Origin of the sequence: Vibrio sp. T9 (genome assembly GCF_003123985.1) — a bacterium.
GTDB lineage: Bacteria > Pseudomonadota > Gammaproteobacteria > Enterobacterales > Vibrionaceae > Vibrio > Vibrio diabolicus.
The window spans coordinates 1-57443 of the sequence record NZ_NIGY01000009.1 but is presented as its reverse complement, the minus strand read 5'-3'; the positions used below and the strand labels follow the sequence as shown (position 1 = coordinate 57443).

51 protein-coding genes, 22 tRNA genes and 1 pseudogene (1 of these 74 running past the window's edge) are annotated in these 57443 nt (G+C 45.4%); 33 read left to right on the top strand and 41 right to left on the bottom strand.

Annotation, left to right across the window (positions count from 1 at the left end):
- The 3 genes from ybeY to miaB all read right to left on the bottom strand — a co-directional run.
- Positions 1-336, bottom strand: partial view of an rRNA maturation RNase YbeY gene (ybeY, locus tag CBX98_RS18845; RefSeq protein ID WP_005391311.1) — the 5' portion only. The gene continues 129 nt to the left of window position 1, outside the view; the window shows 336 of its 465 coding nt (coding positions 1-336); it begins with the start codon at positions 334-336; the stop codon falls past the left edge of the window.
- A 2-nt stretch (positions 337-338) separates the two neighbouring features.
- Positions 339-1436 carry a PhoH family protein gene (locus CBX98_RS18840; protein WP_005373033.1) on the bottom strand — a complete coding sequence of 366 codons (1098 nt, stop codon included), beginning with the start codon at positions 1434-1436 and terminating at the stop codon, positions 339-341.
- Between the two features lie 73 nt (positions 1437-1509).
- Positions 1510-2934, bottom strand: a complete 1425-nt coding sequence (gene miaB / locus CBX98_RS18835) for a tRNA (N6-isopentenyl adenosine(37)-C2)-methylthiotransferase MiaB (protein WP_005391310.1) — start codon at positions 2932-2934, stop codon at positions 1510-1512.
- A gap of 257 nt (positions 2935-3191) precedes the next feature.
- Here miaB and CBX98_RS18825 point away from each other — a divergent pair, with 257 nt between their 5' ends.
- Positions 3192-4370, top strand: a complete 1179-nt coding sequence (locus tag CBX98_RS18825) for a 2-octaprenyl-3-methyl-6-methoxy-1,4-benzoquinol hydroxylase (protein ID WP_104969146.1) — start codon at positions 3192-3194, stop codon at positions 4368-4370.
- A 135-nt stretch (positions 4371-4505) separates the two neighbouring features.
- Here the strand turns inward: CBX98_RS18825 and CBX98_RS18820 are convergent.
- From CBX98_RS18820 to lolB, 25 genes are all read right to left on the bottom strand, one after another.
- Positions 4506-4590: transfer RNA gene (locus CBX98_RS18820), tRNA-Leu, on the bottom strand.
- Positions 4591-4644: 54 nt separating this feature from the next.
- A tRNA-Gln gene (locus CBX98_RS18815) sits at positions 4645-4719 on the bottom strand.
- A 30-nt stretch (positions 4720-4749) separates the two neighbouring features.
- Positions 4750-4834 (bottom strand) — tRNA-Leu (locus tag CBX98_RS18810).
- A 29-nt stretch (positions 4835-4863) separates the two neighbouring features.
- Positions 4864-4948 (bottom strand) — tRNA-Leu (locus tag CBX98_RS18805).
- Positions 4949-4994: 46 nt separating this feature from the next.
- Positions 4995-5071 (bottom strand) — tRNA-Met (locus CBX98_RS18800).
- Positions 5072-5093: 22 nt separating this feature from the next.
- Positions 5094-5178 (bottom strand) — tRNA-Leu (locus CBX98_RS18795).
- Positions 5179-5231: 53 nt separating this feature from the next.
- Positions 5232-5306 (bottom strand) — tRNA-Gln (locus tag CBX98_RS18790).
- Positions 5307-5336: 30 nt separating this feature from the next.
- A tRNA-Leu gene (locus CBX98_RS18785) sits at positions 5337-5421 on the bottom strand.
- A gap of 54 nt (positions 5422-5475) precedes the next feature.
- Positions 5476-5552, bottom strand: a tRNA-Met gene (locus tag CBX98_RS18780).
- A gap of 22 nt (positions 5553-5574) precedes the next feature.
- A tRNA-Leu gene (locus tag CBX98_RS18775) sits at positions 5575-5659 on the bottom strand.
- 53 nt (positions 5660-5712) lie between these two features.
- Positions 5713-5787, bottom strand: a tRNA-Gln gene (locus CBX98_RS18770).
- Positions 5788-5817: 30 nt separating this feature from the next.
- Positions 5818-5902: transfer RNA gene (locus CBX98_RS18765), tRNA-Leu, on the bottom strand.
- Between the two features lie 53 nt (positions 5903-5955).
- Positions 5956-6030: transfer RNA gene (locus CBX98_RS18760), tRNA-Gln, on the bottom strand.
- Positions 6031-6060: 30 nt separating this feature from the next.
- Positions 6061-6145 (bottom strand) — tRNA-Leu (locus CBX98_RS18755).
- 53 nt (positions 6146-6198) lie between these two features.
- Positions 6199-6273: transfer RNA gene (locus tag CBX98_RS18750), tRNA-Gln, on the bottom strand.
- Between the two features lie 30 nt (positions 6274-6303).
- Positions 6304-6388: transfer RNA gene (locus tag CBX98_RS18745), tRNA-Leu, on the bottom strand.
- A 54-nt stretch (positions 6389-6442) separates the two neighbouring features.
- Positions 6443-6519 (bottom strand) — tRNA-Met (locus CBX98_RS18740).
- Between the two features lie 77 nt (positions 6520-6596).
- Positions 6597-6671: transfer RNA gene (locus CBX98_RS18735), tRNA-Gln, on the bottom strand.
- Positions 6672-6703: 32 nt separating this feature from the next.
- Positions 6704-6788: transfer RNA gene (locus tag CBX98_RS18730), tRNA-Leu, on the bottom strand.
- Positions 6789-6828: 40 nt separating this feature from the next.
- A tRNA-Met gene (locus CBX98_RS18725) sits at positions 6829-6905 on the bottom strand.
- 284 nt (positions 6906-7189) lie between these two features.
- The gene (gene ychF / locus CBX98_RS18715; RefSeq protein WP_005393178.1) at positions 7190-8281 is read right to left on the bottom strand and encodes a redox-regulated ATPase YchF; all 1092 of its coding nucleotides are present in this window, start codon (positions 8279-8281) and stop codon (positions 7190-7192) included.
- A 10-nt stretch (positions 8282-8291) separates the two neighbouring features.
- On the bottom strand, positions 8292-8882 hold the full coding sequence (gene pth, locus CBX98_RS18710) for an aminoacyl-tRNA hydrolase (RefSeq protein ID WP_005384112.1): 591 nt from the start codon (positions 8880-8882) through the stop codon (positions 8292-8294).
- Positions 8883-9033: 151 nt separating this feature from the next.
- Positions 9034-9978: a ribose-phosphate pyrophosphokinase gene (locus CBX98_RS18705; RefSeq protein WP_005393176.1), complete on the bottom strand. Its 945-nt coding sequence runs from the start codon at positions 9976-9978 to the stop codon at positions 9034-9036.
- A 27-nt stretch (positions 9979-10005) separates the two neighbouring features.
- Complete coding sequence (ispE, locus tag CBX98_RS18700) at positions 10006-10878, bottom strand: 4-(cytidine 5'-diphospho)-2-C-methyl-D-erythritol kinase (RefSeq protein WP_046874292.1); 873 nt, start codon at positions 10876-10878, stop codon at positions 10006-10008.
- Positions 10875-11486, bottom strand: coding sequence for a lipoprotein insertase outer membrane protein LolB (gene lolB, locus CBX98_RS18695; RefSeq protein WP_005393172.1), 612 nt, complete (start codon positions 11484-11486; stop codon positions 10875-10877). Before lolB ends, ispE begins: the two co-directional genes overlap by 4 nt.
- A gap of 161 nt (positions 11487-11647) precedes the next feature.
- Here lolB and hemA point away from each other — a divergent pair, with 161 nt between their 5' ends.
- From hemA to ybaK, 8 genes are all read left to right on the top strand, one after another.
- Positions 11648-12904 carry a glutamyl-tRNA reductase gene (gene hemA, locus CBX98_RS18690; protein ID WP_005384104.1) on the top strand — a complete coding sequence of 419 codons (1257 nt, stop codon included), beginning with the start codon at positions 11648-11650 and terminating at the stop codon, positions 12902-12904.
- 29 nt (positions 12905-12933) lie between these two features.
- The gene (prfA, locus tag CBX98_RS18685) at positions 12934-14022 is read left to right on the top strand and encodes a peptide chain release factor 1 (protein ID WP_005382222.1); all 1089 of its coding nucleotides are present in this window, start codon (positions 12934-12936) and stop codon (positions 14020-14022) included.
- A gap of 3 nt (positions 14023-14025) precedes the next feature.
- The gene (gene prmC, locus CBX98_RS18680) at positions 14026-14880 is read left to right on the top strand and encodes a peptide chain release factor N(5)-glutamine methyltransferase (RefSeq protein WP_053807690.1); all 855 of its coding nucleotides are present in this window, start codon (positions 14026-14028) and stop codon (positions 14878-14880) included.
- A gap of 40 nt (positions 14881-14920) precedes the next feature.
- Positions 14921-15304 carry a SirB2 family protein gene (locus tag CBX98_RS18675; RefSeq protein ID WP_005382225.1) on the top strand — a complete coding sequence of 128 codons (384 nt, stop codon included), beginning with the start codon at positions 14921-14923 and terminating at the stop codon, positions 15302-15304.
- A 6-nt stretch (positions 15305-15310) separates the two neighbouring features.
- Positions 15311-16120, top strand: a complete 810-nt coding sequence (locus CBX98_RS18670; protein ID WP_005384098.1) for a SirB1 family protein — start codon at positions 15311-15313, stop codon at positions 16118-16120.
- Positions 16121-16173: 53 nt separating this feature from the next.
- Positions 16174-17025, top strand: a complete 852-nt coding sequence (gene kdsA, locus CBX98_RS18665) for a 3-deoxy-8-phosphooctulonate synthase (protein WP_005384095.1) — start codon at positions 16174-16176, stop codon at positions 17023-17025.
- 151 nt (positions 17026-17176) lie between these two features.
- Positions 17177-18859, top strand: a complete 1683-nt coding sequence (ushA, locus tag CBX98_RS18660) for a bifunctional UDP-sugar hydrolase/5'-nucleotidase UshA (protein WP_109169984.1) — start codon at positions 17177-17179, stop codon at positions 18857-18859.
- Positions 18860-18961: 102 nt separating this feature from the next.
- Entirely contained in the window at positions 18962-19435 is a 474-nt protein-coding gene (ybaK, locus tag CBX98_RS18655; RefSeq protein ID WP_109169983.1) for a Cys-tRNA(Pro) deacylase, read from the top strand.
- A gap of 64 nt (positions 19436-19499) precedes the next feature.
- On the opposite strand, the gene rluF is transcribed toward ybaK, so the two are convergent.
- The 3 genes from rluF to CBX98_RS18640 form a co-directional block, all read right to left on the bottom strand.
- A complete protein-coding gene (gene rluF / locus CBX98_RS18650) occupies positions 19500-20657 on the bottom strand; it encodes a 23S rRNA pseudouridine(2604) synthase RluF (protein ID WP_046874288.1) in 1158 nt (385 codons plus the stop codon).
- A 95-nt stretch (positions 20658-20752) separates the two neighbouring features.
- Positions 20753-21334: a DNA endonuclease SmrA gene (gene smrA, locus CBX98_RS18645; RefSeq protein ID WP_005393162.1), complete on the bottom strand. Its 582-nt coding sequence runs from the start codon at positions 21332-21334 to the stop codon at positions 20753-20755.
- A gap of 132 nt (positions 21335-21466) precedes the next feature.
- The gene (locus CBX98_RS18640) at positions 21467-21607 is read right to left on the bottom strand and encodes a DUF3149 domain-containing protein (RefSeq protein ID WP_005382236.1); all 141 of its coding nucleotides are present in this window, start codon (positions 21605-21607) and stop codon (positions 21467-21469) included.
- A 260-nt stretch (positions 21608-21867) separates the two neighbouring features.
- Here CBX98_RS18640 and CBX98_RS18635 point away from each other — a divergent pair.
- A tRNA-Pro gene (locus CBX98_RS18635) sits at positions 21868-21944 on the top strand.
- Positions 21945-22247: 303 nt separating this feature from the next.
- Here the strand turns inward: CBX98_RS18635 and CBX98_RS18630 are convergent.
- Complete coding sequence (locus CBX98_RS18630) at positions 22248-22670, bottom strand: hypothetical protein (protein WP_065645201.1); 423 nt, start codon at positions 22668-22670, stop codon at positions 22248-22250.
- Between the two features lie 127 nt (positions 22671-22797).
- Complete coding sequence (locus CBX98_RS18625) at positions 22798-23670, bottom strand: TraB/GumN family protein (RefSeq protein ID WP_006743037.1); 873 nt, start codon at positions 23668-23670, stop codon at positions 22798-22800.
- 495 nt (positions 23671-24165) lie between these two features.
- Between CBX98_RS18625 and CBX98_RS18620 the strand changes: the two genes are divergently transcribed.
- Both CBX98_RS18620 and CBX98_RS18615 read left to right on the top strand, forming a co-directional pair.
- On the top strand, positions 24166-26817 hold the full coding sequence (locus CBX98_RS18620; RefSeq protein ID WP_109169982.1) for a beta-N-acetylhexosaminidase: 2652 nt from the start codon (positions 24166-24168) through the stop codon (positions 26815-26817).
- A gap of 438 nt (positions 26818-27255) precedes the next feature.
- On the top strand, positions 27256-27948 hold the full coding sequence (locus CBX98_RS18615; protein ID WP_005382004.1) for an oligogalacturonate-specific porin KdgM family protein: 693 nt from the start codon (positions 27256-27258) through the stop codon (positions 27946-27948).
- Positions 27949-28003: 55 nt separating this feature from the next.
- On the opposite strand, the gene CBX98_RS18610 is transcribed toward CBX98_RS18615, so the two are convergent.
- Entirely contained in the window at positions 28004-28453 is a 450-nt protein-coding gene (locus CBX98_RS18610; protein ID WP_012842060.1) for a DUF411 domain-containing protein, read from the bottom strand.
- Positions 28454-28474: 21 nt separating this feature from the next.
- Complete coding sequence (locus tag CBX98_RS18605) at positions 28475-31204, bottom strand: heavy metal translocating P-type ATPase (RefSeq protein WP_109169981.1); 2730 nt, start codon at positions 31202-31204, stop codon at positions 28475-28477.
- A gap of 479 nt (positions 31205-31683) precedes the next feature.
- Here CBX98_RS18605 and chiP point away from each other — a divergent pair, with 479 nt between their 5' ends.
- The 4 genes from chiP to CBX98_RS18575 all read left to right on the top strand — a co-directional run bounded on the left by chiP (position 31684) and on the right by CBX98_RS18575 (position 36733).
- The gene (gene chiP / locus CBX98_RS18590) at positions 31684-32805 is read left to right on the top strand and encodes a chitoporin (RefSeq protein ID WP_006743034.1); all 1122 of its coding nucleotides are present in this window, start codon (positions 31684-31686) and stop codon (positions 32803-32805) included.
- Positions 32806-32930: 125 nt separating this feature from the next.
- On the top strand, positions 32931-33524 hold the full coding sequence (locus tag CBX98_RS18585; RefSeq protein ID WP_048626113.1) for a DUF2057 domain-containing protein: 594 nt from the start codon (positions 32931-32933) through the stop codon (positions 33522-33524).
- 178 nt (positions 33525-33702) lie between these two features.
- Positions 33703-35130, top strand: a complete 1428-nt coding sequence (gene gltX, locus CBX98_RS18580) for a glutamate--tRNA ligase (RefSeq protein ID WP_053807682.1) — start codon at positions 33703-33705, stop codon at positions 35128-35130.
- Positions 35131-35770: 640 nt separating this feature from the next.
- Positions 35771-36733 carry an OmpA family protein gene (locus tag CBX98_RS18575; RefSeq protein WP_109169980.1) on the top strand — a complete coding sequence of 321 codons (963 nt, stop codon included), beginning with the start codon at positions 35771-35773 and terminating at the stop codon, positions 36731-36733.
- 113 nt (positions 36734-36846) lie between these two features.
- On the opposite strand, the gene CBX98_RS18570 is transcribed toward CBX98_RS18575, so the two are convergent.
- The 3 genes from CBX98_RS18570 to CBX98_RS18560 form a co-directional block, all read right to left on the bottom strand.
- Positions 36847-37353 carry a hypothetical protein gene (locus CBX98_RS18570; protein ID WP_031780328.1) on the bottom strand — a complete coding sequence of 169 codons (507 nt, stop codon included), beginning with the start codon at positions 37351-37353 and terminating at the stop codon, positions 36847-36849.
- Between the two features lie 277 nt (positions 37354-37630).
- Positions 37631-37707 (bottom strand) — tRNA-Arg (locus CBX98_RS18565).
- Positions 37708-37884: 177 nt separating this feature from the next.
- Positions 37885-39018: a flagellar assembly protein FlgT gene (locus CBX98_RS18560; RefSeq protein WP_109169979.1), complete on the bottom strand. Its 1134-nt coding sequence runs from the start codon at positions 39016-39018 to the stop codon at positions 37885-37887.
- A 170-nt stretch (positions 39019-39188) separates the two neighbouring features.
- On the opposite strand from CBX98_RS18560, the gene CBX98_RS18555 reads away from it, so the two are divergent.
- Both CBX98_RS18555 and flgP read left to right on the top strand, forming a co-directional pair.
- Positions 39189-39827 (top strand): FlgO family outer membrane protein, encoded by a 639-nt coding sequence (locus CBX98_RS18555; protein WP_005382013.1) that lies wholly within the window; start codon positions 39189-39191, stop codon positions 39825-39827.
- Between the two features lie 9 nt (positions 39828-39836).
- Positions 39837-40268, top strand: a complete 432-nt coding sequence (flgP, locus tag CBX98_RS18550; RefSeq protein ID WP_047009552.1) for a flagellar assembly lipoprotein FlgP — start codon at positions 39837-39839, stop codon at positions 40266-40268.
- Between the two features lie 114 nt (positions 40269-40382).
- On the opposite strand, the gene flgN is transcribed toward flgP, so the two are convergent.
- From flgN to flgA, 3 genes are all read right to left on the bottom strand, one after another.
- Positions 40383-40808, bottom strand: coding sequence for a flagellar export chaperone FlgN (gene flgN / locus CBX98_RS18545; RefSeq protein ID WP_046874280.1), 426 nt, complete (start codon positions 40806-40808; stop codon positions 40383-40385).
- A gap of 27 nt (positions 40809-40835) precedes the next feature.
- Positions 40836-41150 carry a flagellar biosynthesis anti-sigma factor FlgM gene (gene flgM / locus CBX98_RS18540; RefSeq protein WP_005382018.1) on the bottom strand — a complete coding sequence of 105 codons (315 nt, stop codon included), beginning with the start codon at positions 41148-41150 and terminating at the stop codon, positions 40836-40838.
- Positions 41151-41266: 116 nt separating this feature from the next.
- A complete protein-coding gene (gene flgA / locus CBX98_RS18535; protein WP_085342935.1) occupies positions 41267-42013 on the bottom strand; it encodes a flagellar basal body P-ring formation chaperone FlgA in 747 nt (248 codons plus the stop codon).
- A 76-nt stretch (positions 42014-42089) separates the two neighbouring features.
- Here flgA and CBX98_RS18530 point away from each other — a divergent pair, with 76 nt between their 5' ends.
- The 15 genes and pseudogenes from CBX98_RS18530 to CBX98_RS18455 form a co-directional block, all read left to right on the top strand.
- Positions 42090-43016: a chemotaxis protein CheV gene (locus tag CBX98_RS18530; RefSeq protein ID WP_005382022.1), complete on the top strand. Its 927-nt coding sequence runs from the start codon at positions 42090-42092 to the stop codon at positions 43014-43016.
- Positions 43017-43027: 11 nt separating this feature from the next.
- Positions 43028-43855, top strand: a complete 828-nt coding sequence (locus CBX98_RS18525; RefSeq protein WP_005393137.1) for a protein-glutamate O-methyltransferase — start codon at positions 43028-43030, stop codon at positions 43853-43855.
- Between the two features lie 306 nt (positions 43856-44161).
- Complete coding sequence (gene flgB, locus CBX98_RS18520) at positions 44162-44557, top strand: flagellar basal body rod protein FlgB (RefSeq protein WP_005382026.1); 396 nt, start codon at positions 44162-44164, stop codon at positions 44555-44557.
- 5 nt (positions 44558-44562) lie between these two features.
- Complete coding sequence (flgC, locus tag CBX98_RS18515; RefSeq protein ID WP_005393132.1) at positions 44563-44976, top strand: flagellar basal body rod protein FlgC; 414 nt, start codon at positions 44563-44565, stop codon at positions 44974-44976.
- Positions 44977-44993: 17 nt separating this feature from the next.
- Entirely contained in the window at positions 44994-45704 is a 711-nt protein-coding gene (gene flgD / locus CBX98_RS18510) for a flagellar hook assembly protein FlgD (RefSeq protein ID WP_005393125.1), read from the top strand.
- 30 nt (positions 45705-45734) lie between these two features.
- Positions 45735-47048 carry a flagellar hook protein FlgE gene (gene flgE, locus CBX98_RS18505; RefSeq protein WP_005393123.1) on the top strand — a complete coding sequence of 438 codons (1314 nt, stop codon included), beginning with the start codon at positions 45735-45737 and terminating at the stop codon, positions 47046-47048.
- A 288-nt stretch (positions 47049-47336) separates the two neighbouring features.
- Entirely contained in the window at positions 47337-48086 is a 750-nt protein-coding gene (gene flgF, locus CBX98_RS18500) for a flagellar basal-body rod protein FlgF (RefSeq protein WP_005382031.1), read from the top strand.
- Between the two features lie 18 nt (positions 48087-48104).
- Positions 48105-48893, top strand: coding sequence for a flagellar basal-body rod protein FlgG (gene flgG, locus CBX98_RS18495; RefSeq protein ID WP_005382032.1), 789 nt, complete (start codon positions 48105-48107; stop codon positions 48891-48893).
- A 30-nt stretch (positions 48894-48923) separates the two neighbouring features.
- On the top strand, positions 48924-49703 hold the full coding sequence (flgH, locus tag CBX98_RS18490) for a flagellar basal body L-ring protein FlgH (RefSeq protein ID WP_006743029.1): 780 nt from the start codon (positions 48924-48926) through the stop codon (positions 49701-49703).
- A 43-nt stretch (positions 49704-49746) separates the two neighbouring features.
- Complete coding sequence (locus tag CBX98_RS18485) at positions 49747-50838, top strand: flagellar basal body P-ring protein FlgI (RefSeq protein WP_006743028.1); 1092 nt, start codon at positions 49747-49749, stop codon at positions 50836-50838.
- Between the two features lie 16 nt (positions 50839-50854).
- Positions 50855-51781: a flagellar assembly peptidoglycan hydrolase FlgJ gene (flgJ, locus tag CBX98_RS18480; protein WP_109169978.1), complete on the top strand. Its 927-nt coding sequence runs from the start codon at positions 50855-50857 to the stop codon at positions 51779-51781.
- Positions 51782-51940: 159 nt separating this feature from the next.
- Positions 51941-53881 carry a flagellar hook-associated protein FlgK gene (gene flgK, locus CBX98_RS18475; protein ID WP_109169977.1) on the top strand — a complete coding sequence of 647 codons (1941 nt, stop codon included), beginning with the start codon at positions 51941-51943 and terminating at the stop codon, positions 53879-53881.
- Between the two features lie 13 nt (positions 53882-53894).
- Positions 53895-55088, top strand: coding sequence for a flagellar hook-associated protein FlgL (flgL, locus tag CBX98_RS18470; RefSeq protein WP_109169976.1), 1194 nt, complete (start codon positions 53895-53897; stop codon positions 55086-55088).
- Positions 55089-55511: 423 nt separating this feature from the next.
- Positions 55512-56666, top strand: coding sequence for a flagellin (locus tag CBX98_RS18465; protein WP_006743025.1), 1155 nt, complete (start codon positions 55512-55514; stop codon positions 56664-56666).
- A gap of 506 nt (positions 56667-57172) precedes the next feature.
- A pseudogene (locus CBX98_RS18455) lies at positions 57173-57443 on the top strand (flagellin); the annotation flags it as partial.

Here is a 57443-nt window from a genome sequence, read left to right as displayed (position 1 = left end):
TACAACCATATGCGCCCAATGTGCTAACAGAGGCTTGTTCTGTTCAATTGCCTCTTTTTCAACGACTTGGCGGCAAATAATTAAGTCGCCAAGTAAATCTATTTCCATACCCGGAGGGGCTTCAAATGGAAAAGACAACACATTGGTCGGTTTATCTTTACCACGATACTCATGGTTAAGCGTGTGACTTTCTTGTTCATCCACAATGCGAATGGTGACTTCGGCTTGTGGCTGGAATAGAGGAATCGTCTTATCTAGCCACAATTGGAAATCTTGCTGCGAAGGCAGCCCTTCTTCATTTTCGACTGCCAGTTGCAGATCAAGTTCAATCGCCATGATTATTCCTTAGTGGAAGCAACTTGTGCATTCAGTTCGGCTTTTGCTGCTTCTAGTAACTTCGCATCGCGTTCTTCACGACGACGCTTCTCGAACTCTTTACGCTCTTTCTGGTCTTGTGCTTCCCACTTCTCATACGCGTTAACGATACGAGCAACCACTGGGTGACGTACAACGTCGTCTGCTAAAAAGAAGTTAAAGCTGATGTCGTCGACTTCGCTTAATACTTCAATAGCATGACGAAGACCTGATTTTGCACCACGAGGTAAGTCGATTTGCGTGACGTCACCAGTGATAACTGCGCGAGAGTTAAAACCAATACGCGTTAGGAACATCTTCATCTGCTCAACCGTGGTGTTCTGACTCTCATCAAGAATGATGAAAGCGTCGTTTAGAGTACGACCACGCATGTAAGCAAGAGGGGCTACCTCAATCACGTTACGTTCAATCAGCTTCTCTACGCGCTCAAAGCCCAACATTTCAAATAGGGCATCGTATAGCGGACGTAGGTATGGGTCGACTTTCTGGCTTAAGTCACCAGGTAGGAAGCCCAGTTTCTCACCGGCTTCAACCGCAGGGCGCGTCAATAGAATACGACGGATCTCTTGGCGCTCTAGTGCGTCAACTGCTGCTGCAACAGCAAGATAAGTTTTACCTGTACCAGCTGGGCCAATACCAAAAGAAATATCATGCGTGACCATATTAACCAAGTACTGAGCTTGGTTTGGCGTACGTGGTTTGATCACGCCTTTCTTGGTTTTGACGAAGACTTCTTTACCATGCTCGATATTAGACTCAGTATTCTGCTCAAGAACACCAGACTCTTTAATCGCTAAATGGATCTGTTCAGGCTCAATGTCTGGGATCTCACCTCGTACAGGTGCGGTATCAACATACAGAGTTTTCAGGATATCCAGCGCAGCTGATGCGGTATGAGGTTTACCGACAATTGTAAAATGGTCACTACGGTGGTTAATTTCAACGCCTAGACGACGTTCTAAATGCTTGATGTTGTCATCGAATGGACCGCACAGGCTAGCAAGTCGGCGGTTGTCGGAAGGTTCTAGGTTAATTTCTAGAGTTACTATTTTATTACTCAATGTTGCCTCTCATTTTTTGCCACTTAATGAGAGCCTGATAACGACCAGGCTCTCCATGGCTATTTATACGAGCTTATGGCGTAAAAGTAGCTACACCCAGCTCATCTTCGCGACGTGTTTTCGCCATCATCTGCGTTGGGGAAATCACACTACGAAGATCCATGTCTTTTTCAGTACGTACTAGCTCACCACGCAGTGAGTTCGCAAATACGTCTACGATCTTCACATCAACGAACTGACCAATTAGGTCTGCACTACCTTCAAAGTTTACTACACGGTTGTTTTCTGTACGAGCGCGCAGTTCCATTAGGTTTTTCTTCGAAGGACCTTCAACTAGAACACGTTGTTCTGTGCCAAGCATTAAGCGAGAGTAACGCATCGCTTGAGCATTGATAGTTTGCTGTAGTTCGTAAAGGCGCTCTTTCTTCACTTGTTCTGATACATCACAAGGGTAATCCGCTGCTGGCGTACCTGGACGTGGAGAGAAGATGAAGCTGAAGCTCATGTCAAAGTCTACATCTTTGATTAGCTTCATGGTGTCTTGGAAGTCTTTGTCTGTCTCACCAGGGAAACCAACAATAAAGTCTGAACTGATTTGAATATCAGGACGAGCTTTACGCAGTTTACGGATGATCGACTTGTACTCGATAGCGGTGTGAGGGCGTTTCATCATAGTTAGGATACGGTCACTACCACTTTGCACAGGTAAGTGCAGGAAGCTCACAAGCTCAGGCGTATCTTCGTAAACCGCGATGATGTCGTCAGTGAATTCTAGCGGGTGGCTCGTTGTGAAACGAATACGGTCGATACCATCGATAGACGCAACCAAACGAAGCAGTTCTGCAAATGAACAGATTTCACCGTCGTGTGTTGGACCGCGGTACGCGTTTACGTTTTGACCCAGTAGGTTTACTTCACGTACGCCTTGTTCAGCAAGCTGTGCGATTTCGAACAGCACGTCATCCATTGGACGGCTTACTTCTTCACCACGAGTGTACGGTACGACACAGTAAGTACAGTACTTCGAGCAGCCTTCCATAATAGAAACGAATGCTGTCGCGCCTTCCGCACGAGGCTCTGGTAGGCGGTCGAACTTTTCGATCTCTGGGAACGAAATGTCCATAACTGGTGCGTCATCCGACTGAGATTGTTTGATCATCTCAGGTAGGCGGTGCAGAGTTTGTGGGCCAAAAATAACGTCGACGTATGGTGCACGTTCACGAATATGGTCACCTTCTTGCGTTGCTACACAACCACCTACACCGATAACTACGCCAGGTTTTTTATCTTTTAGTGTTTTCCAGCGGCCAAGCTGGTGGAAAACTTTCTCTTGCGCTTTTTCACGGATCGAACAGGTGTTAAGTAGAAGTACGTCTGCTTCCTCTGGCTCTTCCGTCAGCTCGTAGCCGTTTGCAGCATTAAGCAGGTCGGCCATTTTTGATGAATCGTATTCGTTCATCTGGCAGCCCCAGGTTTTAATTAGCAGTTTCTTACTCATCTCACTTTCGCTCGTTCAGTTGTACTTAAATTGGAGAGCTATTGCTCAAATTATAGCCGCCATCACGGCGGTAAGCGGCGTATTGTACTGCTTTAAAAAGCACCTGACTAGTGATCTGGCTAATTCTCTGCAAAGCCTGATGAAATCTAGTTTTTCGCCCTATGCAGAACAAGGTTTTTTGTTAAACAATTTTGTAAAAATAGCCATGGAAAGTACAATAAAAAACGCCAATTAATCAGCACGATGAAGAGTAAAAAATGAACAAGTATGACATCGCCGTGATCGGTGGCGGTATGGTTGGGGCAGCCGTCGCTGTTGGATTTGCCAAGCAGGGCAGAAGCGTTGTCTTGGTTGAAGGTGCAAAACCCAAAGCTTTTGATGCCGCTCAGGCGATGGATATTCGCGTATCTGCGATTTCGCACCAGTCGGTGGAGTTACTTGATTCACTCGGCGCATGGTCAGAAATTAAAAGTATGCGAGTTTGCCCTTATCGGCGTTTAGAGACTTGGGAGCACCCGGAGTGCCGTACTCGTTTTCACTCTGATGAACTGTCATTGGAGCAACTAGGTTATATCGTTGAAAACCGCCTAATCCAATTAGGTCTTTGGCAAGTCTTCTCTCAGTATGACAATCTAACCGTGATGTGTCCTGAGCGATTAAAAGACATTGAGTTTGCAGATGTAAACCTTGTGACACTCGAAAGTGGGGTGCAGTTTGAAGCTAACTGGGTAATTGGTGCTGATGGTGCAAACTCTAAAGTTCGTCAATTGGCTGGAATTGGTGTGACTGCGTGGGATTACCGACAACACTGCATGTTGATTAACGTGAAAACAGAATTGCCACAGCAAGATATCACTTGGCAACAATTTACTCCTTCAGGCCCGCGTTCATTTTTACCTTTGTGCTCTTTGACTAATGAAGACGGTCAAGAAGTAGGCCAAGGTTCGTTGGTTTGGTATGACTCGCCAAAACGCATTAAACAACTGTGTGCGATGGGTAAGCCTCAACTAAGGGAAGAAATCTTACGTCATTTCCCTGCTGAATTGGGCGATATTGAAGTTTTACAGTTTGGCTCATTTCCACTCACTCGTCGTCATGCGCAAGGCTACTCAAGCAAAAATTGCGTATTAGTGGGTGACTCTGCTCATACGATCAATCCGCTTGCAGGGCAAGGGGTAAACTTAGGCTTCAAAGATGTAGACGTTCTCCTTTCGGTAACAGAACACAAAGAACAGCTGGAAGATGCCTTACTCGCGAAATACGAACGTGCACGTCGACCTGACAACTTACTCATGCAGACTGGCATGGACTTTTTCTATAAAAGTTTTAGCAACGATCTTGGGCCATTGAAGTTTGTACGTAATGCTGCATTGAAGTTTGCTGAAAACTCAGGACCGATCAAGGCTCAAGTACTGAAATACGCTTTAGGTATGTAGTAAGTTACTCAATCCACAGATAGAAAAAAAGCGAGCTATGAGCTCGCTTTTTTAATTCGGCAAATCTAATGATTTCCCGAGTCCAGAACCAAAAAAAGAAAAAACCCAGCAAAATCATGCTGGGTTTTCCGATAATGGTGCGGAAGGAGAGACTTGAACTCTCACACCTTACGGCGCCAGAACCTAAATCTGGTGCGTCTACCAATTCCGCCACTTCCGCAACTTATTCTGTAGTTATCAAGGTAATTGGTAAAACCTCAACAACGTTGTGTAATGGCAGGGCTACCTGGATTCGAACCAGGGAATGGCGGCATCAAAAGCCGCTGCCTTACCGCTTGGCGATAGCCCTACATTGCTCTAATAAAAGAGACTTAAATAATGGTGCGGAAGGAGAGACTTGAACTCTCACACCTTACGGCGCCAGAACCTAAATCTGGTGCGTCTACCAATTCCGCCACTTCCGCGTATTCTGATAGTGTAGATTAATTTAAGATGGTGCGGAAGGAGAGACTTGAACTCTCACACCTTGCGGCGCCAGAACCTAAATCTGGTGCGTCTACCAATTCCGCCACTTCCGCATCTTAAATCTACGTGACTGATAGCTTATGCTAGCAATCCAATCAATGGTGGCTACGACGGGATTCGAACCTGTGACCCCATCATTATGAGTGATGTGCTCTAACCAGCTGAGCTACGTAGCCATTTTAAACTTTTGATCAAGAATGGTGCGGAAGGAGAGACTTGAACTCTCACACCTTACGGCGCCAGAACCTAAATCTGGTGCGTCTACCAATTCCGCCACTTCCGCAACTTGATCTGTAGATATCAAGATAATTGGTAAAATCTCAATATCATTGTATATGGCAGGGCTACCTGGATTCGAACCAGGGAATGGCGGCATCAAAAGCCGCTGCCTTACCGCTTGGCGATAGCCCTACATTGCTCTAATAAAAGAGACTTTAATAATGGTGCGGAAGGAGAGACTTGAACTCTCACACCTTGCGGCGCCAGAACCTAAATCTGGTGCGTCTACCAATTCCGCCACTTCCGCAACTTATTCTGTAGTTATCAAGGTAATTGGTAAAAACCTAAATAACGTTGTTTATGGTGGCTACGACGGGATTCGAACCTGTGACCCCATCATTATGAGTGATGTGCTCTAACCAGCTGAGCTACGTAGCCATTTTAAACTTTTGATCAAAAATGGTGCGGAAGGAGAGACTTGAACTCTCACACCTTGCGGCGCCAGAACCTAAATCTGGTGCGTCTACCAATTCCGCCACTTCCGCAACTTGATCTGTAGATATCAAGATAATTGGTAAAATCTCAATATCATTGTATATGGCAGGGCTACCTGGATTCGAACCAGGGAATGGCGGCATCAAAAGCCGCTGCCTTACCGCTTGGCGATAGCCCTACATTGCTCTAATAAAAGAGACTTAAATAATGGTGCGGAAGGAGAGACTTGAACTCTCACACCTTGCGGCGCCAGAACCTAAATCTGGTGCGTCTACCAATTCCGCCACTTCCGCAACTTGATCTGTAGACATCAAGATAATTGGCAAAATCTCAATGTCATTGTATGTGGCAGGGCTACCTGGATTCGAACCAGGGAATGGCGGCATCAAAAGCCGCTGCCTTACCGCTTGGCGATAGCCCTACATTGCTCTAATACAAGAGACTTAAATAATGGTGCGGAAGGAGAGACTTGAACTCTCACACCTTGCGGCGCCAGAACCTAAATCTGGTGCGTCTACCAATTCCGCCACTTCCGCAACTTATTCTATAGATATCAAGATGATTGGTAAAATCTTAATATCATTGTATATGGCAGGGCTACCTGGATTCGAACCAGGGAATGGCGGCATCAAAAGCCGCTGCCTTACCGCTTGGCGATAGCCCTACATTGCTCTAATACAAGAGACTTAAATAATGGTGCGGAAGGAGAGACTTGAACTCTCACACCTTGCGGCGCCAGAACCTAAATCTGGTGCGTCTACCAATTCCGCCACTTCCGCAACTTATTCTGTAGTTATCAAGGTAATTGGTAAAAACCTAAATAACGTTGTTCATGGTGGCTACGACGGGATTCGAACCTGTGACCCCATCATTATGAGTGATGTGCTCTAACCAGCTGAGCTACGTAGCCATCTTTTGGAGCGAGACAATATAAACCTTCACGCTCTCAGTGACAACCCCTTTTATAAAGGAATCTCACTTGAATAATGGCAGGTCTACCTGGATTCGAACCAGGGAATGGCGGCATCAAAAGCCGCTGCCTTACCGCTTGGCGATAGACCTGCAGGCAATAGTCACAATGACTATTTAAAATATGGTGCGGAAGGAGAGACTTGAACTCTCACACCTTGCGGCGCCAGAACCTAAATCTGGTGCGTCTACCAATTCCGCCACTTCCGCATCTATTCCTAATTGCTCTGATAAAAAGAACACTTAGGAATGGTGGCTACGACGGGATTCGAACCTGTGACCCCATCATTATGAGTGATGTGCTCTAACCAGCTGAGCTACGTAGCCAAAACCATATTTTTTGCTCTCAACGCTTTGTTGCCTTGTCGTTGGGAACGGCGCGCATTATGCGAAGTTGAGTGAGATCCGTCAACAGTTTTTTTTAATAAATTTCGGAAAAAACCTCGTTCGCTTCCTTTTTAAACAAAGAGGCGTGTTTATGATCTAAAACTGGAAATAAATTAGCTCGCAGTTAGGTAATTTATTTTTGCTCATTTACTTAAGGTATTAAAAAAGCCAGCTTAGCAGCTGGCTTTTAGTGTAAATGAAGTGTTTAAAATTCATTCATTTAATTAAACATTGAAGCGGAAGTGTACAACATCACCATCTTTTACGATGTAGTCTTTACCTTCTAGACGCCATTTACCTGCGTCTTTTGCGCCATTTTCACCATTGAATTGGATGAAATCGTCGTAACCGACTACTTCTGCACGAATAAAGCCTTTCTCGAAGTCAGTGTGGATCTTACCTGCAGCCTGAGGCGCAGTTGCACCAACAGGGATTGTCCACGCACGTACTTCTTTAACACCTGCCGTGAAGTAGGTGTGAAGAGTCAGTAGCTCGTAACCAGAGCGAATTACACGGTTCAGCCCCGGTTCTTCGATCCCCATATCCGCTAGGAATTCTTCGCGATCTTCATCTTCTAGTTCAGATAGTTCAGATTCGATAGCTGCACATACAGGTACAACGACGTTGTTTTCTTTTTCTGCGAACTCGCGAACCGCATCTAGATATGGGTTATTTTCGAAACCATCTTCGTTTACGTTTGCAATGTACATAGTTGGCTTCAGTGTAAGGAAGTTTAGGTAGCCGATTGCTGCTAACTCTTCTTTAGATAGCTCAACTGTGCGTGCCATGCCGCCTTCAGTTAGTACTGGTAACAGTTTTTCTAGTACTGTTAGTTCAAATTTTGCGTCTTTATCGCCGCCTTTTGCCTTCTTCGCGTTACGTTGAATCGCGCGCTCACAAGAATCAAGGTCAGCCATTGCAAGTTCAAGGTTGATCACTTCGATATCTTCGATAGGTGAAACTTTACCTGAAACATGAACAATGTTTTCGTTTTCAAAACAACGTACAACGTGGCCAATCGCGTCTGTTTCACGGATGTTAGCTAGGAATTTGTTACCTAAACCTTCACCACGTGATGCACCAGCAACAAGACCAGCGATGTCCACGAACTCCATCGTCGTTGGAAGAACTCTCTGTGGGTTAACGATCTTAGCTAGTGCGTCTAGACGTAGATCTGGCACAGGAACCACACCAGTGTTTGGTTCAATGGTACAGAACGGGAAGTTTGCTGCTTCGATACCCGCTTTAGTTAGTGCGTTGAACAGAGTTGATTTACCTACGTTAGGTAGACCAACGATGCCACATTTAAAACCCATGATAGTAACCTTATTCAGCTTTGAACGTGTGGAGGCGATTTTGTGCTTTAGATAGGCCATCCTTAATCAGGATATCTAGACAACGAACAGCCTCATCAGCTGCTGCATCTAAAAGCTCTTGCTCTTTAGCTGGCGCTTTACCTAATACAAAACCCGCCACTTTATCTTTGTGTCCCGGATGACCAATGCCAATGCGAAGACGATAAAAATCTTTGTTATTGCCCAGTTTGCTAATGGTGTCACGCAGACCGTTGTGTCCACCGTGACCCCCACCTTTTTTAAACTTAGCGACACCTGGCGGTAAGTCTAGCTCGTCATGAGCGACCATGATCTCTTCAGGTTTAATTTGATAAAATTTCGCAAGCGCTGCGATCGATTTACCTGATAGATTCATGAAGGTGGTTGGGATAAGCAAACGGAGATCCTGGCCATTGACCATAATGCGTCCTGTTAGACCAAAAAACTTTGGTTCGTTCTTCAGTGTAACGTTGTGAACGCGTGCTAATTCTTCTACAACCCAAGCGCCCGCATTGTGACGAGTTCTGGCGTATTCTGGTCCTGGATTAGCAAGACCAACAAGAAGTTTGATTTGTTGACTCAAGGTTAGGATCTCTCTGGAATCTCAAAAAGCGCAGTATGATAGCACAGAATTCTCGCAGTGGGCGACCAAGGGATTTTCTGGTTATCAGTACAAATAAAAAAACACCCCAAAGAGGGGTGCTTTTGAAATCAGTGTAACTGAAATGTTCGGATTAGTTGAACATTGCAGAGATTGACTCTTCGTTACTGATACGACGAATCGCTTCAGCTAGCATGCGAGATAGGCTTAGTGTTGTCACTTTGCCTGTTGCAGCCATCTCTTTAGATAGAGAGATAGAGTCAGTTACGATAACTTGGTCAAGAACTGAGTTCTTGATGTTGTCCGCAGCGTTGCCTGAGAATACAGCGTGAGTAGCGTAAGCGAATACACGCTTAGCACCGCGCTCTTTTAGTGCTTCAGCTGCTTTACATAGTGTGCCACCTGTGTCGATCATGTCATCAACGATCACACAGTCACGACCTTCAACATCACCGATTAGGTTCATTACTTCAGAAACGTTTGCACGTGGACGACGCTTATCTACGATTGCGATGTCGATGTCGCCTAGTGCTTTTGCTGTTGCGCGAGCACGAACAACGCCACCTAGGTCAGGAGATACCACAACAGGGTTATCTAGACCGCGAGCCTGCATATCTTCAAGTAGCACTGGCGTGCCGAAGATGTTGTCTACAGGTACATCGAAGAAGCCTTGAATTTGCTCTGCGTGTAGGTCGATAGTTAGAACGCGGTCAACACCAACGTTAGATAGGAAATCAGCAACAACTTTTGCAGTAATTGGCACACGCGCAGAACGTACACGACGGTCTTGGCGAGCGTAGCCGAAGTAAGGGATAACTGCAGTGATACGGCCTGCTGAAGCACGGCGCATTGCATCAATCATAACAACCAATTCCATTAGGTTGTCGTTAGTCGGTGCACAAGTGGATTGAATGATGAAAACATCGCTACCACGAACATTCTCATTGATTTGAACTGCAACTTCGCCATCAGAAAAGCGAGAAACAGATGCATCACCAAGAGAGATGTAAAGACGATCAGCAATACGTTGGGCTAGTTCAGGTGTTGCGTTACCAGCAAATAGCTTCATATCAGGCACGGTGGAAACCTCGGGTTTGCGTCCAGTTTAAATAGGTCGGTGTGAGGCTGATTGGTATTCAGCCAAAGTCTCTTTTAATGGCGAAATATTGCGCCCTTGAGCGACAAATGCCGAGACTTTATCAGAGAGTTGTGCAAGGATAGTTTCTGCTTCAGATTTGCTCGAAAATTCAGCAAAAACGCAAGATCCTGTCCCCGTCAATCTTGACGGCGCGTATTGTAGCAGCCAAGAAAGTTGCTTATCAACCTCTGGGTAGAGCATTCGTACAATTTTTTCGCAATCGTTTACGCTTGGTGTATTTAAAAGTGTTTCTAGATCTCGTTTTGGGGTGTTTCGCGTTAGATCTGGATGACAAAAAACGTCGACGGTTGCGATAGAAACATTCGGTCTGACGACTAAATACCACTTTTCTTCGGGATAAGCGGGGGAGAGTTTCTCGCCAACACCTTCAGCAAAAGCTGCAAATCCGCGCACAAACACGGGCACGTCTGCGCCCAGTTTTAAACCAATTTCAGCCAGTTCATCGTCAGTTAGATTCAGTTGCCATAAGTAGTTCAGTGCCACTAATGCTGTAGCCGCGTTCGATGAGCCCCCACCAATGCCCCCACCCATAGGTAGCACTTTCTGTAGCTCAATATGTGCGCCAAAAGGGCACTCTGAGTATGCTTGAAGTGCGGTTGCTGCTTTCCAAATCAAATTGTCTTGAAGAGGCACACCTTCTATATCTGGAGAAATCGTAATATCACCAGAATGGTTTGCTTGAATGGTGAGCTCATCGCCGTGATCGACGAATTGGAATAAGGTTTGTAACTCGTGGTAGCCATTTTCTGTGCGACCGTTGATGTATAGAAAGAGATTCAATTTCGCTGGTGATGGCCAGCGGGTTGAAAGTTCGATCATTGGGTGATGTTCCATTTTGTGATCACTAGATTTATTTTGACGTCAGCAGTGGTGAGTTTCAGCTTATTTGGCAGTGGTAGAGACTGCTCATGCCATTGAACATCGCCATACCGTTGATAAGCAATACGCCAATCATTTAAACCAATTTGTTTGTTTAACGCTTGCAGTGTATTGGTTGGGGACAATTGGAATTTGTCGGCGTCGGTCGGTAGGCCTAATAGCCAGTCAGGCATGTGTTCAACGGGCATCATTAACCCCGTAAGACGGTAAATTAGCTGGTTTGCACTGCGAGAGGAAAGGACCTGATCGTCGTAAGTTTCTACTGTGGCACCTTGTGGGGTGATGGTGAGCTTTAATGCCGTTTGTCCGAGAATCGTAGTTAAACGCAACTGGCTTAGTGCTGAAGAATGTTTCCAGTAGAAATTTAAATTTTGTCTTTGGTCTGGGCCAATATAACCAAGTTTTCCCGTTGCTTGAAAATCTTGGATGGTCTCGAGTCGTTGCTCATGAGCTTGCCATTCAACGCTGGTAACACTTTCAGGAACGGAGGAACAACCAGCGAGCAGTAAGCTCGACAAGAAAAAAAGAATAAAGGAGCGTAACGTCATGTTTGATGGCTTATTAATCAGTTTCGTCGGGAATCGCTCACAACTATAGCATTGAAAAGTCGCAGTTAGGAAAACAAATCCGGCTTACCCTTTCAATAAATGCGTGCTTACAGTAAAATTCTGGACCTATTTTATAACCTATCCCAGAGATACCACGTTAGATGTCCTTGCTTGCTATTGGAATCAATCACAATACAGCGTCTGTCGACTTGCGAGAGAAGGTGGCGTTTGGTCCGGATAAACTCGGCCCTGCACTCGAGCAACTTAGAGAGCACGAAGCGGTTAACGGCAGTGTGATTGTTTCAACCTGTAACCGAACTGAGTTGTACTGCGATGTTAAGCAAGGAGCGCGAAATAAGTTAATCGATTGGCTTGCTCAGTTTCATCAAGTGAGCCGCGAAGATTTAATGCCGAGTTTGTATGTGCATGAAGAACAAGCCGCAATTAAGCATTTGATGCGCGTATCATGCGGGCTAGATTCTCTGGTGTTGGGTGAGCCTCAAATTTTGGGGCAGGTAAAACAAGCATTTTCTGACTCGCGAGATCATCAAGCTGTCGATGCTTCAATTGATAAACTGTTTCAAAAGACGTTCTCAGTCGCCAAGCGTGTGAGAACAGAAACAGATATCGGCGGTAATGCTGTGTCCGTGGCTTATGCCGCATGTACATTGGCAAAACATATTTTTGAGTCGTTATCTGATTCAACCGTGCTTTTGGTTGGTGCGGGAGAGACGATTGAACTGGTCGCGAAGCATTTAGCATCCAACGGCTGCACAAAAATGATTGTCGCGAACCGCACTAAAGAGCGTGCGCAAGGCTTAGCGGATCAATTTGGCGCAGAAGTGATCAGTTTGAACGAAATTCCTGAACATTTGGCGAAAGCGGATATCGTGATTAGCTCAACGGCGAGCCCATTGCCTATTATTGGCAAAGGTATGGTCGAAACGGCTCTGAAGCAGCGCCGACATCAACCTATCTTGTTAGTCGATATTGCGGTGCCGCGAGATGTAGAGTCGGAAGTCGGTGAACTGAACGACGCATATTTGTATTCGGTTGATGACTTGCAATCTATCATCGACAGCAACATTGAGCAGCGTAAAGTCGAAGCGATTCAAGCCGAAGCGATTGTTAGTGAAGAAAGCGCTGCGTTTATGACGTGGTTGCGTTCACTGCAAGCCGTCGATAGTATTCGCGACTATCGCAAATCAGCCAACGAAATTCGTGAAGAGTTACTGAGCAAAAGTTTGCAATCTTTAGCGGCGGGCGCAGATCCAGAGAAAGTGCTGCGCGAGCTGAGTAATAAACTCACCAACAAACTGATTCACGCTCCAACTCGCGCATTGCAAAGTGCGGCAGAGCAAGGCGAACCAGCAAAATTAACGATTATCCGCCAGACACTCGGCTTGGATGATCTATAACTCACGCTTTTTATTAAGAAAACGACACTATGAAAGCCTCTATTCTGACTAAGCTAGAAACGCTAGTAGAACGTTACGAAGAAGTTCAACATCTTCTTGGTGATCCTGATGTAATTGGAAATCAGGACAAATTCCGAGCTCTATCAAGAGAGTACTCTCAGCTAGAAGAAGTAACCAAGTGCTTCCAAGCTTATCAACAAGCACAAGAAGATCTTGTCGCCGCTGAAGAGATGGCAAACGAAGACGACGAAGAAATGCGTGAAATGGCGCAAGAAGAAATCAAAGAAGCGAAAGCGACGATTGAGCGTCTTACTGATGAGTTACAGATTCTTCTTCTGCCAAAAGATCCGAACGATGATCGTAACTGTTTCCTAGAAATTCGTGCAGGTGCGGGTGGCGACGAAGCGGGTATCTTCGCGGGTGATCTATTCCGTATGTACAGCAAGTACGCAGAAAAGCGTGGCTGGCGCATCGAAGTGATGTCTTCAAACGAAGCTGAACACGGTGGTTACAAAGAGATGATCGCAAAAGTGAGCGGCGACGGTGCGTACGGCGTACTGAAATTTGAGTCTGGCGGTCACCGTGTACAACGTGTTCCTGCAACTGAATCTCAAGGCCGTGTGCATACATCTGCATGTACCGTAGCGGTGATGGCGGAAATTCCAGAGGCGGATCTGCCAGAAATCAAAGCAGCAGACCTGAAAATCGATACGTTCCGTGCATCTGGCGCGGGTGGTCAGCACGTTAACACCACGGATTCTGCAATCCGTATTACCCACTTACCAACGGGTACGGTAGTAGAGTGTCAGGACGAGCGTTCACAGCACAAGAACAAAGCGAAAGCGATGGCGGTTCTTGCTGCTCGTATCGTTCAAGCGGAAGAAGAGCGTCGTGCTGCAGAAGTGTCTGATACACGTCGTAACCTTCTAGGTTCTGGTGACCGTAGTGACCGTATTCGTACCTACAACTACCCACAAGGTCGTGTGTCTGATCACCGCATCAACCTAACCATCTACCGTTTGAACGAAGTGATGGAAGGTGACCTGCAGAGCTTGATTGATCCTGTGATTCAAGAGCACCAAGCAGACCAACTTGCGGCGCTCGCAGAGAACGGCTAATCGATGAGCCAAGTTCAATCAATTGAGCAAGCACTGAAAAGTGCGACGGCGAAACTGGCAGAAGGCGGCAAAGAGTCGCCTTCTCTCGATGCAGCTGTACTCCTCTGCCATGTCCTTGGCAAACCACGAACTTATCTACTGACCTGGCCAGAAAAAGCATTAGAAGCAGAGCAACAAGCAAAATTCGACGCTCTACTTGAACGACGTTTAACTGGTGAACCCGTCGCTTATATTATTGGTGAGCGAGAGTTTTGGTCTCTACCGTTCAAAGTTTCTCCCTCTACCTTGATCCCAAGACCGGATACAGAACGTTTGGTCGAAGTTGCACTCGATAAGACCTATGAGCAAACAGGGCCTATTTTAGATCTTGGAACGGGGACGGGGGCAATTGCTATCGCACTCGCATCTGAAATGCCAAAACGTCAAGTGATGGGCGTAGATCTCAAGCAAGAAGCGAAAGCACTTGCAGAGTACAATGCTGAGCAGCTAAACATCAAAAATGTGACCTTTGCTCAAGGCAGTTGGTTCGAGCCTATTGCAGAGGGTACGAAGTTTGCTTTAATTGTCTCCAATCCGCCGTATATTGATGAAAAAGATCCACATTTATCCCAAGGTGATGTGCGCTTTGAGCCAAAATCAGCATTAGTTGCTAAAGAGAATGGCTTAGCTGATATTCGTCATATCTCGGATCTTGCTCGTCAGTATCTTGAAGTAGGCGGTTGGCTGGCATTCGAACATGGTTATGATCAGGGTGATGCCGTACGTGAGATAATGCGTGGTTTTGGTTACCAACAAGTTGCCACGGAAAAAGATTATGGCGGTAACGACCGAGTAACACTTGGTTGCCTGGCCAGTTAATCATGGAAGTCAGCAAACACTAACTAAAAAGAGAAGAAAAATGTACGTAGCTCTAAAACACATACACTTAGTGACGATTGCGCTCAGCGCGACACTATTATCGATCCGATTCGTGTTAATGATGATGAACTCACCGAAGCGAAATAATCGCTTTTTGAAAGTGTTTCCCCACATCGTTGATACTGCATTGCTAGTGTCAGGTATCGCGCTTATTTTCATTACTGGTTTCATCCCGTTTACTGATGCCGCACCGTGGTTAACAAACAAAATCACCTGCGTATTGGCGTACATTGCACTCGGTTTCTTCTCGTTGAAGCTTGCGAAAAACAACCTACTGAAGATATTTGGCTTTTTCGGCGCATTAGGTTGGTTGGTCATGGCTGCAAACATTGCTGTGTCTAAGAGCCCTACGTTATTTGGATAAGACGTCATGTTAGAGTTTTTTGACGAAGATTTTGACAATATACCGTTGGTGGAAGGTGCGCTTGAGCTAAACAAAGCGATTAACCCTGAAACCAAAGTACATTGGGCGAAACAAGAGTTAGAGCGTCTTTACAAAGATGCGGAAGCCACGCTTGTTCATGAAACGGATGAAGAGCAGCGATTTGATGCATTCCTACGACTGTTTTTCCATGAGTGGGGATTCAAAGGCGACGAACAGGAATACTTTATTTCGGACAACAGCTTTATCGATAAAGTGTTGGAGCGCCGAAAAGGTATTCCGGTTAGTTTAGGTTCGATTTTATTATATCTAGGCAAAAAGCTGGGTTTCCCGTTGAAGGGAGTTACTTTCCCTACTCAGTTCCTACTAAAAGTCGATTGGATGCATAAAAAGCCAGACTACATTAACCCATTTAATGGTGAGTATGTGGGGGAAAGAATTCTCCAAGCTTGGCTTATTGGTCAAGAAGGGCCGTTGGCTCAGTTAAAGCCAGAACACTTTGAAGAAGCTGACAATCCAACCATTATTGGTCGCTGGTTAGCGTTGATCAAAAGCGCGATGTTACGTGAAGAGCACTACACGCTGGCGTTGCGTTGTACGAACCTTGCGTTAACCTTTGTGCCAGATGACCCATACGAGATTCGTGACCGTGGTTTTATTTTCCAACAGCTAGAGTGCCCTCAAGTGGCGGTGTCAGATTTTCAGTACTTTATTGACCAATGCCCTGACGATCCGGCTTCTGAGCTACTAAAATCACAAGTTAATGTGATGAGTGAAACGCACGTCACACTTCACTAATTTTATCGATGTGCCGAACTGTGGCGTATCGTGGACAGAAAAAGAGAATCAAAATGGAACAGAAAATCGTTAATATCGGCGACATTCAGGTTGCTAACGACAAGCCATTCACCCTATTTGCAGGCATGAACGTTCTTGAGTCTCGTGATCTTGCGATGCAGATCTGTGAGCACTACGTAAAAGTAACGGAAAAACTTGGCATTCCTTACGTATTTAAGGCGTCGTTTGACAAAGCAAACCGCAGTTCTGTTCATTCATACCGTGGGCCAGGCCTGGAAGAAGGTATGAAAATCTTCCAAGAGCTAAAAGACACATTTGGTGTGAAGATCATCACGGACGTTCACACTGAAGCGCAAGCTCAACCTGTCGCTGACGTGGTAGACGTTATTCAGCTTCCTGCATTCCTAGCTCGTCAAACTGACCTTGTTGAAGCAATGGCAAAAACAGGTGCGGTTATCAACGTGAAGAAACCTCAATTTATGAGCCCAGGTCAAGTGGGTAACATCGTTGAGAAGTTCGCGGAATGCGGTAACGACAAGATCATCCTATGTGAGCGCGGCTCTTGCCACGGCTACGATAACCTAGTCGTAGACATGCTTGGCTTTGGTGTGATGAAAAATGCGTCGAAAGGCAGCCCTATCATCTTTGACGTAACGCACTCACTACAGATGCGTGACCCGTCAGGTGCGGCGTCTGGCGGTCGTCGTGAGCAGACAGTTGAACTTGCGAAAGCGGGTCTAGCAACAGGCATCGCAGGTCTATTTATCGAGGCGCATCCAAACCCAGACCAAGCACGCTGTGATGGCCCATCTGCACTGCCGCTAGACAAGTTAGAACCGTTCCTAGCGCAAATGAAATCTCTTGATGATCTGATCAAGAGCTTTGCAGATATCGATATCAAGTAAACGCCAGATGACTGGTGATCAAATGCAATAGCCAACCTCGTGTTGGCTATTTTTTTATCAGATGGCGCATCATTCTCAGCTTCTTGCTGTAAAGGCTCTAGGCCGCTGGGAATGTGCATCAGTGACTCCCAATAAGAAAAAAGGTAAATAAATGAAGCAGCGTCTGATTATTAAAACTGCGTTGAGTGCCGCTATTTTGGCCTCGTTAGCTGGGTGTGGTACGCAACCTGCACCAGAATGGAATGCCGATACAACCTATAAATTGACCGTGCTACACACTAACGATCATCACGGTCGTTTTTGGCAAAATCGATACGGCGAGTACGGTATGGCGGCACGTAAAACGTTAATAGATGATTTGCGTGAAGAAATACAAGCAGAGGGGGGCAGTGTGTTACTGCTTTCTGGTGGTGACATCAACACTGGAGTACCTGAGTCTGATTTACAAGATGCCGAGCCAGATTTTAAAGGCATGAGCAAAATTGGTTACGATGCGATGGCGCTAGGTAATCATGAGTTTGATAATCCATTGGATGTGCTTTTCAAGCAGCAAGAGTGGGCAAGTTTTCCGATGTTGTCTGCCAATATTTACGATAAAAATACTGGCAAGCGCCTATTCCAACCGTACGCGATGTTTAACAAACAGGGTATTAAGATTGCAGTAATTGGTCTTACAACCGAAGATACAGCGAAACTTGGCAACCCTGAATTCATTGAACAAATTGACTTCCGTGACCCAAAAGAAGAAGCCAAGAATCTAATTGCTGAGCTGAAAGAAACGGAGTACCCAGACCTTATTTTTGCTGTCACACATATGGGACACTATGAGAATGGCAATAGAGGCATCAATGCACCTGGTGATGTAGCGTTAGCTCGTTATTTGAATGAAGGTGATCTGGATATGATTGTCGGTGGTCACTCACAAGAGCCGGTTTGTATGGAAGGTCCAAACGTCATCAAAAAGAACTTTAAACCAGGTGATGAATGTCAGCCCGATAAACAAAATGGTACCTTTATTGTTCAGGCACATGAGTGGGGGAAATATGTGGGACGCGCCGATTACGAGTTTCGTAATGGCGAACTCTCGATGGTGAGCTACGATCTGATCCCAGTAAACTTGAAAAAGAAAATTAAAGTTGATGGCCAGTCGCAACGAGTTTTGATCCAAGAAGAGATTGAACAAGACGAAGCGATGCTTGAGTTTCTTCGTCCTTATCAAGAAAAAGGTCAGGGCAAGCTAAACGTGAAGATTGCAGAATCTAACGGTAAGCTTGAGGGTGACCGCAGTGTGGTTCGTTACCAGCAAACAAACTTAGGTCGATTAATTGCAACGGCTCACATGGAACGGGCAAAAGCAGATTTCGCCGTAATGAATTCTGGCGGCGTTCGTGATTCGATTGCAGCAGGTGACATTACCTACAAAGATGTGCTGACTGTTCAGCCATTTGGCAATATGGTCTCTTACGTTGATATGACGGGCAAAGAAGTATTGGATTACCTAAATGTTGTTGCAACTAAGCCTGTCGACTCTGGAGCTTACGCGCAGTTTGCGGGTATTGCGATGAGTATCAATAATGGTGAGGTAACCAATGTGTTCATTGGTAATAAGCAACTTCGCTTAGATGGTAATTACCGCTTTACCGTACCAAGCTATAATGCTGCTGGTGGTGATGGTTACCCTAAAATCGATGATCATCCAGGGTATGTAAATACAGGTTTTACCGATGCTGAGGTTTTGAAGGATTATTTAGAAACACACAGCCCTGTTGATGTTAATGAGTATGCCCCTTCAGGTGAAATCACGTATTTAGTTGATACGGCGATTGATCAGTAACCCAACAGAGAAAAAGCGATTGACTCAAACTCGCTGATATCATTAACTAAAAGCGCAGATCCGATTCAATCTGCGCTTTTTGTTTTTATGAGGAGAATCTTGATGACTCCGGCCATTAATCTTGCGAAAAAGAAAAAAATTCCACACACGATTCATCAGTATGAGCACGACCCTAGAGCCGATAGTTATGGCTTGGAGGCTGCTGAAGTACTGGGGCAGGATCCGAAAACAGTATTTAAAACCTTGCTGTTCTGCTTGAACGGCGAGCCAAAGAACCTTGCGGTTGCGATTATCCCTGTTGATCAAAAGCTGAACCTAAAACTGGCAGCGAAAGCAGCGAAGGGCAAAAAGGCCGATATGGCTGATCCGGAAATCGCGCAAAAGACCACAGGTTATGTTGTTGGTGGGATTAGCCCACTGGGGCAGAAGAAAGCTTTACCTACTTTTTTGCACGAAAGCGCAGCAGAGCAAGACACCATCTGTGTAAGCGCAGGGAAGAGAGGATTAGAGATTGAACTCGCCCCGAGAGATTTGCTTGGATTAACTCGTGGTCAGTTTGCACCTCTTTGTTTGTAAACTCATGACAAATAAAAAGGACGCTCATGAGCGTCCTTTTTTGATCTTGCCTGTCAGTGAAGCGTTACTTCTTCAGACTCAATGTACCACCGGTGCGTTTAGCTGGTTTGCTTGGCTTCGCGACATTTGGGTTCATGTAATGCTGCTTAGGCTTACTCGGTGATTGAGGCTTGTTTGCTGAGTGCGTATTGCTCGATGCATCTGGTTTACGGTGTGATTTACCATGCTCGCTTTGCGGTCTGCTGCGTTCACCTTGTGGTTTCGTTTTGTAATGTTCTTTTGCTGGACGTCCGCCTTCGTCTTCACGCTGACGGCGCTTTTGTTGACCTTTTTTCGAATTTGGAGCATGACGAAAATCGTCTGCGTTATTTCCGCGGTAGGTACGTGGCTTTTGATTTCGTCGAGATACCGAGTCTTGGTTTTCTTCACGGCTGTCATATAACTTCGCGTCGGTCGCTTTACGAATATTGCGGCCTTTTGAGTCAACACGAGATGCCTCTTCTGTACCCACCGAACCATCGCACATAGCAAGAATCTCAGCGACTTCATCGTCAGTTAAGTAACGCCATTTTCCGTTCGGAATACCGTCAAGAGAGATATTCATGATTCGAACACGACGAAGCTTAAAGACTTCGTAACCTAGTGCTTCACACATACGACGGATTTGGCGGTTAAGTCCTTGAGTGAGAACAATACGGAAAGAGAACTTAGTCTCTTTCGTTACCTTACAAGGTAGAGTGACGGTATCGAGAATCTTAACGCCGCTCGACATCTGTTTGAGAAACTCACCTGTAATCGGTTTGTCCACGCGCACAACGTACTCTTTTTCGTGGCTGTTGCCAGCACGGAGGATTTTGTTAACGATGTCGCCATCGTTGGTCAAAAAAATCAGACCATCAGAGGGTTTATCCAAGCGGCCGATCGGAAAGATACGTTTTTTGTGACCGATAAAATCAACGATGTTTCCAGGTACATCTCGTTCTGTTGTACAGGTGATGCCTGTTGGTTTATTGAGAGCGATATAAATCGGCTTCTCTTTTGCTGCAACTGGCTTACCATCCACACAAACATCATCACCAGGTAGCACTTTTGTACCCATTTCAGGCTTGTTTCCATTAATGGTGACACGACCTTGTTCAATCAGTCTGTCTGCCTCACGGCGTGAACAAAAGCCAGTTTCACTGATGAATTTATTTAATCGTTTAGCGTTGTCTTGTGACATTTTTGTCTCCTAACGTTTCACAACGGCGAATGAAGTTTCCTTCCCGTGAAAGGGAAGGAAGAATAAGGGCGGGCATTCTAGCATTAGGGTGAAATTTAGCCCAACCGTTTTTGGTGACGTTCGCGAGTTTCTAATTTCTTTTCCGCACTTTTTCTAAGTAGAACGTAAACGGCTCCGGTTCCACCGTGAAAGCGTTGCGCACTATGCACGCACTGAACTTCCCTGATTTGTTGTAGCCAGCTGCTAACAAAGCTTTTCATTAGTGCTGGTGGATTTGAGCGTTCTCCTCGGCCGTGGACAATAACGACCGTTCGTATGTCCATTGATAGGCACTGTTTTAAAAACTTTACGACTTCATCACGAGCTTCTTTCAATGTTTTACGATGCAGATCTAGGCGTGCTTGGATTGGATATTTGCCAAGACGAAGCTTCCGGTAAACCCCGTCTTGTACGCCATCACGTTTAAACTCAACAAAGTCCTCTGGTTTCAGCATTTCTGCGTGATCAAGTGACAGGTATTCTGGGTCATCTTCTGTTAGCCAGATTGCCGCTTCTCTCTTGGCGAGCTGTGCTTCGGTTACTTGGTGTACTTTTTTGTGTTCGGCGGTGTCTTGAGTGATCGGCTTTACATCGCCCATCATCTGTTGGAACAGATCAAAATCGTCATCGTGAGACATAGTAGTAATCTCATTAAGAACAGGGAGGAATAATAGGATTATATCAATGAGTGGTGCATTGAGATCAAATAAAAAACCGGAGTAGGCAAGTAACCGACTCCGGTGCAAAGCGTTTCTAGAGCTAAGCGAGATCTAGTGAGGAGATTTGTCGTTCATGATCTTGTATATGAAGAAACCGCCGTAAAATAACATCAGACCAATTGCCCCAAAGATTACTATCATTGACGATAGACCCACTGCATTACCAAATAGGAGATCAAGCCAAAAGTCCATACGTTTCCTCCAAGATGTTCCCGACAGGCATAAAACTAAATGGCAGTGCCTTGTTGCACACTGATCTGGATCAATTATGTTGCTAAGGTTAATAAACTGTATTTTGTTGTGAGTTATCAGTCACATTTTACGTGCTAGTGTTCAGTTATTCATCAAACGAATTAAGACCTAAGGTTTTTTTGTAAAAAGCACTTGCGTCACAGTTCAGAATCCGTAATATACGCATTCGTTGACGGGGACAAGTCCTCAGTTAAACATCTCGGTGAATAGCGCAGTTTGGTAGCGCATCTGGTTTGGGACCAGAGGGTCGGGGGTTCGAATCCCTCTTCACCGACCATATTGAGAAAAAGGCTCTACAGAAATGTAGAGCCTTTTTCGTATTTGGTGATATTTATTTGGAGCCAGAGGGTCGGGGTCTGGAATGCCAGTCCAATCGAATCCCTACTTCACCGACCACTTTTAGAAAGCCTGCTCAATGAGCAGGCTTTCGTCGTTTTTAGCGCTAGTAATTTTAGACTTCAATAGTATTGAGCCAAATGGGTTCACCTGACGTTAGAATATGGCACTTCACCGACACGTATTGAGAGGAAGGCTCTACAGAGATGTAGGGCCTTTTCATTTTTTAGAGCGAGTAAATTTATTACTTGATGTCACACGAGATAGTGCTGATAGGAGTTTCAGAAGTTGTGAAGCAAACATAAGCGGTCTTTGGATGGTTTGGACCAACTTTGATGTAACCTGCTTTTAGTTCGTCTTCATCAAACGTGACAGAGTGAGATTTGCTCGTACTTCCATCAAAGTAAACAGCTTCAAAGCCTTGATTCATCATATGTGCGACACGATTTCGGGTATGGTTAGTGGAAAAAGTGATGTTCGCACAACGCATCATTGGTTTTTCGGTAATAAGAAACTGGCCACTCTCTTTATCTAATACCCCGCCTTTTGCTTCTGGGGTTATATCAATAGCTTGAAAATTTTCTACGTTACATGACGGTTTAGCATAAGCAAGCGATGAAGTGAGCATCATGCTGCTCACGCATAGGAATAAAGCTTTAAATTTCATATGAGTTATTATGTATCCGCATAGGTTAGAGTCGTTTTAGCAGAGGAGTAAACCATTGTCAGTGATCGTGTTAGCGTGATGCCTTGCTATTCATCATTGATGAGGCCGGCTGCCTTCAAATAAATTTCTAAATATGGCACCTAGCTTGGCGGGTTTTACCGAGTGGTTTTATGTCAAAGCCCCTTTTTTTAAGCAGCTCAATCAGATTATCTTTACCAACTAAATGCAAACTGCCGACAACAACGGTATAGCGACCCGAACGTTGAGGTAGGACACTGCCAGTATCAAGCTTTTTTGCCCAATCTCGATTGCGCTCATATAAGAAAGCCTGATTAAAATCTTCTGTTGCTTGATCGGTTAATGATGCCTCGACCAACATACTACCATCACCGCTCTTCCAGCTTTCTATCAAACACTGAACCAATTCTTCCCCACCGTCATATTCTTCAATTGACGAGAGGAGCATCTCTTTACCGCCTTCTGATTGACCTGCTATTAAATCAATTTGGAATTGCACGGACTCCAGTGGAATGACCGGGATTTGTTTTTTATCAGCGAGTCCTATTAAGTGCATGTCGACCCCTTTATCAGAGACATACCCCAGTTTGTTGACTAAAGCGAGTTGGATGGTTAATGCAGCCGTCCATGGTGGAGAATTTAAAAGTTGAGTTTCAGGCAACCCTAAATCTTGTGCTATCTCGACTAAGTGGCGACGTTGAGCCTTATCTAAAACATCTTTAGAAAGGATGGTTGTTTGTGGGTAAACCAAGCCTTCAGAGTTTCTGACATCTGCTTCGATAATCAACCCAGCGCTTTGGCTTAAGTGCTGAGTAATAGTTTTAGGGAGTGGGTACATCGTTTTATCGCCCACATGCACAGAGCCAATGATCATCAGCTCGGTTTCCCCTTTTTTTGCTAACCAATGTTGCGGTTCTGCATAAGAGGAAAAGGGAGCAAAGGCAACAAGTAGGGATGATATGAGTGTCAAGAGACGAAACATAGAATGGTCCTCAGGTAAGATACCTTTAAACTTTATACGCAAAAATGCTTGAGGTTAAGTGCAATTTCTCTAGTGGGGATATTCGACAAAATCGTCATTTCTAAAAATATTGACGAGTTTTGACGACGAATAAATGAGAGTCACTTCACGAAAGATAAATAGGTCATTCGCTTACTAATGGTTCACAAAATAATTAGGCGTGATCCAAATCTTACAAAATCAGTCGTAACTCATGAATATGAGTGACCTAGATCGCAGCAAACTCGTCAAAACAAGTTGTTCGATTTTGACGTAGCTTGTAACTTCATGAAAGTTAAGTTTTTATGGTTTTTGCTGAGTATCATTTTTTGAACTAGATCACTTCCTATTTCTATTTATTTTACGCTTAGAAATAACTGGTTGTATGTTGAATGCAACTGTTAGGCCCCTCGCATTTGAGGAGCCGCGATTTTTATCATTGTCGTTTTGAACCACTGACTTTTTTGGGGAAGTAAGATGTTTAAACCTAGTCTGATTGCTGTTTCTGTTATCACCACATTAGCAGGTTGCTCTGCTCTGCAAAGCTCTGAGCAACAAGCTGTAAATTCACTGGCTAATAACCTTGATATTCAATACCAAGTGTTGACTAACCACGGTGCAAACGAAGGTCTTGCTTGTCAGGATTTAGGGGCTGAGTGGGCTTCTTGTAACAAGGTGAACATGACGCTAGTTAACCAAGGTGAAGCGGTTAACTCTAAAGATTGGGCTATCTACTTCCACAGCATTCGTCTGATTTTGGATGTAGATAATGATCAGTTCAAAATTTCTCGTGTAACGGGTGACCTACACAAACTGGAACCAACAGATAAGTTTGATGGCTTTGCGGCGGGCGAAGAAGTGGTACTTCCACTAATTGGCGAATATTGGCAGCTATTTGAAACCGACTTTATGCCGGGCGCTTTCGTGGCTGCACCAAACGCAGAACCTAAGATGATCGCTTCTCTTAACACAGAAGACGTTGCGTCTTTCGTGACTGGCCTTGAGGGTAACAACCTAAAACGTACGCCAGATGACAACAACGTATTTGCAAACGCTGTGTCTCGCTTCGAGAAGAACGAAGACCTAGCAAAACAAGATGTATCAACCACGTTACTACCAACGCCAATGTCTGTTGAAGCAGGCAAAGGTACAGTAGATATCGCTGCGGGTATTGCGCTGCCTAAAGACGCATTCGATGCGACTCAATTCGCAGCAATTCAAGATCGTGCAGAAGTGGTAGGTGTGGACGTTCGTGGTGATCTTCCTGTAAGCATCACTGTTGTTCCTGCAGACTTCACTGGTGAATTAGCAAAATCTGGTGCTTACGAGATGAGCATCAAAGGCGATGGTATTGTGATTAAAGCGTTTGACCAAGCAGGTGCTTTCTACGCAGTACAATCTATCTTTGGCCTGGTAGATAGCCAAAATGCTGATTCTCTACCACAACTGTCTATTCAAGATGCACCTCGCTTTGATTATCGTGGTGTGATGGTGGATGTAGCTCGTAACTTCCACTCTAAAGACGCAATTCTTGCAACGCTAGACCAAGTGGCAGCGTACAAGATGAACAAACTTCACCTTCACCTAACCGATGATGAAGGCTGGCGTTTGGAAATCCCAGGCCTACCTGAGTTGACAGAGGTTGGCGCTAATCGTTGTTTCGATACACAAGAGAAAAGCTGCGTACTGCCTCAGCTTGGTTCCGGTCCAACGACAGACAACTTTGGCTCTGGCTACTTCAGTAAAACAGACTATGTGGAAATCTTGAAATACGCGAAAGCGCGGAACATTGAAGTCATTCCCGAAATCGATATGCCAGCACACGCGCGTGCAGCGGTAGTATCAATGGAAGCACGTTACGACCGCCTGATGGAAGAAGGTAAGGAAGCTGAAGCGAACGAATACCGCCTGATGGATCCTCAAGATACTTCTAATGTCACTACGGTTCAGTTCTACGATAGGCAAAGCTTTATCAACCCGTGTATGGAATCTTCCACTCGCTTTGTAGATAAAGTGATTTCAGAAGTGGCAGCAATGCACGCTGAAGCTGGGGCACCGCTAACGACATGGCACTTTGGTGGTGACGAGGCGAAGAACATCAAGCTAGGTGCTGGTTTCCAAGACGTTAACGCAGAAGACAAAGTAAGCTGGAAAGGCACGATTGACCTGTCGAAACAAGACAAGCCATTCGCGCAATCTCCACAGTGTCAGGCGTTAATCGCAGAAGGCACAGTGAGCGATTTTGCTCACCTACCGAGTCATTTTGCACAAGAAGTATCAAAATTAGTTGCTGAGAAAGGCATTCCAAGCTTCCAAGCATGGCAAGATGGTTTGAAATACAGCGAAGGTGAGAAAGCATTCGCAACAGAAAATACGCGTGTTAACTTCTGGGACGTTCTTTACTGGGGTGGTACATCATCAGTGTACGAGTGGTCTGAGAAAGGTTACGACGTGATCGTTTCTAACCCTGACTATGTGTACATGGACATGCCATACGAAGTTGATCCGAAAGAGCGTGGTTACTACTGGGCAACACGTGCAACCGATACGCGTAAGATGTTTGGTTTTGCACCAGAGAACATGCCTCAGAACGCAGAAACCTCTGTAGACCGCGATGGCAACGGCTTTACTGGTAAAGGTGAAATCGAAGCGAAACCTTTCTACGGCCTATCAGCACAGCTTTGGTCTGAGACAGTACGTAACGATGAGCAATACGAGTACATGGTATTTCCTCGCGTACTTGCAGCTGCAGAGCGTGCATGGCACCGTGCAGATTGGGAGAATGACTACAAAGTCGGTGTTGAGTACTCGCAAAACTCTAACCTAGTTGATAAAGCATCGCTAAACCAAGACTACAACCGCTTTGCGAACGTACTTGGCCAACGTGAACTGGCTAAGCTAGAAAAATCTGGTATCGACTACCGCCTTCCAATTCCTGGTGCGAAAGTAGAAAACGGCAAGCTAGCTATGAACGTTCAGTTCCCTGGCGTTGAACTGCAATACTCGTTAGACGGTCAAAACTGGCTGACTTACGCAGACAATGCTCGTCCAAGTGTGAAAGGAGAAGTGTTTATCCGCTCTGTATCGGCGACAGGGGAAAGAGCAAGCCGCGTAACTAGTGTGGAATAACCTTAACCTTCTCAGCTAAATTTAAGCAAACCCTCAATATCATGTTGAGGGTTTCTTTATTTTTAGGGGAAATTAAGTGTGACCAATGTCTAATTATTTTTCATTGATAAATAAGTTTTAGCTTGTAATGGTCAGGCTTATTGTGAACTGGATCGACTTAATCTGCTAAATATCAATAAATTACCTGTTTATGATCACACTTCTATTTTTTGAATCATTATAGAAAAATACGGTAAGTGCCTGTATTTACCATACTTTTATCAGGGTTGTTGAGCGTCGGTTTGAACAAGATCACTTTTTAAAATGTTTTATTTTCCATCGCGAATTAATTGGAACAATATTGCGATCGCCAAGGAGGCACATTCCAAAGTTTGCGATAAAAGGGAAGAGAAGCCCTTTAACACAGTCGCATAACGTGAATAAATAAAGGCAGTAATTATGAAAAACATTTTTGCACTGAGTGCTCTTTCTCTCGCTTTCGCTTCTAGCGCTTTTGCTGGTTCTTCTTACGTAACAGGTAACGTTCAATTCCACGATGATGGTCGAATCCATGGTTCGGACGTTACGTCTACACTGGAAGCTGGTCATACTTTTGATAACCAATTTGGTGGCTTTACGGTTTACACCGAGTTTGATGGTATTCAGCTGGGTAAACTGGAAACAGAAAACGGTGGCGCGGGTAACACAACACCAGCAATCACTGTGGGTGGTGAGCAGTCATTTAACATTACCGATCATTTATGGGTTGCAGCGGGTTACCAACACTTGTTCTCTGCTGGCGAGAACGTACAGTACCGTCCATTGGTTAAGATCGGTTACAACTTCGATAACGGTATCTCGCTAAGTAACCGTACTCGTGCGCATATTGATGCGACAGACGCAGATGCGGATACAGACTACCGCATGGATAACCGTATTGGTTACGTGATGAATGAAGATGTGACGCTAAGCTACAACAACGTCTACATGATTGAAGCGGAAACGATGGACCACGAACTTCGCGCAACGTGGACACGTAAAGGTGTTCAGCCTTACTTTGAGTTCCGTAGCCAAGCACACGGTGCAGAAAACGCAAGTGGTGATAGCCTAGTTAACAATGCGTTTGTATTTGGTGCCTCTTACGGCTTCTAATCTTATATTTGTCCATTAAGAAAAAGCCCAGCAATTGATTTGCTGGGCTTTCTTGTTATTTGTCGTTGCCTTCGTGGTGGCTATATTCGAACACTTGGCCTTTTTCGTTAAAGGCGTAAACAGTGTAGCTGTCTTTTTTATCGCCATACTCCATACCAGGGGAACCCATTGGCATGCCCGGTACCGAGAGCCCTTTTGCGTTACGTGGTGGATTTTCTAAGAATGCTTTAATGTCTTCGGCTGGAATGTGACCTTCGAACACATAGCCGTTGATTTCTGCTGTGTGGCAAGAGTAAAGCTGTTCGTTCTTGATGCCTAGATCGCGTTTTATGGCGTTCATGTCATCGTGCAATTTCTCTTCGACCGTAAATCCGTTCTCTTCCATGTGTTTTGTCCATTCACCACAGCAGCCGCAGTATGGCGATTTGTGGTTAATGACATCAGCTGCCAATACGTTGGCGGATGCGGTCGCAAGCATTGCAAAGGTCAATAATTTCAACTTCATAATAGCCTCAAATATAAGTGGTTATTTTACTGAAAAAAGTCGTAGTCGATTTGCATTACTAACGACAGTAATAGATGACAGCGCCATTGCCGCACCTGCGACAACTGGGCTGAGCAAAAATCCAAATGCAGGATAAAGTACGCCTGCGGCAACAGGGATCCCCAGTGAGTTATAAACGAAGGCACCAAATAGGTTTTGCTTCATGTTTTTAAGTGTAGCGCGCGACAGTTCAATCGCATGTACCACCGCCATTGGTGACGTGTTCAGGATGGTCATTTGCGAACTTTCAATGGCGACATCACTGCCGCTACCCATTGCAATACCAAGGTTGGCTAACGCGAGAGCAGGGGCGTCGTTGATGCCATCCCCCACCATTGCCACGACATGGCCTTGGGATTGAAGTTGCTCAATGTGCTGAGCTTTCTCATCTGGCATTACTTGAGCGATTACTTCATCAATACCAAGTTCTTGACCGATAGCGTTGGCTACGTGCTGGTTGTCACCCGTCAGCATTACCGTTTTGATGCCTTGCGATTTTAATGCAGAGAGCGCTTGTTTTGCATCTGATTTGATTGGGTCAGCAATGGCGATCAGGCCGACTAACTCACCATCGAGCGCAACGGCAACCGGAGTCCATGCATTCTGAGCGCATTCGTCAATTGCATCCTGAAGTGCCTCTGTTGCAACGTTTTCCGCTTGCATAAATTGAAGCGAGCCAATAAGCAGCGGTTTACCTTGATACGTTGCCAAAATGCCGCGCCCACGAACGTTTTCAAATTTATCGAGAGTCACTTCTTGCGTGTCGTGCTGATTAGCAAAGTCGCATACCGCTTTTGCTAGTGGGTGCTCTGACTGACGCTCGGCGGCGTACGCTAACCCCAACAGCTCTTCTTGGCTGGTGGTGTGAGTAAACACTTGCTGCACACTTGGTTTACCTTGGGTAAGCGTGCCTGTTTTATCGAACACTACCGTATCTATTTTACTCGCTAGCTGCAGGGCATCAGCATCTTTGATCAAAATGCCGAGTTCTGCGGCTTTACCCACTCCCACCGTAACAGAAAGTGGGGTTGCTAAGCCTAGAGCACAAGGGCAGGCGATGATAAGTACGGTTGTGGTGACCACCAGCATATAGCTCGCTTTTGGCTCTGGGCCAACGGCAAACCAAACAAGCGCGGCCAGTATTGCTATGCCTACAACGACAGGGACAAACACCGATGAAATCTGGTCTGCCAATTTAGCGATGGCGGGCTTGCTGCTCTGAGCGCTGCGCACCATACGAATAATACGTGCGAGCATCGTATTTGCGCCGATTCCGGTAGCCTCTATAGTGAGAGAGCCGTCGGTATTCAATGTCCCTGCGGATACATGTGCCTCTTGTGCTTTTAATACAGGAACGGGTTCACCAGTTAGCATGGACTCATCGATATACGATTCACCATTGATTACCGTACCGTCGACGGGCACTTTCTCTCCCGGCTTGATACGTAATTTCATTCCTAAAGTGATTTCTTCTACCGCGATTTGTTTATCACCTTGCTCAGTGATGACGGTCGCTTGTTGAGGCTGTAAGTTCACCAAAGCCTGAAGCGAGCGAGTTGTGTTTGCTTTCGCTTTGGCTTCTATATAGTGACCAAGTGAAATCAAACCAATGATCATCGCGCTGGCTTCGAAGTAAACATGACGAGATGCCATTGGGAACCAATCTGGGAAAATCACCACAAGCATAGAATAGAACCACGCTGCGCCAGTACCGAGCGCAACTAAGGTATCCATCGTGGCGCGCTTGTGAGTGGCCGCTAACCAAGCGTTACTAAAGAACTGCTTTCCGGCAGTGGCAAGCAGCAGCAAACACACAATACCGATCGAGCCCCAAACCAATTGGTCATTGGTGTTGCGAATCATCATGTTGCCACCAGCAACACCCCAAATCATTAAAGGGGCACCCACAACAAGGCCAGCAATTGCATCCAACTTAAAACGTTTTTGCTGTTGACGTTGTTGCTGCGCTTTCTTTTCTTGCTGTGTCGCGGCGTCTTGTAAAACCTCGCCTTGGTAACCCGCTTGTTTGACAGATTGCAAAATAGATTGATGTAACGAATCTGAGTCTTCAGTCACAAACACCAGTGCGCTTTGTTCTGCGAGGTTTACCTGAGCTTTTTCAACCCCTTGTACATTAGTCAGGGCTTTTTCTACTGATGCGACACAGCTTGCACAGGTCATACCTTGAATCAACATCTGTAGTTGAGCCGTGCCTGCAGGTTGCTCGTCAGGCGCTGCTTGGTCGCCTTTTTCGCTTTGATGTGTCTGGCTTTGGCGTTGATCGGGAGTGATTGCCTTGTGCTCTTCAGCAACTGAGTTATCAGTAACAGCGCTATTGTTGGCCGTATAGCCCAAGCTGGCAACTAGCTCAATGACTTGTTGCTCGGAGAGCAGGGTACGAATCTCTAAGTGCGTCGTTGAAGCCTCGAAAGAAATAACGTCTTGATGAGAGTCTAATAAAGACGAGAGTTTTTTCACGCAGCCGCCACAGCTTAAGCCTGAAAGGCTTAACTCGTACTGATTTCCTGCTTGGTAACCAAGAGATTCAATTGATGAAACAAGCTCTTTAAGCGAGGACTCGGTTTTGACCTCGACTTGCGTTGGGGACAAAGTGAGGATCTCTACATCGTGATTCGCATGTAAAGCCTTCTCAACTTTTCTCGCACAGCCCATGCAGTTGAGCCCTGATAAAGGTATAACAAACTGATACATAATCTGCACCTCAATAATAGTGATACATTGAGCTTAAACCTTCCTGCAAGGGTAAGGTCAATACCCATTTTGGGCTCACAACAATTTCGTCAAAATCGCTTGAATCACACAAGTTCACCGCCATTTTACTTGCGAGTGATCTCAAGGTTTTTTCTCTCTGAATATAAAGTTCCGTTAAAACACCTAAAAGATGAATGAAGTCGCTCACGCTTTTGAGATGCTCTCAATGTCAGTTCAGTGTCAAAAAGTGCTTTTAACGTTTTTGATTTTTTATATTTAAATTTAAGCTTTTGATTTTTAATTGATTATATTATTTTTGATCTTCTCATTTTGAAGTCGCTCAGATTGCTGTAGGGAAAGTTTTTTAGTGCGAAAAAAGTTTGTCATATTTGCCCCGTCCAAACATTGTTTCAAGTTCCTGCCATGTCCTAGTTAGCGAATTTGAAAATGGAAAAAACTAAAAAATATAGGGGTTAAAAATGTCTTACCTAAAGAAAAGCCTACTTGCTACGGCAATCACAGGCATGATGTTCAGTGGTGCTGCATTTGCTGATGGTGCAAACAGTGACGCAGCAAAAGAGTTCCTAACCAAAGATTCATTCTCTTATGAAGTTTACGGGATCATCGCGATGCAGGCCGCGTACCGCGATTACGATTCTGGCAACAAAGCAACGGACGATGATCTAGGTGGCATGCAGCTAAACAACGAATCTCGCATCGGTTTCCGTGGTAAAAAACAATTTGCTAACTTCGGTCCTACTTTTATTTGGCAAATCGAAGGTGGTTACGTTGACCCTAGCTTTGGCGGCGAGGGTGCAGGTCTTGGTGAACGTGACACATTCGTCGGTTTTGAAAGTGCATCTTGGGGTCAAGTTCGTTTAGGTCGTGTATTAACACCGATGTACGAATTGGTTGACTGGCCTGCATCTAACCCAGGTCTCGGTGACGTTTACGACTGGGGTGGTGCAATTGGTGGTGCTAAGTATCAAGACCGTCAATCAAACACCATTCGTTGGGACTCGCCAATGTATGCGGACAAATTCTCTCTAGATATTGCGGCTGGTGCAGGTGACAAAGCGGGTCTGGGTGAAGGTGATGATTACTGGGGTGGTATCGCAGCGCACTACAAAATTGGTCCAATTCAGTTAGATGCCGCATACGAGGGTAACCGTAACATTAAGATGGAAGGCCAAACGTGGGAAAACAACACATACTTGGTGGGGGCTCAAGGCTGGTTTGATAACGGTATTTCTTTCTTCGCGCAATACAAATACATGGAAGCTGACGCAAGCAACGGCGTGAGTGAGAAGCAAGACGCAATGTCTGCCGCTATCATGTACACCACTGGTGATTGGCAATACAAACTGGCTTACGCAGCGAACTTCGATCTAGAGCGTGACGGTAAGACCATTAACGATACAGCAGACGATGTACTATCTGCACAAGTTATGTACTTCGTAGACCCATCGGCAGTGCTTTACGTACGTGCTCGTACTCTAGACTTTGGCGACGGTGCATATCAACTGGATAAACCAACAGAAGCGCGTTGGAAATCTGCAGACTACGATGAGTTCTCTGTGGGTGTTGAATACTACTTCTAATAAAGAAGCAGCTAAAAGGGCGGAAACGCCCTTTTTGTCTTGATACTGATTCAAATAAGCCTTTGGAATGACTGGCCTGTAAGTTTTAGAGGCTTATCTAAATTGGTATAAAGTGAGAAACCACGATGAAAAAAACAACGACACTTCTCGGACTTTGCGCAATGCTTTCTGCGCCTGCTTTTGCTGCTCAACTGACTCTGCAAGCTGAACTGGTTCCTCGCGTTCTCAACGGTGAGTTCGTGTACCCTGAGTGGATTTCCAAAAATAACAGCATCGAGCTGAAGGACGGGGAAAATCAGTTGGCGGTGACGGTTGGACAAATTGTCTTTGAAGATGGCAAGCGCCGTAAGTTCGATTCGCAGCCACTGGTATTAGAGTTTGAAGCAGAAAAAGACGCCGAACTATCGCTGACTTACAAAGCGTTCCGTACCATCGAAGAAGCGAAAGCTTTCGAACTTGATCCCAAAGTGGTATTGAAAGACAAACACGGAAAAGAAGTGGAATTCTCTATGGTTCAACTTCGTAAAGGTGGCTTGCAAGGTTTTCGTGATTACGAGCGAGAAGTGGCTGACTATAACAATGCAATGAACAAAGAATCGACCAAGGCAAGCATTGCGTCTTCTCCGGCGGAAACCAAAACAATCAAAGCATCGTTTAATGAGTTAAGCCGTGAAGAGCAGCAAGAATTTATGCAATGGGCGATGCGTAACCTGAAGTAATTTCGTTCTGCACTTTAACAGTAAATAGGAGGGCAGTACCTTTATTGGTGCTGCCCTGTTTGTATTTCTGGTGTCAAACCGATTGTAGAATTGACTTACGGTGGTAAAATGTCGCCACTTTTATCCTTGACATTACAACGAGAGATCTCTCGTTGCTCATTACCCCTAAGGAACTCAAATGACGGTTAAAACTCGTTTTGCTCCTAGCCCAACTGGCTATCTACACGTTGGTGGTGCGCGTACTGCACTTTACTCTTGGCTATACGCTAAAAACCAAGGTGGTGAATTCGTTCTACGTATCGAAGATACAGACCTTGAGCGTAACTCTCAGGAAGCGGTTGATGCAATTCTTGAAGGCATGGAATGGCTAGGCTTGGAGTGGGATGAAGGTCCTTACTACCAAACTCAACGTTTTGATCGTTACAACGAAATGGTTGATAAGCTGCTGGCAGAAGGCAAAGCTTACAAATGTTACGCGTCTAAAGAGCTGCTAGATGAAATCCGTGCAGAGCAAGAAGCAAACAAAGAAATGCCTCGTTACGATGCGAACCATCCAAAAATCAAAGCGGCAAACGAAGCGGCAAAAGACGGCGACCCATGTGTTATCCGTTTCCGTAACCCAAAAGAGGGCAGCGTAGTATTCGAAGACCAAATTCGTGGTCGTATCGAAATCCGCAACGATCAAATGGATGACCTAATCATTCGTCGTACTGACGGTTCACCTACTTACAACTTCTGTGTAGTAGTGGATGACTGGGACATGGGTATCACTCACGTTGTTCGTGGTGAAGACCACATCAACAATACGCCTCGTCAAATCAACATCTACGAGGCACTAGGTGCACCAGTACCAACGTTTGCGCACTGTGCAATGATCTTAGGTGATGACGGTGCGAAACTGTCGAAACGTCACGGCGCTGTATCGGTCATGCAATACCGCGATATGGGTTACTTGCCTGCAGCACTAAACAACTACCTAGTGCGTCTAGGTTGGTCTCATGGCGACCAAGAAATCTTCTCTCAAGAAGAGATGATCAACCTATTCAGCCTAAACGCAGTATCTAAGTCAGCGTCTGCCTTCAACACGGACAAACTGCAATGGTTGAACAACCATTACATCAAAAATTCAGATCCTGCGTACGTTGCAGAGCACCTACAATGGCACCTAGATCAACAAAAACTAGACGTAACGAATGGTCCTGCTATCACTGACGTGATCAAGCTAGTGGGTGAGCGTTGCAACACGCTGGTTGAGCTAGCTGAGCAAATCCGTTACTTCTACGAAGATTTCTCTGAGTTTGAAGCGGGCGCAGCGAAGAAACACTTACGCGGTGTGGCTAAAGAGCCTCTAGAGCTTGCTCTAGCGAAAGCTGAAGCACTGACCGAGTGGACAACAGCAAACATCAAAGATGGCGTTATCGCAGCAGTCTGTGAAGAGCTAGAAATCGGCATGGGCAAAATCGGTATGCCATTACGTGTTGCTGTAACAGGCGGCGGTCAGTCTCCTTCTGTCGATGCAGTAATGGAACTGGTTGGCAAAGAGCGTTGTGTTGCTCGTATTAAGATGGCGCTTGAGTTCATTGCTGAGCGTGAAGCAAACGCATAATTGCTTTGAACTAAACGTTCTTTTGAATAAATAGTCATAAAGCCGCGGTAAACACCCGCGGCTTTTTTGTATCTGAATCCTAGATAATGAGAAACCTTCTCATATGTCGGTGAAGGATGTGGTATTTAGGACCGTAATTCACCTAGGTATGGATAAGATTTTTTAATCCAAATATCGTTGGCATGAATAAAAAACGAGCGATTATATATCAAATATCTGATTGATTTTTATCCGCCTTCCTTAAAGTTCCATTTTTGTTGTCTCATTTTTAAGAAAAAACTTTGCTTAAGTTGTAGTGTTCCAGAAAATAAAGCAAACGTTTGCGTCGTGATTGTGTGGGGATTTTTTTGCTTAAGATCACATGTTGTTGAGATTTTTGATGACAATAAATTGACAGAATTGGGATTTTTCTCGCGATTTCTTAGCGTTATAGTTCACCCCGTCAGTGATACCGAGATGGCGATATGTATCACTGAACAGGAAATGTACGTAAGTAGCTTCCATAAAAAAAATGCATGTGCATAAAAAGAAGCTGACTAAGTATCTCACTCAAGGAATGAATAAAAAGAATTGAAATACAACGTCAGTCAGACGGCGCATTTCGGCATCTAACAAAAGAACTTCTTTAGAGGAATCAATAATGAAAAAATTAGCAGCGGTAATTTCAGCGTCTCTACTTATGGCTTCAGCAGCACAAGCAGAAGTATACGTTGGTGGTAAGATGGGTAAGTCATGGATGGAAGACGCGTGTGTAGCGGGCCAGGCTTGTGACAAAGACGACTCTACTCTTGGCGCTTTTGTTGGTTACGAAATGAATAAATACTTCGCAGTAGAAGCAGGTTTCGACAACATCGGTGATTTTAACCAAACTTCTTTCGGTGGCCATGTAGAAGCAATCACTCTTGCACCTAAATTCAGCCTACCAATCACTGAAGACATCGCACTTTACGGTAAAGTGGGTGGCGCTTACGTAATGTTTGATGGTAAAGATGATTACTCTTACCTAGGCGCAGCTGGCCTTGAGTTCAACCTAAGCCAAAACGTAACTGCTCGCGCGGAATACCAAACTCTGACTGATATCAGCAACGATGTAACTCGTGCGACAGGTAACACAGCAACACTGGGTGTTTCTTTCAAATTCGGTGGCAACGATGAGCCGGTAATCGTAGAAGAGCCAGTTGTTGTTGAAGAAGTGGTTGTAGAAGAAGTGGTAGAAGAGCCAGTAGTTGTAACGAAAACATTCGAAACTCAAACAATCGGCACTGGTAGCTTTGATCTAAACAGCACAAATCTAAAACCAGAGAGCGCTGCAAAACTTGATAACCTAGTTGCTTTCCTAAACGAGCACCCACAAGCGAACGTTGAAGTTGTAGGTTACACAGATACTTCTGGCCCAGCAGCTTACAACCTAAAAGTTTCTGAGAAACGCGCGGAATCTGTAGCTAACGCACTTGTTGAAAAAGGCATTGATTCATCACGTATTCAAGCGCGTGGCGAAGGTGAAAACAATCCAATCGCTTCAAACGACACTCGTGAAGGTCGTCAGCAAAACCGTCGCGTAGAAATCGTTGTTCCAGAATTTGAATACCAAGTTCAGCAATAAGCTTCTATCCGACCGTAGTATAGAAGACTAAAGCTGAAAGCCCCAAAGAATTCGCTCTTTGGGGCTTTTTCATTTCTATTTGAAACGGACTGAAAAGTTAAAAACGGTAAACATCACTTGAGGTCAATGCTGTTTAAGCGCCCCATGAACGTTAGGATTTCCAAGTTGTCTTTATGTGCTTCTAGCAACGCTTTTTTGGTTTGCATGTAGGCGGCAAGCTTGCCGTATTTACTAATAGAGCGAACCACCGTTTTGTATTTGTAGTCACCGTCGTCATTGAACTCTCGCCACTTAGCGATGTAACACGTATCTCGGTTATCTGGGTTTTCAAGAGTGGGGTTAGGTTTGTGAACAATTTTTGGCTCAACGCTGTGTGGGAGTCTGGTCATGAGATAAGGATCCTTCAAAAGACGTCGCCAAAATTTGCCCCACATTTGCCGGCCTAATTCGTTTCTCAGCTTAATGGCTTTTTGTAAGCCTTTCTTTTCTCCAATACGAACAAACCCAACCGAGCGGTGCAATACCGTGTCCTCGGGGGTATGGATATGAATCTTAAAGGCAGTCTTGCCTTTAGAAATAAAGCGGTGTCCAGTGTTAGTTATTAAATTGCTCTTAGACATAGTGCTAACTAATAATTTTATTAATAGCTAAAAGGGTAAGCAAAACTCATAGATAATTAAAGTAATAAAATACAAAACTGTAAATAGGGCTTGTTGAAATGATTTCAAGGGGAAGAGGTCGGAACAGTAAAAGGTTTTATCTCGTCGAGTAAAGGAGCGAGGCGATCATATTGATTACTGAGGAAATTGTTTCACACGTTACTTGGAAACGCTCTGTGAAGCTCGAAATAGTGGATACAAAAAAGCCTTAGCTCAAGTGGGAGCTAAGGCTATGATATGGCGCCCCCAGTAGGATTCGAACCTACGACCTGTCCCTTAGGAGGGGACTGCGCTATCCAGCTGTGCCATGGGGGCGTAATACCAATAGTTGCAGTTCATTGAACCGTTTTACTGAATGCAAACCTAGCAACTTTGTTTAGATCTTTATCAGCATCACTTTGAACGACTTACTACGGTCATTGGTATAATCAAATAAGATGCGCTGCCTATGATATTCAAAAGTGAGCATATCTCAAGACTTAATGTTTGCTTTTATAGGATCTTGTTCATTACGTCGCCAATTTGAACACTAGACGCTAAATTTGGCTGATCAATCGTCAGCTCGGCTTCGTGTTCGTATATACGAGATACCGTCAATGTAATTTCACTTTGCGATACTTTATTTCTTGGTAATCCGTTTTGGTCGATAAATGATGCGGTGTGCCAAAGTTGCAATTTGTCTCCCTCTTTTACGCCATGCATACGGCCGAGATCCATCGTTACCGTATTGCCGAAGACTGCGACGACCTCTGGCAGCGTAATTTTGCAAGACAGCTCTGACTCTAGATCCAGCATTATATTGCGACTAACGCGTAGCATCATCTCGCCATAGGTCGACGCCCAAAAGCGCGCACTGCGAGTATCTACTTGGCTCGTTTTGGCAAATGGCCAACGCGCCACTTCACGGTAGGCTTTGTTGAAGACTTCATGGCCAGTTTTACCATCAAATACTTTCATCTCTAACGCAAACTGACGATTGATGATGTCATCTTGCAGTAGTTGAGATTCGACCGTCGCAGTGAGATCGGTAATGACTCCCCCAATGATGTATTGTGCGCCGTTGTCTTGCGCGATCATTTGAGTACGAGCGGGATAGTTACTGCTAATTGAATAGTCCGTTGTACCCACAGACACAAAGCTGCGAGAGGTTTGATCCAGCTGGCGATTCACCACGCGGCTAAAATCGTCACCCACTTGGTAAATCTGCCCCATCACCGCTTGTTGTGGTGAGGCAACCTCAATATTGCCGACAAGGATCGTCTTTTTGTATTGGTCGGTGTGGCAACCCGTTGCCGATGGATAAATATCGACGCGAATTTTTACCTCGACTTTACCTCGACGTTTACGCTCAGACTCGACCAAAATGTAACGGACTTCATGGTTGGTAAACTGGTACTCGTTACGGCTTTTTTCTAGTAGCGGCATCAAATTGCTAATACTGCCAATATCTGCGCCCGAAAAATTGACGGCTTTGAACAGCGCGTCTTCCAACGCATGGAGCCTTGCCGTCTCTTCTGAAGAAACGATAGTGGCAACGCCTGTTACTTCATACCAAGATGCCATTACTTTAAAAGGAACAAGCATCACTAAAGTGATTGAAAACAGACTGTTTAATATTTTTTTCATTGATTACAACCGTTCGGGTATAAATATTGCTTTAACAATTTCAGTGAAGTTTGGTGGATTTTTCTTCGTTAGGCAAACAAAGAAAAAGCAAAGACTGTTCCAATATTCACTTTCTTAGAAAGGAATTAATCAAGAACGGTATCACCTCAGATTATCTGGAGAATCAAACCATGAAAAAGTGGCTTGTCGCCGCATCGATGATGACGCTTCTGACATCGTGCGCGTACTCACCGATTTACAATGGTAAAGAACCGTACTCGGGAAGCCAGTTTATGCTTATGGATAGTCCACGTCATACGATGGACTTTTTCATTGAAAGCATGACCGAAGACCTGATGGTTTCTAATGTGGCGGTATCTGCGCGGACACCGATTGCGATTACCTCGTTTGTTGATCTACAAAATATGGATGCAACAAACTGGTTAGGTAACTCGGTCTCGGAAGGTTTTATCCATCAGTTCCAGCGCCGAGGGTTCAAAGTGGTTGATTTCAAAACTACGGGCTCTATCCAAGTGACGCAGCAGGGCGATTTTGCTTTAAGCCGTGATTGGCAAGATCTGGCGCAAGAGCAACAAATTCAGTATGTACTGACCGGCACGATGCTGCGCCAAGAGGGCGGGGTGCTGGTCAATGCACGTGTGGTCGGTATGCAGAGCCGTGTGGTTGTAGCAACGGCGCAGGGTTTCCTTCCGGCTGACCGTATTGGTCGTGACTTAGATACGTTAAACAGTATCCGTACGCAAGATGGCGTGTTGATTCGCTCAGACCCAACCATTCGTCAGCCGTACACTGTGATTCTGCGTCCATAGGATAGAAGCATGAAGAAGTTATTATTTATTATTGCCACACTGGTATTGGTGGGGTGTCAGCCACTACAACAGATGCGTCAAGATGAAATCTTAGTGGCAGTGGGTTATGCGAGTGTCAGTGAGCAAACAGGCCGCACAGTAGAAGAAAAGCGCGTACGAGCAATGCGCGCATCAAAAATTGATGCATACCGTGAACTGGCAGAACAAGTGTATGGTATGCGTGTTAGTGGACGTGCAGAACTGCAAGACCAGCGTTTAGGTATTGAGAGCACTACAGGTGCGGTTGATGGTGTGATTCGCGGTGCAGAAGTTGTGCGTAGTTATCTTGTTGAGGACAGTTACGTGACAGAGCTGCGTCTTGATATTCGTAAAATGGATAAGCTACGTGATTACGGAGAAGTTCAACAGGTGCCTGAGAAGCGTCAACAAACCTTGTTCTAATGCACTAAGCGCATTACTTCAGAAGACCAGATAATCTTTCCCGCGGCTGATTGGCAACAATGAGTCGCTTTTTTATATCTACATTCTAGAGATGGTGTGGGGTAGGAGTGACGTTTAGGCTTTTATATTGGTGCCAAGTGTCGAAATAGTGTGGGTTTTGCCACCAGCATTGTAGGTCATGCCCACTTTGCCATGAGTTCGCTGAAGCATGTTATTGAGTTTATTGAAACTCAGCTGTGCGCGACTAAGCGATTCACCATTTACTTTGTTGACTTGTTGACAGTCGAGGACGATCGATTGGATTTGAGCAACAACCTGACTTAGGTGCTCATCTTCAGTAAGTTGATTGACGTGCGGGTGAGAGGCGATTCGCTGATCAGTTGTTCTAAGCTGATCAATGAGTGTCATCTTCTGTTTGGCAATACTCTCAATCTCGGTAGAGACACGCGCAGTTATCGCTTGTGTTTCTTGACGCAAAACAGCAGAAAGTGCCTTAGCATTTTCTAGTTGGAAATTGACGAGATCGACTAATGCTGCCATAAAATACTTACCTTCGGCCTAAGTCAGTTAGCTTTTGCCTTGCAATTCGTTTTCAAACTTAATCATGTTGTCGGCCAATTTTTCAGGATCGACTTTGTATGAACCGTTTGTGATTGCTTCTTTGATTGCCGCCACTTTGGCGCTGTCATAGGCCGGAGAAGCTGCCATATCTTTTTGGAGTTTGCTAACGGCTTTGCTTTGCTGGCTGAGTGATACAGCGTCTTGTTGTGCGGGTGCTTTTTTCGATTCAGTCGTGCTGGTAGCATTGGAATCGTTACGCGCAGGTGCACGACTTGTCGTCGTCATCATTTGCCCTGAACGTATATTATCTATACCTGCCATGTTTAACCTTTGCCTTGTATCGTAATACTGGTATCCAGACTATCGACCAGTGCAAAAATAACTTTAGTCATTTTTTGCATTTTTATTGATCAGTTTAAACACGCTACCAGTGGGTGTTAAAAATTAACAGTGATTTCCGCAATGCCAGTCACTATGCCTTCTATTATACGCTGTGACTTATCATTTTTCACTCTTACTTGATCGCCAGCCGCACCATCTTGCAATGCTGTGCCTTGCGTGGTGATTGTCATGCCAGAATTTACCGCTTTAATTGTGACCTTTTCATTCCGGCAAACGACACAGACATCATTACGTTCAACAACATCACCTAGGCGAACGTTGCGTTTTAGCTTTGCGCCAACCACTTGATCGTAGTTAGAAAAGCCATCTTTGCGAAAGCGCTGCAGCTCGATCATAGAAGTGGTGACATCCGACGCGCTGACGATTTCTCCTCTCCCTAGTGTTCGTGTTGCGACGATCATTGGCACTGATACCGAGATCCGTACAGGCACATAGACTTTCCAGTCATCCGATGGGCATTCCACTAGAACATTGATGTTGCTTCGAGTACTGCTGGTGGAAGAAGCTGACGTATCCAGGGGCACTGGGCAATCCGTTGCTTTTATTCTCGAGTCGATATCTGCCGCATTAACAGATAGCTCGCCACCATCAGGCTGATCAACTGTAGCAAGAATATGTTGTTCTGCTGCCGTTTTTATTTGCTCGATCTGATTATCTGAAGCTGAATGAACAAAAAAGCTAAACATACTGAGCAAAATGCCGATAGACTTAGCGTACTTTGTAATTAGCGCTCTACATATTGTCATAGTCAATGGTGTCGAAGTGAAAGTGAAATACGCCATACTGTCTCCCTGGTATCGTGCTTGCCAGTGGTAGAGTATCATTTAAAAACAAAAAGTTTGAGATGGAGATGAGCATATGACGGGGATTCTTGACTCGGTGAATCAGCGTACGCAACTCGTCGGTCAGAACCGATTGGAATTATTGACCTTTCGACTGATGGGCCGACAGCGCTACGGCATTAACGTATTCAAAGTGAAAGAAGTACTGCAGTGCCCTAAGCTGACTTCAATGCCAAATCTACACCCGCTGGTAAAAGGTATCGCTCATATCCGCGGCCATACCGTGTCCGTTATTGATTTGAGCCTGGCAATTGGTGGCCGCCCAACCACTGATCTGGATAAATGTTTTGTTGTTATCGCAGAATTTAACCGTACGATCCAAGCATTTTTGGTATCATCGGTTGAGCGTATTATCAATATGCATTGGGAAGCGATTTTGCCACCGCCAGACGGTGCGGGTAAAGCGCACTACTTGACCGCAGTGACGAACATCGACAACGAGCTGGTTGAAATCCTTGACGTTGAAAAAATCCTGGCAGAGATTGCGCCGGTTGATGAAACGATGGATTCCGCTATCGGTGAAGAAATCGCGCAAGCAGAACAAGAAAAGCCTATTGTACGCCGTATATTGATTGCTGATGACTCGACTGTCGCGCGTAAACAGGTAGAGCGTGCGATTACATCAATCGGTTTCGAGGTCGTATCTGTCAAAGATGGCAAAGAAGCGTACAATAAGTTGATTGAAATGGCTCAAGAAGGCAATATCTACGATCAAATTTCGTTGGTTATTTCCGATATTGAAATGCCAGAAATGGACGGCTATACCTTAACGGCTGAAATTCGCAGACATGCCGATTTGAAAGACCTTTATGTTATCCTCCATTCTTCATTAAGTGGTGTATTCAACCAGGCTATGGTTGAGCGTGTAGGTGCCAATACCTTCATTGCGAAATTTAACCCAGATGAATTGGGTAACGCGGTTAAATCTGCATTAACACAATAAAAGAGACATTAATGACTGCTATTACAATCAGTGATCAAGAGTATCGTGACTTTAGCCGTTTTCTAGAATCGCAATGTGGCATCGTGTTAGGTGATAGCAAGCAATACCTTGTGCGTAGCCGACTGAGTCCTTTAGTGACGAAGTTTAAGCTCGCATCGTTATCAGATTTGCTACGTGATGTTGTTACAGGGCGCAATCGTGAATTACGAGTGGCCGCTGTGGACGCGATGACGACTAACGAAACCTTGTGGTTTCGAGATACTTATCCGTTCACAGTTTTAGCTGACAAATTATTGCCAGAAGTAGCGGCAAGCAAGCGCCCAATCAAGATCTGGTCTGCAGCCAGTTCATCGGGCCAAGAGCCGTATTCTATTGCAATGACGATTCTGGAAACGCAACAGCGCAAGCCGGGTTTGTTACCAAACGTGTCTATTACAGCAACAGACATTTCAGCAAGTATGCTCGAAATGTGTCGTGCAGGTGTGTATGACAATTTGGCTCTAGGGCGCGGACTTTCACCAGAACGTCGCCGCACCTTCTTTGAGGATGCGGACGGTGGCCGTATGAAAGTCAAAGACAACGTCAAACGTTTGGTGAACTTTCGTCCACAAAACTTGATGGATAGTTATGCACTGATGGGTAAGTTCGACATTATTTTTTGTCGCAACGTGCTGATTTACTTCTCACCGGAAATGAAATCAAAAGTGCTTAACCAAATGGCGAGCAGCTTAAACCCAGGTGGTTATCTGCTGTTAGGGGCATCAGAGTCGCTAACTGGTCTGACTGATAAATTTGAAATGGTGCGCTGTAATCCGGGTATCATTTACAAGCTTAAATAGCGGTATCTCTTCATTGATAAAAAGCCTGACCTCGTGTCAGGCTTTTTTGTTTGCTGGTTTCCTGCCTTCGAGTGTTTCCACGTTTTCACTTGCTAAATTGAAGCGCGATTTTGCTTTGTTCCCTCATCACGGTGTATCTTTATTAAGTGAACAAAGTGAAACGACATGACATTCCAGTCACTTTGGCTCACTTATTGCTATTCCAATGGGTGATAGCTATTAAGTAGATAGAGCGCTTTATATTTTTGGCATGATAGTTGCTTTTTGGTTATCAATCACGGTCAGTTCTTAATTGTAGAGGCAAACATGGCTATATCTTTTGACAATGCACTAGGCATCCACCAGCACACGGTGGGCGTACGTGAGCGCAATGCTGAGGTGATTTCCACCAACATTGCACAAGCCAACACGCCTGGTTACAAAGCAAGAGGTTTAGACTTTGCGAAGGAATTGCAAGCGGCAACATCTGGGGCAAGCATTGGTCTTAGTCGTACGGATGGTCGGCATATTCCTGCCACTACAACGTTGGTCGGGGACAAGCTATATCGTCTTCCTACGCAGCCTGATACGGGTGATGGCAACACGGTAGACTTGGATTTAGAGCGTAACTTGTTTATGCAAAACCAAATCAGACACCAAGCATCACTCGATTTTCTAGGCAGCAAATTCAAGAACTTAACCAAAGCAATCAAAGGGGAATAATTTAGATGAGCTTATTTAACGTTTTCAATGTGACAGGTTCCGCAATGAGCGCTGAATCCGTTCGTCTGAACACTACCTCAAGCAACTTGGCGAACGCCGACAGTGTCAGCAGCTCTGCGAAAGACACTTATAAAGCGCGCCATGCTGTGTTTGGAGCTGAGTTAAGTAACGCCATGCGTGGCGGTGATACGGTGCCAGTGAAAGTGATGGGCATTGTAGAAAGCGATAAACCGCTGAGTGCGGAGTACAACCCAGACCATCCCCTTGCAAACGAAGAAGGCTACATCTACAAGCCGAACGTGAATGTAATGGAAGAAATGGCGAACATGATTTCAGCTTCTCGCGCATACCAAACCAATGTGCAAGTAGCGGATTCTAGTAAACAAATGCTGCTGCGTACGCTGCAGATGGGTCAATAAGGATAAGGAGGTAGCGTATGGCCGGAATTAACAACGTTGGTCAAAGCGGCTTGTCCTATATCGACCAGCTTAAAAGTCTACAAGAGAGTAACAAGAAGACGGAAGAGAGCACGGGTAAGCAGGACCTAAAACAGGAAGACTTCTTATCATTGCTCACGAAGCAATTGTCTCAACAGGACCCTTTTAAGCCGGTAAGTAATGACCAGATGATTGCGCAAATGGCTTCATTTGCGACCGTTGATGGCATCGGCAAGATGAATACTCAGTTTGAGAGTTTGAACTCGTCAATGACATCAAACCAAGCGTTACAAGCTTCCTCTTTGGTAGGGCGTGACGTATTGGTCCCAGGAGCGGCAGGTGTGAAGCAGGACGACGCGCCAATGGCGGCAATGGTTAAGCTTTCACAATCTATCGATAATCTGTTTGTTCGTGTAGAGGATGAAGCTGGCCAACTGGTTCGTACTTTTGAGGTAGGGGCGAAACCAGCCGGCGACACGCGTGTGCTTTGGGACGGTAAAGATGAAAGCGGAAATCCACTGCCTGCTGGCAAATACAAAGTGAAAGCGTCTGGCTTAGTTGAAGGGGAGTCGCAAGAGTTCCCAGTATCGACATACGCCAACGTAAACAGCGTATTGCTCGGCAAAGGTGACGGAAACGTATTACTCAATCTGGCTGGTTTTGAATCGCCAGTTCGACTTGCAGAAGTATTGGAAGTCGGCAAAGCGTAGTCATAGCTCGCTAGATTAGGAGATTTTGGAATGTCATATGTATCTTTAAGCGGTTTGTCCGCCGCCCAACTGGATTTGAACACCACCAGTAACAACATTGCGAACGCCAACACGTACGGCTTTAAAGAGTCCCGTGCTGAGTTTGCTGATGTTTACTCTAACTCTTTATTTACTAACGCAAAAACCACTCCGGGTGGTGGTGCGCAAGCAAGCCAAGTGGCGCAGCAGTTCCATGAAGGCTCAAGCATTTACACCAACAACCCAATGGATCTGCGTGTTTCGGGTACAGGTTTCTTCGCCGTGGCGAAGGAGCGTCTGACTCCACAACAGAATGAACTGACACGTAATGGTGCATTCCATTTAAATAAAGAAAACTACATGGTGACCGCGAACGATGAGTTCTTATTAGGTTACCAAGTGGATCCAAGCTCTGGTGAGGTTTCTTCATACGAGCCACAACCTATCAATATTCCTGCTGAATTTGGTAAGCCAAAGCAAACAGCAAACATTGAAGTGGGCGTGAACTTGCCAGCTAACGGCGATTTGAAAGATCCAACTCAGTTTGATTTTTCAGACCCAGATACATACAACCGTTCAACCTCTTCGACTATTTATGACTCGATGGGTCAGTCTTACAAGCTAACGACGTACTACTTGAAAGATCAGACTCAGCCAAACACGTGGAACACTTACTACACCGTGACAGATAAAGAAGGTGAAAAGCCTTTAAATGTTGCGGCAGGTGATGCACAAACGCCAACAGGCCATGTGGGTCATACCATGAAGTTCAACAACGATGGTACGTTGGCGAGCTTGAACAATGGTCAGCCAATTACGTCTGTGGCACTGGGCGATCCGGCGACGAACACGACACCAGTCGATATGAATGGTGCCGATCCTGCGCAGACGCTTAACTTTGGTTTAGGCTCGGCAACACAGTTTGCTGCTCCGTTCGAACTGACCAAGTTCGATGAAGACGGTGCAACAACGGGCTTCCTAACCAAAGTTGACTTCGATGAAAACGGCAGCGTAATGGGGACTTACTCAAACGGCGAAAACGTCACATTGGGTCGTGTCGCGCTAGTACGTGTTCCAAACGAGCAAGGTCTGGATAAGAAGGGCGGTACGCAATGGGATTCAACTCAGTTCTCTGGTGACAAGATTTGGGGTGAATCTAACAAAGGCTCTTTTGGCACCATCAACAACGGTATGCTGGAACAGTCAAACATTGATATGACGCAGGAGCTGGTTGACCTGATTTCTGCTCAGCGTAACTTCCAAGCAAACTCACGTTCGCTAGAAGTGCACAACCAGCTACAACAAAATATCCTGCAGATCCGATAATCTGCATCATCAAGTTAGGCGCGCTTTCGCCGCTCGGCTTGATAACATCATGACATTCATCTGATGCTTAGCCTGAAAATACCTCAGTTCAGGTTAAGCATGCTTTGATCTCTGATTTGCCGCCGTTGCCGCCATGTGGATCAAAACCTTGCCCTTGTTGCAGTTTTCTGCCACTGAAACCCCTCTTAATCTTTTGTTTCTTATTTAAATGTTTGATAAATAAGCTAATTTTATGTTGGCATAACTATTGCTTTTACTCCGTATACAGAGAAGTTTTTGGAGTAATTTATGGATCGCGCACTGTTTCTCGCAATGAGTGGGGCCAAGCAAAATATGCAGGCACTACAATTGCGTGCTAATAACTTGGCTAACGTAAGCACGACAGGGTTTCGTGCGGATTTAGCACAGGCTCGCTCAATGCAGGCTTATGGTGAAGGCCATCCTTCACGTGTGTTCAGCATGACAGAGCGTCCAGGGCATAACTTTGCTCAAGGTAGCGTGATTACAACAGGGCGTGATCTGGATGTGACGATTGAAGGCAGCGGCTGGATTTCGGTACTCGATCACACGGGTAAAGAAGGGTTGACCCGTAACGGTAACCTAAAAGTCGATCAAAATGGCATGCTTACTAACGCAAGTGGCCATTTAGTGCTAGGTGAAAATGATGCGCCGATTACTTTGCCTATTCCTCTCTCCAAAATTGAAATCGGTCGAGATGGCACCATCTCTGTGCTTCCTCAAGGTGCCCCGGCAGAAGAATTCCAAGCGGTTGATCGCATCAAGCTTGTTAAGCCTAATGATCAAAGCTTATTTAAAGACACCAATGGCTTATTTCGCCATAAAACTCCAAACCAACCTTACGAAGCAGACGCGACTGTTAGCCTCCAGACAGGAGCGATTGAAGGCAGTAACGTGAATGCCGTAGGTGAAATGACCGCATTGATTGACTTACAGCGTCAGTTTGAAATGCAAGTCAAGATGATGAGCACTGCTGAAGAGATGGATAAATCTTCAGATTCACTGCTTCGTATGAGTTAACAGAGTTAGAGGTTCACTATGCATCCAGCACTATGGGTAAGTAAAACAGGTCTAGACGCCCAACAAACCAACATTGCCACGATTTCGAATAACTTGGCGAACGCCTCTACTGTGGGCTACAAAAAGAGCCGTGCGGTATTCGAAGATTTGTTCTATCAGAACATCAACCAGCCTGGCGGCCAATCATCTCAGAACACTGAGCTTCCGAGTGGCTTGATGCTAGGTGCGGGTTCTAAAGTGGTTGCAACGCAAAAAGTGCACACGCATGGTAATGCTCAGACAACGACCAACGCACTAGACATGATGGTTGAAGGCGACGGCTTCTTCCAAGTGACGTTGCCGGATGGCAACATCGGTTACACCCGTAACGGTCAATTCACGTTAAATGGTGAAGGCACGTTAGTCACGTCGGGTTCTGGCTACCCTGTAGAACCTGAAATTGTGATTCCAGAAGATGCGATTTCTATCACTGTCGGTACGGATGGTGAAGTATCGGTTCGCGTCCGTGGTCAGCAAGACAACCAAGTCGTTGGTCAGCTAACCATTACAGACTTTGTTAACCCAGGTGGCCTAGAGCCAATTGGCCAGAACCTTTACTTACCAACGGGTGCCAGTGGCGATCCACAAGAAGGTGTTCCTGGTTTGGACGGTTTGGGTGAAATCCGTCAATCCATGCTGGAAGCGTCTAACGTGAATGTAACGGAAGAGTTGGTCAACATGATCGAAGCCCAGCGTGTTTACGAAATGAACTCAAAAGTGATCTCGTCAGTCGATAAGATGATGAGCTTCGTTAACCAGCAGTTATAACGGTTAAGAGCAAGAATTGAGGAGCTCACGATGAAACGTATTTGTCTACTTGCTTTGATTGCCACGATGTCGGGTTGTGCCATGTTAGAGCCGATTGAAACGGATGAAGTGACACAAGCAACGACGGTGGTTGACGCGGTAGAAGGCGATAAATCGAAAGAAGAGAGCAGCGGTATCGTGGATACACTGCGTGGCAGAAGCGATCCGGTTGCGGGTGATCCTGCATGGGCTCCTATTCATCCGAAAAAGAAACCTGAGCATTATGCTGCTGCAACAGGTTCACTGTTTAGCGCCGAGCACATTACCGATCTTTACGACGATTCCAAGCCACGTGGTATTGGCGACATTATTACCGTAACTCTGGATGAGACAACCAGTGCGACGAAAAGCGCCAATGCCGATTTATCGAAAACCAATGAAGCACAAATGGACCCGCTTCAAGTGGGCGGAGAAGAGCTGCAAATTGGCGGAAAATATAATTTCTCTTATGACTTAAACAACTCCAACTCATTTGCAGGTGACTCTTCTGCAAAGCAGAGCAACAGCATCAGTGGTTACATTACTGTTGAGGTGATTGAAGTTTTGGCAAATGGCAACCTCGTTATCCGTGGAGAAAAATGGATGACGCTTAATACGGGTGATGAGTACATACGTTTAAGCGGCACTATTCGTCCGGATGACATTAGTTTCGACAATACTATTGCATCAAACCGCGTTTCTAACGCAAGAATTCAGTACTCTGGCACCGGTGTACAACAAGATATGCAAGAGCCGGGTTTCTTGGCACGATTCTTTAATGTAGCGCTATAACACGCCGTGCTGACGGCAATTTGACTGCAAGAGATAAGTAAGCATGAAAAAACTCCTTTTAATACTGATGAGCGTTGCTCTGTTTTCTACCGCTGCCCAAGCTGCACGTATCAAAGACGTCGCGCAAGTGGCAGGTGTACGAAGCAACCAACTCGTGGGTTATGGTTTGGTTTCAGGCTTACCTGGCACAGGCGAAGCGAACCCGTTTACGGAGCAAAGTTTCGCCGCTATGCTGCAAAACTTCGGCATTCAGATGCCGCCGGGCACAAAGCCAAAAATTAAAAACGTTGCTGCAGTCATGGTAACGGCAGAGTTGCCGCCTTTCTCTAAACCAGGTCAGCAAGTAGACGTGACAGTCTCTTCCATCGGAAGTGCCAAAAGTTTGCGTGGTGGTACGCTACTGCAAACGTTCCTAAAAGGTCTCGATGGTCAAGTTTACGCGGTTGCTCAAGGTAACTTAGTGGTGAGCGGCTTCAGCGCTGAAGGTGCTGACGGTTCAAAAATCGTAGGTAACAATCCAACCGTTGGTCTTATCTCTAGTGGTGCGACAGTAGAGCGAGAAATTCCAAATCCATTTGGTCGTGGTGATTACATCACGTTCAACTTGCTTGAGTCAGACTTCACAACGGCTCAACGTATGGCGGATGCGGTAAACAACTTCCTTGGCCCACAAATGGCGAGTGCAGTAGACGCGACGTCGGTACGTGTACGTGCCCCTCGTGATGTCAGCCAGCGTGTGGCGTTCTTATCGGCAATTGAAAACCTAGAGTTCGACCCAGCAGATGGCGCAGCCAAAATCATCGTTAACTCTCGCACGGGTACCATCGTAGTTGGTAAACATGTTCGCCTTAAACCTGCTGCGGTAACGCATGGTGGCATGACGGTTGCGATCAAAGAAAACCTGAATGTTAGCCAACCGAACGGCTTTTCTGGTGGGCAAACCGTTGTCGTGCCAGACTCGGATATCGAAGTCAGCGAAGAGCAGGGCAAGATGTTTAAGTTTGAGCCAGGCTTAACGTTGGATGATTTGGTCCGTGCCGTTAACCAAGTCGGCGCAGCGCCGTCGGATTTGATGGCTATCTTGCAAGCATTGAAACAAGCTGGTGCCATTGAAGGCCAGTTGATCATCATTTAATGGTTAGGAGGTAGGTATAATGAACAATCCTAACGACATTGGTTTTATTCATGACATCAGTTCGCTGGATACCTTGCGTCAAAAAGCAGTGAAGGAAGGTAAAGATGGCGAGCAAGAAGCACTGCGTGCAGCAGCTCGTCAGTTCGAATCTATTTTCACCTCCATGATGTTGAAATCCATGCGAGAAGCCAATGAGGGCTTTGAGTCCAACATGATGAACAGCCAGAACGAGAAGTTCTATCGACAAATGCTCGATGAGCAGATGGCGAGTGAGCTCAGTTCGTCTGGTTCAATGGGCTTGGCCGATATGATTGTTAAGCAATTAACGGCTGGACAAGGTAACGACAAGAGTGAAACGGCAATGCGTGATGCGGCAAATAATGCCGTGGAATATCGTCGTGTTGACCCGAAAAAAGCGCGTGAGATTGAACAGCGCTTGATTGAATCTGGTCAGCTATCTCGACCAAGCAATGAACCAACTCGATTCGATTCGCCAGAATCTTTTGTTAACTCGATGAAGCCATACGCGGAGAAAGCCGCTAAAGCCCTAGGTGTCGAGCCATCTCTGCTACTTGCTCAAGCGGCTTTGGAAACGGGGTGGGGACAAAAGGTCGTGAAGAACGCGCGTGGCAGCAGCAACAACTTATTTAACATCAAAGCAGATCGAAGCTGGCGGGGGGACAAAGTGACGACTCAAACTCTAGAGTTCCACGATAACACGCCAGTGAAAGAGACGGCAGCGTTTCGCGCCTACTCAAATTACGAAGACAGCTTTAATGACTTTGTGCGCTTTTTAAATGACAACCCACGTTACGAGATGGCATTGCAACAGCGAGGGAATTCAGAGTCCTTCATTCGCGGCATCCACAGCGCGGGTTACGCGACTGATCCGAATTACGCAGACAAAGTCCTGCAGGTGAAGCAGAAAATCGAAAGTATGTAATTTACTCTTCGCCAGTTCATGTTGTTTTCGAAGGCTTGCCACTGTGCAAGCCTTTACTTTTTCTGAACATTCACACCTCTATTTTATTTGGCACACCTTTTGCTTTGATGTGTCTAGGTGATCGGTTTTGCCGATTTTATTTCGTTTTTGGGGGCATGTATGGCGTCAGATCTTCTGAATGTAGGTACTCAAAGTGTGCTTACTGCTCAGAGACAATTAAACACCACTGGTCATAACATTTCTAATGTTAATACAGAGGGTTATAGCCGCCAGTCTGTTATCCAAGGTACGAATGATCCGCGCATGTTTGGTGGTTCTACCTACGGCATGGGTGTGCATGTGGAAAATGTTCGCCGCTCGTGGGATCAGTTTGCCGTGAATGAACTGAACTTGTCGTCAACCAACAATGCCAACAAAACGGATACCCAAGACAATCTTGATATGCTCTCTAGCATGTTGAGCTCAGTTGCATCGAAGAAAATCCCAGAGAACTTGAACGAGTGGTTCGATGCGGTCAAAACCATGGCAGATACCCCGAACGATTTGGGGGCACGGAAAGTGGTATTGGAAAAGGCGAAAATCTTCTCTGATACATTAAATGACTTCCATGAAACCGTGCGATTGCAATCTGATGTGACCAATAAAAAATTGGATATGGGCATTGAACGCGTGAACCAACTTGCGTTGGAAATCCGCGATGTGCATCGGTTAATGATGCGCACACCCGGTCCACATAATGATTTGATGGACCAGCATGAAAAGCTGGTTACTGAGTTATCTGAGTACACCAAAGTTACCGTAACCCCACGCAAAAATGCCGAAGGGTTTAATGTTCACATCGGCAATGGACACACACTTGTTTCTGGCACGGAAGCAAGCCAGCTCAAAATGATCGATGGCTATCCGGATGTTCATCAAAGACGATTAGCAATGGTGGAAGGGAATGGCATTAAAGCGATCAAGTCTGATGATATGGATGGCAAAATCGGCGCTTTGCTTGAAATGCGCGACAAACACATTCCGCAACTTCAGGATGAAATGGGCCGTTTAGCGACGGGTTTCTCCTACAAAATTAATCAGCTGCAATCTCAAGGTCTGGATCTCAACGGCAAGATAGGTAAAGACGTATTTACCGACGTGAACTCTGAGCTGGTGGCAAAATCTCGAGTTTTTGCTGCGCCTGACTCTCAAGCTGATGTTGCGGTTTACATTGATGATATCTCAGCGATCAAAGGTGGTGAATATTCGCTACGTTATGATGGCGACCAGTATAGCGTGACAACACCGAAAGGTGAGCAAATGTCGTTGAACATTGATCAATCGGATTCTTCGTTTGTTCTGGATGGTATGAAAGTGCAAATCGGTGAAGGTCTTGCCGCTGGTGAGCGCGTATTATTGCGCCCAACACGAAGTGGCGCAGCCATCATCAAGATGGAAACCAATGATGCAAAAGCCATTGCCGCGCAAAGTTATGAAGCTTCAACCACTTTTGCTCAAGGTAACGCCAAGTTCAAAATTCGTGAGGCGGGGGATGTTAAAGAGTTTGAGGTCACCGTACAACCAGCCGACGAGAAACATGATAAGCCATGGTTAAAGATCACGGACAACAAAGGCAATTTGCTATCGGACAAATACTCATACCCGCTAGACAAAGACAACCCGATGATTGAAATCTCAGTGCCGAAAAGTCATCCGCTGTATAAAAATGGCGATGCGACTGTATTTGAGCTGAGCGAAGGCGCGCTGATGAATGATAAATTCACCGCAAACTTGGTGCCTTCTGAAGGTGGTAACGGCAACTTGAGAAAAATGCAGAAGATCCAAACAGACAAGATGATGGATGGAAAATCCAGTACTTTGATTGATGTTTATCACAACCTCAATACCGAAGTCGGATTGAAATCTTCTACAGCAAACCGATTAGCTTCTGTCGCTCGCTTAGAGCATGAAGCGGCACAAGAGCGCGTTGCTTCTATCTCTGGCGTTAACCTCGATGAAGAAGCGGCCAACATGATGAAGTTTCAACAAGCGTACATGGCTTCATCACGTGTGATGCAAGCGGCGAATGATACCTTCAATACCATTTTACAACTGAGGTAAGGAGAAGAGATAAGTGCTAACCCGAATTTCTAGTTTCCATAACTATCAGTCCGTACAAAATGATTTGCGTCGTCAAGAGAATAAGGTTCACCATAACCAAGAGCAACTTGCTTCAGGGAAAAAGTTACTGAAACCTAGCGACGATCCCCTTGCGTCGCATTACATTCAAAATATTAGTCAGCAACAAGAACAGCTACAACAATACCTTAGCTCAATAGTGTTGGTGCGTAATCGTCTAGAAAACCACGAAGTTAATATCGCCAATGCAGAGAATTTTGCCGACGAGTCGAAGCGCTTAACGATGGAGATGATTAACGGTGCGTTTTCTGCGGAAGACCGACAAGCAAAGAAGCGTGAGCTAGAAGAGATTGCGAACAACTTCCTTAACTTAGTGAATTCGCAAGATGAATCTGGTAACTACGTGTTTGCTGGCACTAAGCCAAAAAGCCAACCATTCTATCGCGATAAAGACGGTAGTGTTCAGTACGCTGGAGACGATTACCAGCGCAAAATGAAAGTCTCCAGCATGCTTGAGATGCCAATGAACGATCCTGGCAGCAAGCTGTTTATGGAGATACCAAACCCATTTGGTGATTATCAGCCGAATTACGATCTACAAAACGGTTCTGAGTTGCTATTAAACAGAGCCACTAACGTTGATACGAAGGATGATGCGGCGTATCGCGTGACATTTGTCGATATGAACAACGGCAAATTTGGTTACCAACTAGAGCGTAACGGTAAAGTCGTGGATGCCGATGAGTTTTCTCCAGAAAAAGGCATTGAGTACAAAGGCCTGACAGTGCACGTAAAAGGTCAAATTACGCCTGGCGACAGCATCGAGATTGAAAAGCGGGCAGAGTTCAGCATTTTCGATACCTTCAAGGATGCAATGGCGTGGTCAGATAAATCGGTGTCGGATACGTCGGCGACCGCCAAATTGCACCAAATGACAGAAGAATTTCACGCTGCTTTTATCCATTTGAATAAAGCGCGTACTGATGCTGGCGCTCGATTGAGCACGCTCGATATCCAAGAGCAAAACCACGAAGACTTTAATTTGTCTCTGGCGAAAGCGAAGAGCAACTTTGAGGATTTGGATTACTCTAAAGCCGTGATCGAGTTCAGTGAAAACTCGCGAGCGTTACAGGCATCGCAACAAGCATTCGGTAAGACCAAAGATCTAACTCTGTTTAACTATATTTAGTCTGACTTAAGACACACTGTCTGATTTTTGATGCCTTATGTGCAAAGCCTTAAGTGCGATAAATCGACGTAAATTGAGAGTCATGCTATGCGGCACGATTTTACCCAAAGCGGCAATGACGCGAGAGGCAAGTCGGGCGGCAACAGAGTAGCGGTCAATATACATGAGACAAGATGAGCCTCATTATCCTGAAATGGTTTGGTGCTAACGCTAACTTATTGTTTATTTAATTCTTTTAAAAGTAGTGAAATAAATTTTGTAAGTTGGCACACAAATTGTATTGAAAATATTAGAACAGATTTCGAGATTCTAAACCCTGCGTTTAAGGCAGATTTAGCAAGTAATTTTTACGGTCAGTGCTTATCCAAATGAGAGTAAAGCTGGCCGCTTCGCAAAAGCTTGCGAACTCAAAAGGAGAGCAAAATGGCTGTAACAGTTAGTACTAACGTCTCCGCGATGACCGCGCAGCGTTACCTAAACAAAGCGACTGACGAATTAAACACGTCGATGGAGCGCTTATCTTCAGGACATAAGATTAACAGTGCAAAAGATGATGCGGCAGGTCTCCAGATCTCTAACCGCTTAACCGCACAGTCTCGTGGTCTAGATGTCGCAATGCGTAACGCGAACGATGGTATCTCGATTGCACAAACCGCTGAAGGTGCTATGAATGAGGCAACATCTGTCATGCAACGTATGCGTGACCTTGCTATTCAATCATCGAACGGTACTAACTCTCCGGCTGAGCGTCAGGCGATCAACGAAGAGTCAATGGCATTGATTGACGAGCTAAACCGTATCGCAGAAACCACGTCATTCGGTGGCCGTCGTCTATTGAACGGCTCATTCGGTGAAGCGGCATTCCAGATTGGTGCGAGCTCAGGTGAAGCAATGATTATGGGGCTAACCAGCATTCGTGCGGACGATACTCGCATGGGCGGTGTGACCTTCTTATCGGAAAACGGTAAAGATAAAGATTGGGGCGTTGACCCAGCTAAATCGGATCTAAAAATCACTTTGCCAGGTATGGGTGAAGACGAAGACGGCAATGTCGATGATCTAGAAATCAACATTAATGCAAAAGCAGGTGACGACATCGAAGAGCTTGCAACGTACATTAATGGTCAGTCTGATATGATCAACGCGTCTGTAAGTGAAGATGGCAAGTTACAAGTTTTTGTTGCACATCCAAACGTTCAGGGTGAAATTTCAATTTCGGGTGGATTGGCGTCTGAGCTTGGTTTGAGCGATGAACCTCTTAGAACATCAGTACAAGATATTGATATGACAACCGTACAAGGTTCTCAAAACGCTATCTCTGTGCTGGATTCGGCACTGAAATACGTGGATTCACAACGTGCGGATCTGGGTGCGAAGCAAAACCGTCTGAGTCACAGCATCAACAACTTGGCTAACATCCAAGAAAACGTTGACGCGTCGAACAGCCGAATTAAAGACACGGACTTTGCGAAAGAAACCACGCAAATGACCAAAGCACAAATTTTGCAACAAGCAGGTACATCGATTCTTGCTCAAGCGAAACAGTTGCCAAACTCTGCAATGTCACTATTGCAGTAGTTTACTTAGCCTGTACTCAATACATTCAGACGTGGATGGGAATGCAGGCTTTTGGCAAGCAACTTTATAATAGAATGAGCGGCTCTCTCATCTCTCACCTGCCAATCATTTTCAATGTAAAGTTGCACTCGGTATGCCGGAAATGTGTTCATTTCTCTTGATCTCCACATAGGCTCTGGCGACCAACCTAGCCCCAGTTCTCTCAAAGGAAAAGGGGCTTTTTCTTTTCTAATTCTCACGTCTATCGTCTGCGAACTTACCTTTAATTGTTTCCTTTTGCTGGTTTTCTATACAATTTGGCCCTCTCGGCTCGATTTGTGGAAACTTGAGCACTTTTTCTTACTTTTCTTCAATTTTATTAGCTAAATCTCGCAATGTTATTTTTTTAAATTTTTTTCTAAAGCTTCTGAATTTGGTGTCGTTAATAGGGGTAACTTTGAGAGAACTACTTGGTTTTCCGAGACGTCGGAAACCGCTATACCGGAAAATCAATTGGAGAAATCACCATGGCAGTGAATGTAAACACTAACGTATCAGCAATGACCGCTCAGCGTTACCTAAACAACGCAAACTCAGCTCAACAAACTTCTATGGAGCGTTTGTCTTCGGGTTTCAAAATCAACAGCGCAAAAGATGACGCTGCGGGTCTACAAATTTCGAACCGTTTGAACGTACAAAGCCGTGGTTTGGATGTGGCGGTTCGCAACGCGAACGACGGTATCTCAATTGCACAAACCGCTGAAGGTGCAATGAACGAGACCACTAACATTCTTCAAC

What these genes read in the sequence shown, in the direction of transcription:
- miaB (WP_005391310.1), bottom strand. Translation starts at nt 2,934, where the DNA reads ATGAGTAAGAAACTGCTAATTAAAACCTGGGGCTGCCAGATGAACGAA.
- CBX98_RS18825 (WP_104969146.1), top strand. Translation starts at nt 3,192, where the DNA reads ATGAACAAGTATGACATCGCCGTGATCGGTGGCGGTATGGTTGGGGCA.
- ychF (WP_005393178.1), bottom strand. Translation starts at nt 8,281, where the DNA reads ATGGGTTTTAAATGTGGCATCGTTGGTCTACCTAACGTAGGTAAATCA.
- ispE (WP_046874292.1), bottom strand. Translation starts at nt 10,878, where the DNA reads ATGATCGAACTTTCAACCCGCTGGCCATCACCAGCGAAATTGAATCTC.
- lolB (WP_005393172.1), bottom strand. Translation starts at nt 11,486, where the DNA reads ATGACGTTACGCTCCTTTATTCTTTTTTTCTTGTCGAGCTTACTGCTC.
- hemA (WP_005384104.1), top strand. Translation starts at nt 11,648, where the DNA reads ATGTCCTTGCTTGCTATTGGAATCAATCACAATACAGCGTCTGTCGAC.
- prfA (WP_005382222.1), top strand. Translation starts at nt 12,934, where the DNA reads ATGAAAGCCTCTATTCTGACTAAGCTAGAAACGCTAGTAGAACGTTAC.
- prmC (WP_053807690.1), top strand. Translation starts at nt 14,026, where the DNA reads ATGAGCCAAGTTCAATCAATTGAGCAAGCACTGAAAAGTGCGACGGCG.
- CBX98_RS18675 (WP_005382225.1), top strand. Translation starts at nt 14,921, where the DNA reads ATGTACGTAGCTCTAAAACACATACACTTAGTGACGATTGCGCTCAGC.
- CBX98_RS18670 (WP_005384098.1), top strand. Translation starts at nt 15,311, where the DNA reads ATGTTAGAGTTTTTTGACGAAGATTTTGACAATATACCGTTGGTGGAA.
- kdsA (WP_005384095.1), top strand. Translation starts at nt 16,174, where the DNA reads ATGGAACAGAAAATCGTTAATATCGGCGACATTCAGGTTGCTAACGAC.
- ushA (WP_109169984.1), top strand. Translation starts at nt 17,177, where the DNA reads ATGAAGCAGCGTCTGATTATTAAAACTGCGTTGAGTGCCGCTATTTTG.
- ybaK (WP_109169983.1), top strand. Translation starts at nt 18,962, where the DNA reads ATGACTCCGGCCATTAATCTTGCGAAAAAGAAAAAAATTCCACACACG.
- rluF (WP_046874288.1), bottom strand. Translation starts at nt 20,657, where the DNA reads ATGTCACAAGACAACGCTAAACGATTAAATAAATTCATCAGTGAAACT.
- smrA (WP_005393162.1), bottom strand. Translation starts at nt 21,334, where the DNA reads ATGTCTCACGATGACGATTTTGATCTGTTCCAACAGATGATGGGCGAT.
- CBX98_RS18640 (WP_005382236.1), bottom strand. Translation starts at nt 21,607, where the DNA reads ATGGACTTTTGGCTTGATCTCCTATTTGGTAATGCAGTGGGTCTATCG.
- CBX98_RS18630 (WP_065645201.1), bottom strand. Translation starts at nt 22,670, where the DNA reads ATGAAATTTAAAGCTTTATTCCTATGCGTGAGCAGCATGATGCTCACT.
- CBX98_RS18625 (WP_006743037.1), bottom strand. Translation starts at nt 23,670, where the DNA reads ATGTTTCGTCTCTTGACACTCATATCATCCCTACTTGTTGCCTTTGCT.
- CBX98_RS18620 (WP_109169982.1), top strand. Translation starts at nt 24,166, where the DNA reads ATGTTTAAACCTAGTCTGATTGCTGTTTCTGTTATCACCACATTAGCA.
- CBX98_RS18615 (WP_005382004.1), top strand. Translation starts at nt 27,256, where the DNA reads ATGAAAAACATTTTTGCACTGAGTGCTCTTTCTCTCGCTTTCGCTTCT.
- CBX98_RS18610 (WP_012842060.1), bottom strand. Translation starts at nt 28,453, where the DNA reads ATGAAGTTGAAATTATTGACCTTTGCAATGCTTGCGACCGCATCCGCC.
- CBX98_RS18605 (WP_109169981.1), bottom strand. Translation starts at nt 31,204, where the DNA reads ATGTATCAGTTTGTTATACCTTTATCAGGGCTCAACTGCATGGGCTGT.
- chiP (WP_006743034.1), top strand. Translation starts at nt 31,684, where the DNA reads ATGTCTTACCTAAAGAAAAGCCTACTTGCTACGGCAATCACAGGCATG.
- CBX98_RS18585 (WP_048626113.1), top strand. Translation starts at nt 32,931, where the DNA reads ATGAAAAAAACAACGACACTTCTCGGACTTTGCGCAATGCTTTCTGCG.
- gltX (WP_053807682.1), top strand. Translation starts at nt 33,703, where the DNA reads ATGACGGTTAAAACTCGTTTTGCTCCTAGCCCAACTGGCTATCTACAC.
- CBX98_RS18575 (WP_109169980.1), top strand. Translation starts at nt 35,771, where the DNA reads ATGAAAAAATTAGCAGCGGTAATTTCAGCGTCTCTACTTATGGCTTCA.
- CBX98_RS18570 (WP_031780328.1), bottom strand. Translation starts at nt 37,353, where the DNA reads ATGTCTAAGAGCAATTTAATAACTAACACTGGACACCGCTTTATTTCT.
- CBX98_RS18560 (WP_109169979.1), bottom strand. Translation starts at nt 39,018, where the DNA reads ATGAAAAAAATATTAAACAGTCTGTTTTCAATCACTTTAGTGATGCTT.
- CBX98_RS18555 (WP_005382013.1), top strand. Translation starts at nt 39,189, where the DNA reads ATGAAAAAGTGGCTTGTCGCCGCATCGATGATGACGCTTCTGACATCG.
- flgP (WP_047009552.1), top strand. Translation starts at nt 39,837, where the DNA reads ATGAAGAAGTTATTATTTATTATTGCCACACTGGTATTGGTGGGGTGT.
- flgN (WP_046874280.1), bottom strand. Translation starts at nt 40,808, where the DNA reads ATGGCAGCATTAGTCGATCTCGTCAATTTCCAACTAGAAAATGCTAAG.
- flgM (WP_005382018.1), bottom strand. Translation starts at nt 41,150, where the DNA reads ATGGCAGGTATAGATAATATACGTTCAGGGCAAATGATGACGACGACA.
- flgA (WP_085342935.1), bottom strand. Translation starts at nt 42,013, where the DNA reads ATGGCGTATTTCACTTTCACTTCGACACCATTGACTATGACAATATGT.
- CBX98_RS18530 (WP_005382022.1), top strand. Translation starts at nt 42,090, where the DNA reads ATGACGGGGATTCTTGACTCGGTGAATCAGCGTACGCAACTCGTCGGT.
- CBX98_RS18525 (WP_005393137.1), top strand. Translation starts at nt 43,028, where the DNA reads ATGACTGCTATTACAATCAGTGATCAAGAGTATCGTGACTTTAGCCGT.
- flgB (WP_005382026.1), top strand. Translation starts at nt 44,162, where the DNA reads ATGGCTATATCTTTTGACAATGCACTAGGCATCCACCAGCACACGGTG.
- flgC (WP_005393132.1), top strand. Translation starts at nt 44,563, where the DNA reads ATGAGCTTATTTAACGTTTTCAATGTGACAGGTTCCGCAATGAGCGCT.
- flgD (WP_005393125.1), top strand. Translation starts at nt 44,994, where the DNA reads ATGGCCGGAATTAACAACGTTGGTCAAAGCGGCTTGTCCTATATCGAC.
- flgE (WP_005393123.1), top strand. Translation starts at nt 45,735, where the DNA reads ATGTCATATGTATCTTTAAGCGGTTTGTCCGCCGCCCAACTGGATTTG.
- flgF (WP_005382031.1), top strand. Translation starts at nt 47,337, where the DNA reads ATGGATCGCGCACTGTTTCTCGCAATGAGTGGGGCCAAGCAAAATATG.
- flgG (WP_005382032.1), top strand. Translation starts at nt 48,105, where the DNA reads ATGCATCCAGCACTATGGGTAAGTAAAACAGGTCTAGACGCCCAACAA.
- flgH (WP_006743029.1), top strand. Translation starts at nt 48,924, where the DNA reads ATGAAACGTATTTGTCTACTTGCTTTGATTGCCACGATGTCGGGTTGT.
- CBX98_RS18485 (WP_006743028.1), top strand. Translation starts at nt 49,747, where the DNA reads ATGAAAAAACTCCTTTTAATACTGATGAGCGTTGCTCTGTTTTCTACC.
- flgK (WP_109169977.1), top strand. Translation starts at nt 51,941, where the DNA reads ATGGCGTCAGATCTTCTGAATGTAGGTACTCAAAGTGTGCTTACTGCT.
- CBX98_RS18465 (WP_006743025.1), top strand. Translation starts at nt 55,512, where the DNA reads ATGGCTGTAACAGTTAGTACTAACGTCTCCGCGATGACCGCGCAGCGT.